Origin of the sequence: Micromonospora sp. NPDC047670, from assembly GCF_043204915.1 — a bacterium.
Lineage (GTDB): Bacteria > Actinomycetota > Actinomycetes > Mycobacteriales > Micromonosporaceae > Micromonospora.
In genome coordinates, this window is sequence record NZ_JBIDDA010000002.1 from 556947 (window position 1) to 614617 (window position 57671).

49 protein-coding genes and 2 pseudogenes (2 of these 51 cut by a window edge) are annotated in these 57671 nt (G+C 73.0%); 33 read left to right on the top strand and 18 right to left on the bottom strand.

What is annotated here, in order from left to right; genetic code table 11:
- From ACGF7U_RS07180 to ACGF7U_RS07205, 6 genes are all read left to right on the top strand, one after another.
- Positions 1-353 carry the final stretch of a prenyltransferase/squalene oxidase repeat-containing protein gene (locus ACGF7U_RS07180; protein WP_393103846.1) on the top strand. It extends 1288 nt beyond the left edge of the window, so only the last 353 of its 1641 coding nucleotides appear in the window; the start codon falls outside the window, past its left edge; it ends in the stop codon at positions 351-353.
- 123 nt (positions 354-476) lie between these two features.
- On the top strand, positions 477-3077 hold the full coding sequence (locus ACGF7U_RS07185) for a nitrate- and nitrite sensing domain-containing protein (protein ID WP_393103847.1): 2601 nt from the start codon (positions 477-479) through the stop codon (positions 3075-3077).
- A gap of 93 nt (positions 3078-3170) precedes the next feature.
- The gene (locus ACGF7U_RS07190) at positions 3171-3590 is read left to right on the top strand and encodes a roadblock/LC7 domain-containing protein (protein ID WP_393103848.1); all 420 of its coding nucleotides are present in this window, start codon (positions 3171-3173) and stop codon (positions 3588-3590) included.
- A gap of 5 nt (positions 3591-3595) precedes the next feature.
- Entirely contained in the window at positions 3596-3982 is a 387-nt protein-coding gene (locus tag ACGF7U_RS07195; RefSeq protein ID WP_393103850.1) for a DUF742 domain-containing protein, read from the top strand.
- Entirely contained in the window at positions 3963-4580 is a 618-nt protein-coding gene (locus ACGF7U_RS07200) for an ATP/GTP-binding protein (protein WP_393103852.1), read from the top strand. Before ACGF7U_RS07195 ends, ACGF7U_RS07200 begins: the two co-directional genes overlap by 20 nt.
- A gap of 427 nt (positions 4581-5007) precedes the next feature.
- Positions 5008-7014, top strand: coding sequence for a polysaccharide lyase family 1 protein (locus ACGF7U_RS07205; RefSeq protein WP_393103854.1), 2007 nt, complete (start codon positions 5008-5010; stop codon positions 7012-7014).
- 53 nt (positions 7015-7067) lie between these two features.
- Here ACGF7U_RS07205 and ACGF7U_RS07210 read toward each other — a convergent pair whose 3' ends face one another.
- Positions 7068-9923, bottom strand: a complete 2856-nt coding sequence (locus ACGF7U_RS07210; RefSeq protein ID WP_393103856.1) for an aconitate hydratase — start codon at positions 9921-9923, stop codon at positions 7068-7070.
- A gap of 159 nt (positions 9924-10082) precedes the next feature.
- On the opposite strand from ACGF7U_RS07210, the gene ACGF7U_RS07215 reads away from it, so the two are divergent.
- A complete protein-coding gene (locus tag ACGF7U_RS07215; RefSeq protein WP_393103858.1) occupies positions 10083-10439 on the top strand; it encodes a VOC family protein in 357 nt (118 codons plus the stop codon).
- Positions 10440-10541: 102 nt separating this feature from the next.
- Here ACGF7U_RS07215 and ACGF7U_RS07220 read toward each other — a convergent pair whose 3' ends face one another.
- Positions 10542-11192 carry a C39 family peptidase gene (locus ACGF7U_RS07220; RefSeq protein WP_393103860.1) on the bottom strand — a complete coding sequence of 217 codons (651 nt, stop codon included), beginning with the start codon at positions 11190-11192 and terminating at the stop codon, positions 10542-10544.
- Positions 11193-11669: 477 nt separating this feature from the next.
- Between ACGF7U_RS07220 and ACGF7U_RS07225 the strand changes: the two genes are divergently transcribed.
- The gene (locus tag ACGF7U_RS07225; RefSeq protein ID WP_393103862.1) at positions 11670-12080 is read left to right on the top strand and encodes an ArsC/Spx/MgsR family protein; all 411 of its coding nucleotides are present in this window, start codon (positions 11670-11672) and stop codon (positions 12078-12080) included.
- 350 nt (positions 12081-12430) lie between these two features.
- Here the strand turns inward: ACGF7U_RS07225 and ACGF7U_RS07230 are convergent, their stop codons facing one another.
- Entirely contained in the window at positions 12431-12613 is a 183-nt protein-coding gene (locus ACGF7U_RS07230; protein ID WP_357465055.1) for a hypothetical protein, read from the bottom strand.
- 19 nt (positions 12614-12632) lie between these two features.
- Between ACGF7U_RS07230 and ACGF7U_RS07235 the strand changes: the two genes are divergently transcribed.
- From ACGF7U_RS07235 to pulA, 4 genes are all read left to right on the top strand, one after another.
- Positions 12633-13301 (top strand): hypothetical protein, encoded by a 669-nt coding sequence (locus tag ACGF7U_RS07235; RefSeq protein WP_393103864.1) that lies wholly within the window; start codon positions 12633-12635, stop codon positions 13299-13301.
- A gap of 37 nt (positions 13302-13338) precedes the next feature.
- On the top strand, positions 13339-13728 hold the full coding sequence (locus ACGF7U_RS07240) for a hypothetical protein (protein WP_393103866.1): 390 nt from the start codon (positions 13339-13341) through the stop codon (positions 13726-13728).
- Positions 13729-13805: 77 nt separating this feature from the next.
- A complete protein-coding gene (locus ACGF7U_RS07245; RefSeq protein WP_393103868.1) occupies positions 13806-14495 on the top strand; it encodes a cellulose binding domain-containing protein in 690 nt (229 codons plus the stop codon).
- 156 nt (positions 14496-14651) lie between these two features.
- On the top strand, positions 14652-20153 hold the full coding sequence (pulA, locus tag ACGF7U_RS07250) for a pullulanase-type alpha-1,6-glucosidase (protein WP_393103870.1): 5502 nt from the start codon (positions 14652-14654) through the stop codon (positions 20151-20153).
- Between the two features lie 92 nt (positions 20154-20245).
- On the opposite strand, the gene ACGF7U_RS07255 is transcribed toward pulA, so the two are convergent.
- The 3 genes from ACGF7U_RS07255 to ACGF7U_RS07265 form a co-directional block, all read right to left on the bottom strand.
- Positions 20246-21805, bottom strand: coding sequence for a right-handed parallel beta-helix repeat-containing protein (locus ACGF7U_RS07255; RefSeq protein ID WP_393103872.1), 1560 nt, complete (start codon positions 21803-21805; stop codon positions 20246-20248).
- Between the two features lie 410 nt (positions 21806-22215).
- Positions 22216-23718 carry a right-handed parallel beta-helix repeat-containing protein gene (locus ACGF7U_RS07260; protein ID WP_393103874.1) on the bottom strand — a complete coding sequence of 501 codons (1503 nt, stop codon included), beginning with the start codon at positions 23716-23718 and terminating at the stop codon, positions 22216-22218.
- 370 nt (positions 23719-24088) lie between these two features.
- Entirely contained in the window at positions 24089-25570 is a 1482-nt protein-coding gene (locus ACGF7U_RS07265) for an aminopeptidase P family protein (protein ID WP_393103876.1), read from the bottom strand.
- 249 nt (positions 25571-25819) lie between these two features.
- On the opposite strand from ACGF7U_RS07265, the gene asnB reads away from it, so the two are divergent.
- Positions 25820-27781 carry an asparagine synthase (glutamine-hydrolyzing) gene (gene asnB / locus ACGF7U_RS07270; RefSeq protein WP_393103878.1) on the top strand — a complete coding sequence of 654 codons (1962 nt, stop codon included), beginning with the start codon at positions 25820-25822 and terminating at the stop codon, positions 27779-27781.
- A gap of 106 nt (positions 27782-27887) precedes the next feature.
- Here asnB and ACGF7U_RS07275 read toward each other — a convergent pair whose 3' ends face one another.
- A complete protein-coding gene (locus ACGF7U_RS07275; protein WP_393103880.1) occupies positions 27888-28988 on the bottom strand; it encodes a lytic polysaccharide monooxygenase in 1101 nt (366 codons plus the stop codon).
- Positions 28989-29261: 273 nt separating this feature from the next.
- Entirely contained in the window at positions 29262-29633 is a 372-nt protein-coding gene (locus tag ACGF7U_RS07280) for a nuclear transport factor 2 family protein (RefSeq protein ID WP_393103882.1), read from the bottom strand.
- A gap of 63 nt (positions 29634-29696) precedes the next feature.
- Here ACGF7U_RS07280 and ACGF7U_RS07285 point away from each other — a divergent pair, with 63 nt between their 5' ends.
- Positions 29697-30632, top strand: a complete 936-nt coding sequence (locus tag ACGF7U_RS07285) for a PfkB family carbohydrate kinase (protein WP_393104163.1) — start codon at positions 29697-29699, stop codon at positions 30630-30632.
- Positions 30633-30687: 55 nt separating this feature from the next.
- On the opposite strand, the gene ACGF7U_RS07290 is transcribed toward ACGF7U_RS07285, so the two are convergent.
- The 4 genes from ACGF7U_RS07290 to ACGF7U_RS07305 are packed head-to-tail and all read right to left on the bottom strand — an operon-like array spanning position 30688 to position 32760.
- The gene (locus ACGF7U_RS07290; protein ID WP_393103884.1) at positions 30688-31518 is read right to left on the bottom strand and encodes an MBL fold metallo-hydrolase; all 831 of its coding nucleotides are present in this window, start codon (positions 31516-31518) and stop codon (positions 30688-30690) included.
- A complete protein-coding gene (locus ACGF7U_RS07295) occupies positions 31515-31925 on the bottom strand; it encodes a thioesterase family protein (protein WP_393104165.1) in 411 nt (136 codons plus the stop codon). The genes ACGF7U_RS07290 and ACGF7U_RS07295 overlap by 4 nt, the downstream gene beginning before the upstream one ends.
- Positions 31926-31976: 51 nt before the next feature.
- Positions 31977-32396: an SRPBCC family protein gene (locus ACGF7U_RS07300; protein ID WP_393103886.1), complete on the bottom strand. Its 420-nt coding sequence runs from the start codon at positions 32394-32396 to the stop codon at positions 31977-31979.
- A 22-nt stretch (positions 32397-32418) separates the two neighbouring features.
- Positions 32419-32760 (bottom strand): VOC family protein, encoded by a 342-nt coding sequence (locus tag ACGF7U_RS07305; protein WP_393103888.1) that lies wholly within the window; start codon positions 32758-32760, stop codon positions 32419-32421.
- A gap of 84 nt (positions 32761-32844) precedes the next feature.
- Between ACGF7U_RS07305 and ACGF7U_RS07310 the strand changes: the two genes are divergently transcribed.
- A complete protein-coding gene (locus ACGF7U_RS07310; protein WP_393103890.1) occupies positions 32845-33444 on the top strand; it encodes a CGNR zinc finger domain-containing protein in 600 nt (199 codons plus the stop codon).
- Between the two features lie 58 nt (positions 33445-33502).
- Positions 33503-34534: a phosphatase PAP2 family protein gene (locus tag ACGF7U_RS07315; protein WP_393103892.1), complete on the top strand. Its 1032-nt coding sequence runs from the start codon at positions 33503-33505 to the stop codon at positions 34532-34534.
- A gap of 25 nt (positions 34535-34559) precedes the next feature.
- Here the strand turns inward: ACGF7U_RS07315 and ACGF7U_RS07320 are convergent, their stop codons facing one another.
- The 3 genes from ACGF7U_RS07320 to ACGF7U_RS07330 form a co-directional block, all read right to left on the bottom strand.
- The gene (locus tag ACGF7U_RS07320; RefSeq protein ID WP_393104167.1) at positions 34560-36026 is read right to left on the bottom strand and encodes a PH domain-containing protein; all 1467 of its coding nucleotides are present in this window, start codon (positions 36024-36026) and stop codon (positions 34560-34562) included.
- A gap of 140 nt (positions 36027-36166) precedes the next feature.
- The gene (locus tag ACGF7U_RS07325) at positions 36167-36706 is read right to left on the bottom strand and encodes a PH domain-containing protein (protein ID WP_393103894.1); all 540 of its coding nucleotides are present in this window, start codon (positions 36704-36706) and stop codon (positions 36167-36169) included.
- 22 nt (positions 36707-36728) lie between these two features.
- Entirely contained in the window at positions 36729-36959 is a 231-nt protein-coding gene (locus tag ACGF7U_RS07330; protein WP_393103896.1) for a hypothetical protein, read from the bottom strand.
- Between the two features lie 274 nt (positions 36960-37233).
- Between ACGF7U_RS07330 and ACGF7U_RS07335 the strand changes: the two genes are divergently transcribed.
- Genes ACGF7U_RS07335 through ACGF7U_RS07345 form a run of 3 tightly spaced genes read left to right on the top strand, consistent with a single transcriptional unit; the run spans position 37234 to position 40273 of the window.
- A complete protein-coding gene (locus tag ACGF7U_RS07335; protein ID WP_393103898.1) occupies positions 37234-38340 on the top strand; it encodes an AAA family ATPase in 1107 nt (368 codons plus the stop codon).
- A complete protein-coding gene (locus ACGF7U_RS07340; RefSeq protein WP_393103900.1) occupies positions 38319-39326 on the top strand; it encodes a DUF58 domain-containing protein in 1008 nt (335 codons plus the stop codon). The genes ACGF7U_RS07335 and ACGF7U_RS07340 overlap by 22 nt, the downstream gene beginning before the upstream one ends.
- On the top strand, positions 39323-40273 hold the full coding sequence (locus ACGF7U_RS07345) for a VWA domain-containing protein (RefSeq protein ID WP_393103902.1): 951 nt from the start codon (positions 39323-39325) through the stop codon (positions 40271-40273). Before ACGF7U_RS07340 ends, ACGF7U_RS07345 begins: the two co-directional genes overlap by 4 nt.
- Before the next feature lie 25 nt (positions 40274-40298).
- Here the strand turns inward: ACGF7U_RS07345 and ACGF7U_RS07350 are convergent, their stop codons facing one another.
- Positions 40299-40520: a hypothetical protein gene (locus ACGF7U_RS07350; protein ID WP_393103904.1), complete on the bottom strand. Its 222-nt coding sequence runs from the start codon at positions 40518-40520 to the stop codon at positions 40299-40301.
- 434 nt (positions 40521-40954) lie between these two features.
- Between ACGF7U_RS07350 and fabG the strand changes: the two genes are divergently transcribed.
- The 4 genes from fabG to ACGF7U_RS07370 all read left to right on the top strand — a co-directional run bounded on the left by fabG (position 40955) and on the right by ACGF7U_RS07370 (position 44499).
- Complete coding sequence (gene fabG / locus ACGF7U_RS07355; protein WP_393103906.1) at positions 40955-41659, top strand: 3-oxoacyl-ACP reductase FabG; 705 nt, start codon at positions 40955-40957, stop codon at positions 41657-41659.
- A gap of 35 nt (positions 41660-41694) precedes the next feature.
- Positions 41695-42462, top strand: a complete 768-nt coding sequence (gene fabI, locus ACGF7U_RS07360) for an enoyl-ACP reductase FabI (RefSeq protein WP_393103908.1) — start codon at positions 41695-41697, stop codon at positions 42460-42462.
- 110 nt (positions 42463-42572) lie between these two features.
- Positions 42573-43634, top strand: coding sequence for a ferrochelatase (locus ACGF7U_RS07365; protein WP_393103910.1), 1062 nt, complete (start codon positions 42573-42575; stop codon positions 43632-43634).
- 85 nt (positions 43635-43719) lie between these two features.
- Entirely contained in the window at positions 43720-44499 is a 780-nt protein-coding gene (locus ACGF7U_RS07370; protein WP_393103912.1) for an HAD-IIA family hydrolase, read from the top strand.
- A gap of 109 nt (positions 44500-44608) precedes the next feature.
- On the opposite strand, the gene ACGF7U_RS07375 is transcribed toward ACGF7U_RS07370, so the two are convergent.
- Entirely contained in the window at positions 44609-45403 is a 795-nt protein-coding gene (locus ACGF7U_RS07375; RefSeq protein ID WP_393103914.1) for a hypothetical protein, read from the bottom strand.
- Between the two features lie 200 nt (positions 45404-45603).
- Here ACGF7U_RS07375 and ACGF7U_RS07380 point away from each other — a divergent pair, with 200 nt between their 5' ends.
- Positions 45604-46416, top strand: coding sequence for a DUF3097 domain-containing protein (locus tag ACGF7U_RS07380; protein WP_393103916.1), 813 nt, complete (start codon positions 45604-45606; stop codon positions 46414-46416).
- A gap of 46 nt (positions 46417-46462) precedes the next feature.
- Here the strand turns inward: ACGF7U_RS07380 and ACGF7U_RS07385 are convergent, their stop codons facing one another.
- Complete coding sequence (locus ACGF7U_RS07385) at positions 46463-47779, bottom strand: serine hydrolase domain-containing protein (protein ID WP_393103918.1); 1317 nt, start codon at positions 47777-47779, stop codon at positions 46463-46465.
- Positions 47780-47885: 106 nt separating this feature from the next.
- On the opposite strand from ACGF7U_RS07385, the gene ACGF7U_RS07390 reads away from it, so the two are divergent.
- From ACGF7U_RS07390 to ACGF7U_RS07430, 9 genes and pseudogenes are all read left to right on the top strand, one after another.
- Positions 47886-48359, top strand: coding sequence for an NfeD family protein (locus tag ACGF7U_RS07390; protein WP_393103920.1), 474 nt, complete (start codon positions 47886-47888; stop codon positions 48357-48359).
- 4 nt (positions 48360-48363) lie between these two features.
- Positions 48364-49470, top strand: coding sequence for an SPFH domain-containing protein (locus ACGF7U_RS07395; protein ID WP_393103922.1), 1107 nt, complete (start codon positions 48364-48366; stop codon positions 49468-49470).
- Between the two features lie 146 nt (positions 49471-49616).
- A complete protein-coding gene (locus tag ACGF7U_RS07400; RefSeq protein ID WP_393103924.1) occupies positions 49617-50423 on the top strand; it encodes a hypothetical protein in 807 nt (268 codons plus the stop codon).
- Positions 50424-50602: 179 nt separating this feature from the next.
- Entirely contained in the window at positions 50603-52810 is a 2208-nt protein-coding gene (locus ACGF7U_RS07405; RefSeq protein WP_393103926.1) for a transglycosylase domain-containing protein, read from the top strand.
- Positions 52811-52967: 157 nt separating this feature from the next.
- The gene (locus ACGF7U_RS07410; RefSeq protein ID WP_393103928.1) at positions 52968-53531 is read left to right on the top strand and encodes a dihydrofolate reductase family protein; all 564 of its coding nucleotides are present in this window, start codon (positions 52968-52970) and stop codon (positions 53529-53531) included.
- Between the two features lie 9 nt (positions 53532-53540).
- Positions 53541-54390: pseudogene (locus ACGF7U_RS07415) on the top strand (TrmH family RNA methyltransferase); the annotation flags it as partial.
- A 47-nt stretch (positions 54391-54437) separates the two neighbouring features.
- Positions 54438-54951 (top strand): annotated as a pseudogene (locus ACGF7U_RS07420) (transposase); the annotation flags it as partial.
- A gap of 174 nt (positions 54952-55125) precedes the next feature.
- Complete coding sequence (locus ACGF7U_RS07425; RefSeq protein WP_393103930.1) at positions 55126-55584, top strand: Tn3 family transposase; 459 nt, start codon at positions 55126-55128, stop codon at positions 55582-55584.
- A 24-nt stretch (positions 55585-55608) separates the two neighbouring features.
- Positions 55609-57671: the 5' portion of a Tn3 family transposase gene (locus ACGF7U_RS07430; RefSeq protein WP_393103932.1), read on the top strand. Its footprint extends 472 nt past the window's final position; the window shows 2063 of its 2535 coding nt (coding positions 1-2063); its start codon is at positions 55609-55611; its stop codon lies beyond the right edge, outside the window.

Below are 57671 nucleotides of genomic sequence, written 5' to 3' on the forward strand. Positions count from 1 at the left end.
CGGGGACCCTCGGTCGGGCGGTGCGCTGGGTGCTGGCCAACCAGCGCGACGACGGGTCGTGGGGCCGGTGGGAGGGCACCGCGGAGGAGACCGCGTACGCCCTGCAGATCCTGCTGGCCGTGCCGTCGGACGAGCCGGCGGTGGCCGTCGCCGTCCTACGGGGACACACCTACCTCCGGACCCACGTCGGCCGGCGCGAGCACCCGCCACTGTGGTACGGCAAGGAGCTCTACTGCCCGACCACGATCGTCCGGGCGGCGGTGCTCGCGGCCGTCCACATCGCACACCGCCGACTCGACAACCGGCGCACCGGTGGGCATGTCGTGACGGGACGGCCGAAATCAGCAACTTGAGGCAACATGCGGGCACTGCTAGCGTACGCACTGCCTTTGTCCCGCACGTCCGCCCTGCGGGACATCCGCATCTCTACGATCTGCCGTTGATGACCTGAGTCAACGCCGGCCTGGGACGGTTCAATGCGTTCTCGCGGTACGAGTATCCGCACGAAGGTTGTCGCTCTCCTGCTCTCCCTGGTCGCGCTCTGGATGTTCGCCGCCTGGGTGACCCTGCGGGACGGCTTCAACCTGCTCGGCGTCCAGATGCTCAACACGAAGGTCTACGTCCCCAGCGAACCGCTGCTACAGGAACTCCAGGTCGAACGTCGCCTGACCCAGGCGTACCTCAGCGATCCGGGTCCGGCGCAGCGGGCGGCGCTCGAGGCCGAGCACCGCACGACGGCGGAGCTGACGAGCGCCTTCACCACCTCCGTGCGGCACTGGCAGGTCGACGTCGCGGGCAACGACACGCTGGGCAGGCACCTCGACCAGTCGGTGGCGCAGTTGGAGGCGTTGGCCCAGGTCCGCACCGCGGTACTCGCCCGCGGCGTCGACCGGGTGTCCGCGGCGGACGCCTACACCCGGGCCATCGGGTCGATCTTCCAGGTCTACGAGGTCACCGGCAGCCTGGACGACAAGGAGCTGGCGGCGGAGGCGGCGGCGCTCATCGAGCTCAACCGGGTGCGGGAGCTGATCTCGCAGCAGGACGCGCTGCTCAGCGGTCTCTTCGGCAGCGGCCGCATGACCGGGCCGGAGTACGCCCGGTACACCGCGCTCGTCGGCGCCGAGCGCTTCCTCGGCGACGAGACCAGGTTGAAGCTCTCCGCCGCCGACCAGCGGCGCTACCAGCAGCTCGTCGAGAGCGACGCGTTCAAGCGCCTGCGTTCGGTGCAGGACAGCATCATCCGCGACGGCCGGCCGGTGACGCAGCTGCCGTTGAGCCGGGACGAGTGGCGCGGCACGGTCGACCCGGCGCTGACCGGAGTGAACGACGCGGTGGTGGCGGGCGGCGAGGACCTCGTGGACCGCGCGACCACCGTGGCCGCGATGGTGGTCCTGCGCCTCGTCCTGGCCACCGGCCTGGGCCTGCTGGCGGTCGTCGCCTCGATCATCATCTCCGTCACGACGGCCCGCGCGCTGTTGCGGCAGCTGGAGCGGCTGCGCGAGGCGGCGTTCCGGCTCGCCAACGAGCGGCTGCCCGGGGTGGTCGAGCGGCTCGGCCACGGCGAGGAGGTCGACGTCGCCAAGGAGGCGCCCCCGCTGGAGTTCGGCGACGACGAGATCGGCCAGGTGGGCAAGGCGTTCAACGCCGTGCAGGAGACCGCGATCCGCACCGCCGTCGAGCAGGCCGAGCTGCGCCGCAACGTCCGCGAGGTCTTCCTCAGCCTGGCCCGGCGCACCCAGGCCCTGGTGCACCGCCAGCTCACCCTGCTCGACGCCATGGAGCGCCGCGAGCACGACGCCGAGGAGCTGGAGGACCTGTTCCGGGTCGACCACCTGGCCACCCGGATGCGGCGCAACGCGGAGAACCTGATCGTGCTCTCCGGCTCCACCCCCGGCCGGGCGTGGCGGCGCAACGTGCCGATGGTCGACGTGGTCCGGGGCGCGGTCGCCGAGGTCGAGGACTACACGCGGGTCAACGTCCTGCCCCTCGGCCCGGTCTCGCTGACCGGGCGCGCGGTGGGTGACGTCATCCACCTGCTGGCCGAGCTGATCGAGAACGGTCTGTCGTTCTCGCCGCCGCACACCACCGTCGAGGTGCGCGGGCAGATGGTGGCCAACGGCTTCGCCATCGAGATCGAGGACCGTGGCCTGGGCATGAGCGAGGAGGACCTGGCCGCCGCGAACCACCGGATCGTGGACCAGTCCGAGCTGAACCTGGCCAACGCCTCCCGCCTGGGGCTCTACGTGGTCAGCCGGCTGACCGAGCGGCACGGCGTGCGGGTGCAGCTTCGGGAGTCGGCGTACGGCGGCACGACCGCCGTCGTGCTGATCCCGGCCGACCTGGTCACCGCCGACGACGCGGACCCGAGCACCTCCGGCGGGTTCCCGGCCGGTGCGCCGAGCACCCCCGCGCCGGTGGCGACGGCGTCCGGCCCCGCCGAGCGGCCCGTCCCGGCGCCGGTGGCGCTGGCCGAACCCCAGGCCACGCCCCGACCACAGTCGGCGCCGGACGCCACCGGGGAGGCCGGCGACGCCCTGCCGACCCGGACGCGTGGCCGCAGCCTGCCGACCACCGCCCCGGCCGAGGAGGGGTTGCCCACCCGGACCCGGGGGGCGTCGGCCCAGCCGGCCCTGGACGGCCCGACCTTCCCGACCGGCCTGCCGGTGGCCGCCGGCCGGCCCGCGGCCGGCGCGGCGACTCCGGCGGAGGCGGGCACCGGGCCGGCGGCGGCACAGGCCGCCCCGGCGGAGGCGGGCGCCGGGGCCACGGCGGGCAGCGGCCCCGCCCGAACCGCCCGGCCGGAGCAGGTTCGTACCGACTCCGGGCTGCCGGTCCGCGTCCGGCAGGCCAGCATCGTGCCGGAGCTGCGCGACGAGCCCGCGGCCGACGACCACGACGACACGGTACGCCCGCCGGAGCAGGTGCGCCGGATGATGAGCTCCTACCAGACGGGCACCCGGCGCGGCCGTACCGACGCCGCCCGGCTGCTCGGCGGAGCCGGCGGAGGGCGGCCCGAGAGCGGCGGGGAAGCCGAGGCCGGCGAGGGACCCGACGTCGGCGATCAGCAAGCGACCTGACCGGCGCCGCCCGCACTGCGGGGTGACCCCCGCGGCGTGGCGGTCACCCAGAGGATCACGGCGACAAACTGCCGGGGGAGAAGAGGACGACGAGTGGGGCAGAAGACGGCTTCGAGTGCCGACCTGACGTGGCTGCTGGACGATCTGGTCGGTCGGGTGAAGCAGGCCGAGCACGCGGTCGCGCTCTCGACGGACGGCCTGTTGATGGCCGCGTCGCAGGGGCTGAGCCGGGACGACGGAGAGCACCTGGCGGCGATGGCGGCCGGGATCCAGAGCCTGGCCCGGGGCGCGGGCAAGCGCTTCGGCGGCGGGCAGGTGCAGCAGACCATCATCGAGATGCAGTCGTCGTTCCTGTTCGTCACGGCGGCCGGGCGCAACGCCTGCCTGGCCGTGCTCGCCAGCGAGGACGCCGACGTCGGCCTGATCGCCTACGAGATGGCGATGCTGGTCACCCGCGTCGGCAAGTACGTCGCGTCGCCGTCGCGGACCGAGCAGCCGGCCGGCGAGAAGTAGCCGCGATGACGGTGCAGGGGGAGTCCGCCGAGCACCAGTGGGTCGACGACCACGCCGGCCCGGTGGTGCGCCCCTACGCGGTGACCCGTGGCCGGGCCCGGCCGGTCACCGGCACGTTCGACCTGATCTCCCTGGTGACGGCGACCCGCGCGGACGTGACCCCGGAGATCGGGCTGGGGCCGGAGCACCTGGCGATCGTCGGGCTCTGCCAGCGGATCCAGTCCGTCGCCGAGATCGCCGCCCACCTGGACCTCCCGGTGGGCACCATCCGGGTCCTGCTCGGCGATCTGGTGGCCCGCGGCCTGGTGCAGGTGCGCGAGCCGCGCACCACGGCCGGCCTTCCCGACAACAGCGTTTTCGAGGCGGTAATCAATGGACTACGGGCACTCTGAGCGGCCGCCGGGAGCGACGCCACTGCCCACCGCGATCAAGATCCTTGTCGCGGGCGGTTTCGGCGTGGGCAAGACCACCATGGTCGGCGCGGTCAGCGAGACGCGCCCGTTGCGCACCGAGGAGGTGTTGACCGAGTCCGGCGTCGGCATCGACGACCTCTCCGGGGTGGAGAGCAAGACGACCACCACGGTGGCGATGGACTTCGGCCGCATCACCATCAGCGACGACCTGGTGCTCTACCTTTTCGGCACCCCGGGGCAGGACCGCTTCTGGTTCGTCTGGGACGAGCTGGCGCTCGGCGCGATCGGCGCGGTGGTGCTCGCCGACACCCGGCGGCTGGCGGACTGCTTCCCCTCCATCGACTACTTCGAGGGGCGCGGCACGCCGTTCGTGGTGGCGGTGAACTGCTTCGAGGGCGCCCGGCAGTACCGCCTCGACGAGGTGCAGGCGGCGCTGAACCTCGATCCCGGGGTGCCGGTGCTGCTCTGCGACGCCCGGCAGCGGGAGTCGAGCAAGGAGGTGCTCATCACGCTGTTGGAGCACGCCATGAAGACCCGCGACGCCCGTCGTCGCGCGGCCGCGGCGGCGGCCGAGTAGACGGGACGCCGCCACCGCGGCCGTCCCGTGCGTCGCCGTTCCGCCTGACGCCCACGAGATCCTGGTACGCCCCTGCGCGGGCCTTTCGTACCAGGATCTCGTGGCGTCAACCGGTCCGAGCGTGCCGGCCGGCGGGTGGAACCGACCGGACACCGGGGCAGGGCGGTGCGTCCCTTCGTCGCCGGCGTGCGCCCTGCGCGCGGTGTAATTGATTGACTTCGATCAATTGACCCGCCTAGCATGGGGCTCGGAAAGCGCTTTCCGCCGTCCATCACCTGGCTGATCGCCGGAGCCGGTCCGCAACCCCGACGCGAACCCGTCCCCCTCGCGTCCGGTCCCGTGCGACCGCGCCCCGGCACCTCCGAACGGCGCCGGCCCGTCGCGCGCCGGCTCCGGCGATCCGCCGTACGAGAAAGGCGGAACCCCCATGCTCGCGACCCGCAACCCCGACGGGCCGCCCCGGCCCGGGCGTCGCCGTCGGCTGCTCGCCGCCGCCGGCCTGGCCGCCGCGCTCCTGGCGACGGCGTCCCCGGCCGGCGCCGCGCTCCCGTCCGTCGCGCCGGCTCCACCCGCCCCGGGGACGGTGGCCGGCGCCGCTCCGCTCGCGGCGGCGGACGGCTTCGCCAGCGTCGCCGCCCTCGGCCAGAACGGCACCACCGGCGGCGCCGGCGGGCCGGTCGTCACGGTCACCACCACCGCCCAGTTCCTCGACCACATCGCCCGCCCCGGGCCGTACGTCATCCAGGTCGCCGGCACCATCACGCTGCCCACCGGCAGCAACGACGGGATGTGGAACGTCGCCTCCGACAAGACGATCGTCGGGCTCGGCGACGACGCGACGCTCTCCGGCGGAGGGCTCAACATCGGTGTGCCGGTCGACGACGACGTGACCTCGCCCCCGGCGAACGCGGTACACAACATCATCATCCGGAACCTGCACCTCACCGGCGCGACCGACGACCTGATCAACGTGCAGATGTTCTCGCACCACATCTGGATCGACCACAACGAGTTCTCCAACGGCGACGACGGCGCGGTCGACATCAAGCGCGGCTCGGACTTCGTCACGGTCTCCTGGAACCACTTCCACGACCACGACAAGACGCTGCTGCTCGGCCACGACGAGGACGCCGGCCCGCAGGACATCGGCCGGCTGCGGGTCACCTACCACCACAACTTCTTCGACCGCTCCGACCAGCGCAACCCGCGGGTGCGCTTCTCCGCGCTCGCGCACGTCTACAACAACCACTACAACGACAACAGCTACGGGGTGGCCTCCACGTACGACGCCGCCGTGCTGATGGAGAACAACTACTTCTACAGCGTCAACAACCCGGGCCGGGTCGACTTCAGCGGCGACCTCGGCCGCATCGTCGAGCGGGGCAACATCCTGGTCGCCTGCAACCACCCGATCGAGACCCGGGGCACGGTGCCGGACCCGCGCGGGTACTACCCGTACACCCTCGACCCGGCCGCGAGCGTGCCGACCATCGTCCCGGCGGGTGCCGGGCCCGGCACGGCCACGGCCACCATCGCCACGATGCCGGCGCCGGCCGCCGCGGCGGTCCCGGACGGCTTCGCCGCCGTCGCCGCCCTCGGCCAGAACGGCACCACCGGCGGCGCGGGCGGGCCGACCGTGACCGCGACCGACGCGGCGGACTTCCTGGCGTACATCGACACGGTGGGCCCGCTGGTCATCCAGGTCACCGGGCGGATCGCGATCACCAGCAAGCAGGGGGTGCGACCGAACAAGACCATCATCGGGGTCGGCGACGCCGAGATCACCGGCGGCGGGCTGGACTTCTACCGGTCGTACAACGTGATCGTCCGCAACATCACCTTCACGAACGCGGAGGACGACGCGGTCAACATCGGCCAGAACTCGCACCACATCTGGATCGACCACAACCGCTTCGCCGGTGCCGTGGACGGATCGGTGGACATCGTCCGGGGTGCCGACTACGTGACGGTGTCCTGGAACCACTTCGACCACTCGGACAAGTCCATGCTGATCGGCCACTCCGACGGTTCGGCCTCCACGGACGTCGGCCGCCTGAAGGTCAGCATCCACCACAACTTCTTCGACAACAGCCGCCAGCGGCACCCCCGGGTCCGCTTCGGCGAGCCGGTGCACGTCTACAACAACTACTTCCTCGGCAACGCGCTCTACGGCGTCGCGTCGACGGAGAACGCCGGCGTGCTGGTGGAGGGGAACTACTTCCGGGACGTGCCGCACCCGTTGTACTCGGCGAGCGGCTACGCCGACAGCGGGCCCGGCCGGGCCGTGCAGCGCCACAACGTGTATGTCAACTCCGGCGTGCCGGAGACGAACGGCACCGTGGTCGAGCCGCGCACGTACTACCCGTACACCCTGGACCCGGCGGCGGACGTGCCCGCCCTGGTGACGGCGGGCGCCGGCACCGGCCGCATCTGAGCGGACACGCGAGGGCCCCCTGCCGTCGTGGCAGGGGGCCCTCGTCCGTGTCGTCAGCTGGCGATCATGCGGCGCAGGACGTACTGCAGGATGCCGCCGTGGCGGTAGTAGTCCGCCTCGCCCGGGGTGTCGATCCGGACCACGGCGTCGAACTCGACGCCGGTGTCGGTGCTGACCTTCACCGTGCGCGGGGTCTCGCCGTCGTTCAGCGCGGTCACCCCGGTGATGCTGAACGTCTCCGTGCCGCTCAGGCCCAGCGACTCGGCGGTCTCGCCGGCCGGGAACTGCAGCGGGAGCACGCCCATGCCGATCAGGTTCGAGCGGTGGATCCGCTCGTACGACTCGGCGATGACCGCCCGGACGCCGAGCAGCATGGTGCCCTTGGCCGCCCAGTCCCGCGACGAGCCGGAGCCGTACTCCTTGCCGGCCAGGACGACCAGCGGGACGCCCGCCTCCTGGTAGGCCACCGAGGCGTCGTAGATCGAGGTCTGCTCGCCGGTCAGGTGGTTGACCGTGAACCCGCCCTCGACGCCCGGCACCAGCTGGTTGCGCAGCCGGATGTTGGCGAAGGTCCCCCGGATCATCACCTCGTGGTTGCCCCGGCGGGAGCCGTACGAGTTGAACTCGTGGCGCGGCACGCCGTGCTCGGCGAGGTACTTGCCGGCGGGGGAGTCGGCCTTGATGGAGCCGGCCGGGGAGATGTGGTCGGTGGTCACCGAGTCGCCCAGCTTGGCCAGCACCCGGGCGCCGGTGATGTCGGCGACCGCCTTCGGCTCCCGCTCCATGCCCTCGAAGTACGGGGGCTTGCGGACGTAGGTGGACTCGCCCTCCCAGGCGAACGTGTCGCCGGTCGGGGTGGGCAGCGACTGCCAACGCTCGTCGCCGGCGAAGACGTCCGCGTACGCCGAGCTGAAGCCGGTCGCGCCGATCGTCGAGGCGATGACGTCCTGGATCTCGGCGCTGTTCGGCCAGATGTCGCGCAGGAAGACCGGGTTGCCCTCGCTGTCCTCGCCGAGCGGCTCGTTGGCCAGGTCGATGTCCATCGTGCCGGCCAGCGCGTACGCCACCACCAGCGGCGGGGACGCCAGGTAGTTCATCTTGACGTCCGGGTTGATCCGGCCCTCGAAGTTCCGGTTGCCGGAGAGCACCGACACGACGGCCAGGTCGGCCTCGTTCACCGCGGCGGAGACCTCCTCCGGCAGCGGGCCGGAGTTGCCGATGCAGGTGGTGCAGCCGTAGCCGACCAGGTTGAAGCCGAGCTTGTCCAGGTACGGCGTGAGGCCGGCCCGCTCGTAGTAGTCCATGACGACCTTGGAGCCCGGGGCCAGGGTGGTCTTCACCCACGGCTTGCGGGTCAGGCCCTTGTCCACCGCGTTGCGGGCCAGCAGCGCCGCGCCGATCATGACCTGCGGGTTGGAGGTGTTGGTGCAGGAGGTGATCGCGGCGATCACCACGGCGCCGTGGTCCAGCTCGTACTCGACGCCGTCGGCGCCGGTGACGCGGATCGGGTTGCTGGCCCGGCCGCCGGAGCCCACCGCCGCGGTCTCCAGGTCGCGCGGGGCGTCGGCTGGGTCGCTGACCCCGTTGGCCGGCGGGTCGCTGGCGGGGAAGGACTCGGCGCTGGCCTCGTCGGCGTGGCCCTCGGCCCCGAACGGCTTCTCCAGCTGCGGCACGCCCGGCTTGCGGGAGCGGTCGCCACCGGTCTCGTCGGCGGCCACGTAGTCGGTCAGCGCCGAGCGGAACAGCGTCTTGGCGTTGCCCAGCGGGACCCGGTCCTGCGGCCGCTTCGGGCCGGCCAGGGACGGCTCGATCGTGCTCAGGTCGAGCTCCAGGCGCTCCGAGTACTCCGGCTCGGCGTCCGGGTCGTGCCAGAGGCCCTGCTCCTTGGCGTACGCCTCGACGAGCGCGACCTGCTGCGGGTCGCGGCCGGTCAGCTCCAGGTAGCGGACGGTCTCGGCGTCGATCGGGAAGATCGCCACGGTGGAGCCGTACTCCGGCGACATGTTGCCGATGGTCGCCCGGTTGGCCAGCGGCACGGCGCTCACGCCGGGACCGTAGAACTCGACGAACTTGCCGACCACGCCGTGCTTGCGCAGCATCTCGGTGATGGTGAGCACCAGGTCGGTGGCGGTGGTGCCGGCCGGCATCTCGCCGGAGAGCTTGAAGCCCACCACGCGCGGGATCAGCATGCTGACCGGCTGGCCGAGCATGGCGGCCTCGGCCTCGATGCCGCCGACGCCCCAGCCGAGCACGCCCAGGCCGTTGACCATCGTCGTGTGCGAGTCGGTGCCGACCACGGTGTCCGGGTACGCCTGGCCGTTGCGCTCCATGATCGTGCGGGCCAGGTACTCGATGTTGACCTGGTGCACGATGCCGGTGCCCGGCGGGACGACCTTGAACTCGTTGAACGCGGTCTGGCCCCAGCGCAGGAACTGGTAGCGCTCCTTGTTGCGCTCGTACTCCAGCTCGACGTTGCGCTGGAAGGCGTCCTCGCGGCCGAACAGGTCGGCGATGACGGAGTGGTCGATGACCAGCTCGGCCGGGGCGAGCGGGTTGACCTTGCTGGCGTCGCCGCCGAGGTCGCGCACGGCCTCGCGCATGGTGGCCAGGTCGACCACGCAGGGCACGCCGGTGAAGTCCTGCATGAGCACCCGCGCCGGGGTGAACTGGATCTCCACGCTCGGGTCGGCGGTGGGGTCCCAGCCGCCGAGCTGCCGGATGTGGTCGGCGGTGATGTTCGCGCCGTCCTCGGTCCGGAGCAGGTTCTCCAGGAGGATCTTCAGGCTGTAGGGGAGCCGCTCGTGGCCCTCCACCTTGCTGATCTTGAAAATCTCGTAGCTCGCGTCTCCGACGCGTAGCTGGGTCTTCGCACCGAAGGTGTCGAGGCTCGCCACGTCGTACTCCTTCACACCAGCGACCGTGAGTAGTCCTGAGCAGTCTGTCGCACCGGCCGGGGTGCCGCCGTGGTTAGGGGACACTTACCGCCGATTCTCGTCGTCAACAAAACCGTACGTCCGTCTTGCTAACTACGCAACCTCGTGCCATCGTTCGGGACGAGGAGGTACCCCATGATCCATCACGTCCTGCTCGCCAGCCCACGCGGCTCCGAGGACACGTCCCGCGCCTTCTACGCCGGGGTGCTCGGCATGACCGAGAAGCCCAAGCCGGCGGCGCTGGCCGCCCGTGGCGGCTGCTGGTTTACCGGGCACGGGATCGAGCTGCACCTGGGCGTCGAGGACGACTTCCGTCCCGCCCGCAAGGCCCACCCCGGCCTGCTCCGGCCCGACCTCGACGCGCTCGCCGACCGGCTGGCCGCCGCCGGCTACCCGGTCGCCTGGGGCGACGGCGAGTTGCCCGGGATGCGCCGCTTCCACACGTACGACGCGCACGGCAACCGCCTGGAGTTCCTCGCGCCGCTCGACTGACCCGCCGGGCGGTCCCGTGCGCCCCGGCGCCGGGTACGACGCAAGGGCCGGCCCCCGGGTGGGGGCCGGCCCTTGTCGTTGGTGGTGTTCGGCTGGTTGGGGTCAGGCGGTGTAGCCGCGGGTGGCGATCCAGTCGGCGAGGTTGTCGATGCTCATCCGGTAGGAGGCCTGGGCGGGGTCGGCGGAGTCGGCGATGGTGACGGTGTGTCCGTTGTCGCGGTAGCCGACGACGCTGATGTAGTGCCCGCCTTCGAAGGAGTGTGTGCCGCCGTCGGTGTCGGTGGCGGTGCCGGCGATGTTCGCCACGACGGCGTGGCCTTCGTCGATGGCCTTGGTGATGTCGGTGCGCAGGGTGTCGGTCTGCTTGTCGTCGGCCTTGGCCTGGCGGATCTCCACCGACTGGTAGGCGTCCTTGCCGGTCTGCTTGTTCAGTACGGGGGTGATGTCGTTGATGGAGTTGGTGCCGGCTTCGGTGGTGCCCATCTGCTTGGCCATGGTGTCGACGTCGATGTTCTTGCCCTGCACGCTCAGGGCGTTGCGGGCGGCGGCGGGGCCGCAGTAGTAGAAGTTGGGCTGGGCTTCGTAGCGCACGCCCAGTTCCCGCTCGCCGCTCTTGCGGTCCTGGCCGACGGTGGTGGGCTTGCCCTCGGTGGGGGCGGCGTGGGCGGCGGTGACGGGGCCGGCGATGGCGCCGCCGGTGAAGGCGAGGCCGGCAGCGGTCAGGGCAGTCTTACGCAGGAGATCGGTACGCATGATGGGGTGCACCTTTCGATCGGGGGTACGCGACACACCAAGGGGGGTGGGTGCGTCACGGGAAAGGAAAGGTCGAACCAGAGGGGATCAGGCGCCCTCGACCCGGAGGGGGTGGGGCGCGGGTCCCGGGGGATGTAACGACGCGGGTCCGGTCGGCATTCCGGCCGTCGCCCGGCCCGTCGGAACGGCGCGGGGGGTCACGCGGTCACGATGGGTACAACGACCCGGGCCCCCGGTGCATGCCCGCCCGGCCGGTGGCGCCCGCCACCACAACCCACCACAAACCCGACACACGACGCCAGGCGCCCCACCGCACCCGCGCCGAACCGGATACACACCCCAGGTGGGTGCGCCGGGCCAGCGGCTGCGGGGTTCGCAAACGGGTCGAAAGGGACCACCCGCACCGGCCCGCGAACCAGCCGGGGCGAGCACCCGCCGTCCGGCCCCCGGCGGCCGGACGGCTGCGACCATGACGGCATGGAGATCTGGAACAACCCGTCCTGCTCGAAGTGCGCCGCCGCCCGGTCCGCGCTGGACGAGGCCGGGGTGGGCTACGGCGTCCGCCCGTACCTCACCCGGCCGCCGAGCGCGGCGGAACTGGCCGAGGTGCTGCGCCGGCTCGACGCGCGCCCCTGGGACGTCTGCCGCACCCAGGAGCCCGCCGCCGTCGCCCTCGGCATGGCGGACTGGCCGCGCGACGAGGCGGCCGAGCCGCGCTGGATCGAGGCGATGGTCGCCGCACCGGAGCTGATCCAGCGGCCCCTGCTGCTGCTCGACGACGGCAGCGCGCTCGTGGGCCGTACCCCCGAGGCGTTGGCGGAGGCGGTGCGCCGCAGCGGCGCGACGCCCGGCGGCGACGCGGAGCCGGGCCCCGCCTCGCCGCGGTAGCGCGTTTCCGCCCGTGGACCGCACCCTCGCCGAGGTGGGGGCGGACTCCCCGACCGGATGGAACGAGGACACGCCGCCGGCCGGCGCGTCCTGCGAACTCCCGGCCGCCCCGCCGGTCCGCGCCGGGATCACCGTCGACGCGGCGGTCGACTCCGCCACCGTGCGGGGCAACCGCGTCTGGGACCGCGACGGGCGGACCCAGACCCACGGGCTCTGGATCACCCCGGCCGGCAGTTGCGTGTCCTGCCGGATCGAGGACAACGACTTCGCCGGCAACGCGGACGGGCCGGTGCGGCTCGACACCCCGCGGACGCTGGGACGGCAATCACCACGACGAGGACTGACGCCGGTCAGCGCGCGTCGTCGGCGGGCGCCGCCGCCTCCGCGTGCCGGTCGCGCAGCCGGGCCCGGATCTCCTCCGGGGTGTACGCCCGGCGTCGCCGTTCGGCCCGCGCGATCACCACCCCGGACGCCGCGACGCCGGCGAGACCCGCGAGCCCGAGCACCTTCCACCACCGCATCCGTTGCCGCATCGGCCTAGGGTAGACCCCCATGAGCATCAGTCTGGACGAGGCAGTGGAGCTGACCCGCACCGGCGACGTGTGGGTGTTCCGGGGCCGCAGCGTGCCGGACCGGGCCATCCAGTTGACCACCAACAGCCCGGTCAACCACGTCGGCATGGCCGTGGTGCTGGACGACATGCCGCCCCTGATGTGGCACGCCGAGTTGGGCAGGTCGCTGCCCGACATGTGGTCCGGCACCCACCAGCGCGGCGTGCAGCTGCACGACCTGCGCGACGCGGTCTGCGTCTGGGCCAACCGGTACGGCCAGCGGGCGTGGCTGCGCCAGCTCGACCCGCCGGCCGACGCGGAAGTGGAGAACGCGGTGCTGCGCACCGTCGCCCGCCTCGACGGCACGCCGTTCCCGTCCACCGCCCAGCTCGCCTGGCGCTGGCTGCGCGGCCGGGTGCCGGCGCTGCGGGTGCCGGCGCTGCCCCGGGCGGGCCGGGACCGCTCCGGCGCGTCGGGGCGTGACCGCGCCCTGGAGACGGCGTACTGCGCGGAGGTCGTGGCGGTGACCTACGAGGCGATGGGGCTGCTGCCCGCCGGACGGCGTCCCAACTGGTACGACCCCGGGCGGTTCTGGAGCGGCGACGACCTCGGGCTGGCCGGCGACGCCCGGCTGGGCGCCGAGATCGAGGTACGCGTCCCGGCGCGGTGAGGTTTGGCGCGACGGCCGGCCGGCAAATGCTGTCCCCGTGAGAGCTTCCACCGATCTCGACACGCTGGCCGACTTCTTCGACCGGTACGGCCTGGCGCTGACCACCGGCGACCTGCCCGCCATCGCCGGCTGTTACGCCCTGCCGGGGCTGGTGGTCGCCGACACCTACAGCTTCTCCTTCACCTCCCCGGCGGCGGTGGCACTGTCCTTCGTGGGCGCGGCCCCCGACTACCAGGAGCGCGAGCTGGTGGCCGCGCACGCGGCCATCGAGGACGTGCAGCCGATGTCGGCGCTGCTGACGATGGTGGCCGTCGAGTGGGAGTTCCTGGACAGCCAGGGCCGGGCGGTGCGCGGCGAGCGCTACCGCTACCTGCTGCGCGCCACCGACGACGGCCCGGTCATCTGCACGGTGCTGCGGTCCGCCTGACCCGCGGGTAGCGCTCGGCGTCCCACCCCGTCGTCGCCGACCGCTACGCTGCCCGGGACGACCGCTGGAGGAGGGACATGTCCGGGACGGACCGAACTCCGAGCAAGTCCTACGGCACGGCCGCCATCGCGTCCTCGCCCTGGATCGTGGTGTCGGTCGGCGTCGCGGTGATGGTGGTGCTGCTGGTCATCGCGCTCGGCGCCTACCGGGGGCGCAGCCCCGCGTTCGACGCGCAGCCCCGCCCGCCCGAGCCGACCCTCGCCCTGCCCGACCCGCGGGCCTCGCCGAGCACTCCGGCGACGACTGCGTCGCCGTCGCGGCGGGCGTCGCCCACGCCGCCCGGCCGCGCCACCGGCCGGCCCACCCCGGACCGTTCCACGGGAAGTCGCACGCCGTCCCCGACGGCCAGCCGGACCGACGACGCGGTGCTGGTGGTGCCGCCGTCCCCCGCGTCGCCGGTGAGCGGGCGGTACCGGGTGGTGGAGCAGTTCCACGACGGGTTCGTCGGTGAGGTGCTGGTCAGCAACGCGTCGACCACCGCTCGGGAGTGGACGGCGCGCCTGGCCTTCCCGGGCGGGCGGCTGGGCAGCGCGTGGATCGAGGGGGCGCCGCAGGGGACGGCGAGGCGGACCGACGACGGCTTCACCTACCACAGCGGCGAGGACCTGGCCGGGGGCGCGTCGGTCGCGCTGCGGTTCTATGTCGAGCACGCGGAGGGGCGCCCGACGAGCTGCACCGTCGACGGTGGCGCCTGCCGCGGGCTGTAGGTCACCCGAAGGACCCACCTCGGCCCGGCGCGGGTTGCGCCGGGCCGCGCCTTTTGCAAGCCGACTGCTTTGTTGCGACGCTGTTTGCAAGGTATTGCAGAATGTTTCGGCAAGGGCTAGCGTGCGGGCCAATCAGCGACCAGAGGAAGGCCGTCGATGAAACCCCCGCCGATACCGCGCAAGGCCCTGCTCGCCCTCGTCTGCATGCTCACCCTCACCCTCGTGGGCGCCCCGGTCGCCGTACACCAGGTCGGGGCCGCCGCCACGGCCGGCCCGGACGGCACCGGTCCGCTCGCCGCCGCCGGCGCCGCGCAGTGGCGTGCCGAGCCCTCGGCGGAGGCGCTGCTCAAGGCCGGGAGCAGCCAGGCCCGCGCCGAGCAGTTCTACTTCGTCCTGCCGGACCGGTTCGCCAACGGCGACCGGCGCAACGACACCGGCGGCCTGACCGGGGACCGGCTCGCCACCGGCCTCGACCCGAAGGACAAGGGCTTCTACCACGGTGGCGACCTCAAGGGCGTCATGGACCGGCTCGACTACATCGAGGGGCTCGGCACGACGGCCATCTGGCTCGCCCCGATCTTCAAGAACCGCCCCGTGCAGGGCACCGGGTCCGACGTCTCCGCCGGATACCACGGTTACTGGATCACCGACTTCACCCAGGTCGACCCGCACTTCGGCACGAAGGACGACCTGAAGCGGCTGGTGCGGCTCGCCCACCAGCGCGGGATCAAGGTCTACCTCGACGTCATCGTCAACCACACCGCCGACGTCATCAGGTACGCCGAGGACAGCTACACCTACGTGGACAAGGCGACCTCCCCCTACACCGACGCGCAGGGGCGCGCCTTCGAGGACCGCAACTACGCCGACGGCAGCCGGGACTTCCCGAAGGTCGACACCACGTCGTTCCCGTACACGCCGACGTTCGCCACCCCCGCCGACGCGAAGGTCAAGGTCCCGGCGTGGCTCAACGACCCGACCATGTACCACAACCGCGGCGACTCCACCTTCGCCGGGGAGAACAGCGAGTACGGCGACTTCTTCGGCCTCGACGACCTGTGGACCGAGCGCCCGGAGGTGGTGCGCGGGCTGACGGAGATCTACTCCGAGTGGGTGGAGTCCACCGGCGTGGACGGCTTCCGGCTGGACACGGTCAAGCACGCCAACCTCGACTTCTGGCCGCAGTTCAGCCAGGGCATCGAGCGCGCCGCCGACCGCGCGGGCAAGTCGGACTTCTTCATGTTCGGCGAGGTCTACAGCGCCGACCCGGAGATCACCTCGACGTACGTGCGGCGCGGCGGACTGCCGGCCACCCTCGACTTCGCCTTCCAGGAGGCCGCGCGCGGCTACACCGCCGGTGACGGCTCCGCCAAGGCACTCGCCGACGTGTACGCCCGCGACGACCTCTACAACTCCCGCGACACCGACGCGGGCCGGCTGACCACCTTCCTCGGCAACCACGACATGGGCCGCATCGGCTCGTTCATCGCGGGCGGTGGCACCGACCCGGCCAGCCACCTGCGCCGCGACCGGCTCGCCCACGAGCTGATGTTCCTCACCCGAGGCCAGCCGGTGGTCTACTCCGGCGACGAGCAGGGCTTCACCGGCCCCGGCGGGGACAAGGACGCCCGGCAGGACATGTTCGCCTCGCAGACCCCCGACTACCTCGACGACGACCTGCTCGGCACCGACCGCACCCACGCGGCGGACCAGTTCGACCCGACGCACCCGCTCTACCGGGCCATCGCCGAGCTGGGCGCGTTGCGCCAGGCGCATCCGGCCCTGCGCGACGGCGTCCAGGTCACCCGGTACGCCGCCGACGGCCCCGGCGTCTTCGCCTTCTCCCGGATCGACCCGAAGCAGCGCACCGAGTACGTCGTCGCGGTGAACAACGCCGCGACCGCGCAGACTGTCACCGTGGACACGTGGTCGGCCGGCGCCACCTTCACCGGCGTGTACGGCGGCGGCGCCGCCCAGGTCGCCGGCGCGGACGGCAAGCTCACCCTGACCGTGCCGCCGCTGTCGGCCGTCGTGCACCGCGCCGGCACCCCGATCGCGTTGCCCGACGCCGCGCCGCAGCTCACGATCACCGCCCCGGCGCCCGGCGAGCCCGTCGCCACGAAGGCCGCCGTCACCGCCCGGGTCACCGGCGACCCGCTGGCCACCGTGAGCGTCGCCGCCCGGGTCGCCGGCGGGAGGTGGACCCTGCTCGGCAGCGCCGACCGGGCCCCGTACACGGTCCACCACGACCTGACCGGCCTGGCCGGCGGCACGAAGATCGAGTACAAGGCCGTCGTCCGCGACGGTAAGGGCCGCACCGCGACCGCCCGGTCCACCGCCACCGTCGGCACCCCGGCCGCCTCCGCCTCCCGCGACTGGGCGGTGGTGCACTACCAGCGCCCGGCCAGCGGCTACGCCGACTGGGGGCTCTATGCCTGGGGCGACATCGACCCGGCGTACGCCACCCAGTGGCCCAAGGGACAGCCGTTCGCCGGTGAGGACTCCTACGGCCGGTTCGCCTGGGTGAAGCTCAAGCCCGGCGCGAAGTCCGTCGGCTTCCTGGTGGTGGACGCCGACGGCAACAAGGACGTCGGCCAGGACCGCACCATCGACGTGACACAGACCGGCGAGGTCTGGCTCAAGCAGGGCGACCCGACGGTCTACCCCACCCGGCAGGCCGCCACCGGCGAGCCCGACCCGCCGGTCGCCGACGGCACCGCGGTCATCCACTACCGCCGGGCCGACGGCAACTACGACGGCTGGGGCCTGCACCTGTGGGACGGCGCCGCCACCCCGACGGACTGGGCCACGCCGATGGCGCCGACCAGCGTCGACTCCTTCGGTGCCGTCTTCCGGGTGCCGCTGGCGGCCGGGGCGACCGGGCTGAGCTACATCATCCACCGCGGCGACGAGAAGGACCTGCCCGACGACCAGCGGCTCGACTTCACCGCCGCCGGCCGCGAGGTGTGGCTGCTCGCCGGCACGCCCGGGCGGCTCCTGCCGTCCACCGCGTCCGGCGCCGCCCGGGACGTCGACATCACGAAGCAGAAGGCGCACTGGATCGACCGCTCGACCGTCGCCTGGCGGACCGGGCCCACCGACGGCAGGACGTACGCCCTGGTCGCCGCCCCGGCCGGCGGGGTCACCGTCGCCGACGGCGAGCTGGTCGGCACGTACACGACGCTTCCGCTCGACGCGCAGCGCAACGGGCTCACCGAGGCCCAGCGCGCGTCCTTCCCGCACCTGTGGGCGTACCGGAGCTTCACGCTGGACCGGCGGGACCTGGGCAAGGTTCCCGCGGCCCTGCGCGGGCAGCTCCTGGTGACCGAGCGGGACGCCGGGGGCACCCTGCTCGCCGCGACCGGCGTGCAGATCCCCGGCGTGCTCGACGACGTCTACGCCGGGGCCGCCGACGCGAAGCTCGGGCCGACCTTCGCCGGCCGGGTGCCGACGCTCGCGGTCTGGGCGCCGACGGCGCGGCAGGTGTCGCTGGAGCTCTTCGACTCCCCGACCGGGCAGCCGAGGACGGTGACGATGCGCCGCGACGACCGCACCGGCGTCTGGTCGGTGCGCGGCGCCCGCGACTGGTACGGCAAGTACTACCGCTACCAGGTGCGGGCGTGGCAACCGGCGACGCAGAAGATGGTCACCGCCGCGGTGACCGACCCGTACTCGCTGGCGCTGGCGCCGGACTCCACGCACAGCCAGATCGTGGACCTGGCCGACCCGGCGCTCGCGCCGGCGGGCTGGGAGCGGCTGCGCAAGCCGGCGGCCGTGCCGTCGACGAAGGTGCAGATCTCCGAGCTGTCGGTGCGGGACTTCTCCGTCGCCGACAGCACGGTGCCGGCTGAGCGGCGGGGCACCTACCTCGCCTTCACCGACCCGGGGACCGCCGGCATGAGGCACCTCAAGGCGCTCGGTGACGCCGGGGTGACCCACCTGCACCTGCTGCCCGCGTTCGACTTCGCCACGATCCCCGAGCGCCGCGCCGACCAGCGGCAGCCCGCCTGCGACCTGCCCGCGCTGCCGCCGGACTCCGAGGAGCAGCAGAAGTGCGTCGCGGCGGTGGCGGACACCGACGGCTACAACTGGGGGTACGACCCGCTGCACTACACGGTTCCCGAGGGCGGCTACGCCGTCGACCCGGCCGGGGCGCGGCGCACCACCGAGTTCCGGCAGATGGTCGCCGGGGTCAACGGCGCCGGGCTGCGCGTGGTGATGGACGTCGTCTACAACCACACCTCGGCGGCGGGCGCCGACCCGAAGTCGGTGCTCGACCAGATCGTGCCCGGCTACTACCACCGGCTCCTCGACGACGGCAGCGTCGCCAACTCGACCTGCTGCGCCAACACCGCCCCCGAGCACGCCATGATGGGCAAGCTCGTGGTGGACTCGCTGGTCACCTGGGCCCGGGCGTACAAGGTGGACGGCTTCCGCTTCGACCTGATGGGCCACCACCCGAAGGCGAACATCCTGGCCGTACGCAGGGCGCTCGACGAGCTGACCGTGGCCCGCGACGGCGTGGACGGGAAGAAGATCCTGCTCTACGGCGAGGGTTGGAACTTCGGCGAGGTCGCCGACGACGCCCGGTTCGTGCAGGCCACCCAGGCCAACATGGCCGGCACCGGGATCGGCACCTTCAACGACCGGCTCCGCGACGCGGTGCGCGGCGGCGGGCCGTTCGACGCCAACCCGCGGGCGCAGGGCTTCGCCTCCGGGCTGTTCACCGACCCCAACGGCGACCCGGTGAACGGGTCCGCCGCCGAGCAGAAGGCCCGCCTGCTGCACCAGCACGACCTGATCAAGGTGGGGCTCACCGGCAACCTGCGCGGCTACCGGTTCACCGACTCCGCCGGCCGGCAGGTCACCGGCGCGCAGGTCGACTACAACGGCTCGCCCGCCGGCTACACCGCGGCGCCGGGGGAGGCGGTCACCTACGTCGACGCGCACGACAACGAGATCCTGTACGACGCGCTGGCGTACAAGCTGCCGCAGGACACCCCGATGGCGGACCGGGCCCGGATGCAGGTGCTGGCGTTGAGCACGGTGGTGATGGGGCAGGGCACCGGATTCGTCACCACCGGCACCGAGCGGCTGCGCTCGAAGTCGCTGGACCGCAACTCGTACAACTCCGGTGACTGGTTCAACCAGATCCGGTGGGACTGCGCGCGGGGCAACGGGTTCGGCGCCGGCCTGCCGCCCGCGCAGGACAACCGGGACAAGTGGCCGTACGCCAAGCCGCTGCTGGCGGATCCCGCGCTGGTCCCGGACTGCGCGGCGATCACCCTGACCGACGCCCGGTACGCCGAGCTGCTGAAGATCCGGGCCTCCTCGCCGGTCTTCGGGCTGATGACGGCGGAGCAGGTGCAGAAGCGGGTCGCCTTCCCGCTCTCCGGCGCGGCCGAGACGCCCGGCGTGCTCACCATGACGCTGGACGGTCGCGGCCTCGACGGGCGCTGGAAGTCGGTGACGGTGGTCTTCAACGCCACCGCTGAGACGGCGACGCAGCAGCTGACCGGGCTGCGCGGGGCGGACGTGGCGCTGCACCCGGTGCTGCGCACCTCGGCGGACGAGGTGCTGCGGACGGCCTCCTTCGACCCGGCGAGCGGCACGTTCACGGTGCCGGCACGCAGCGTGGCGGTCTTCGTCCAGCAGTAGGTGACACACGTGTCCGGCCCCCTTTCCGCTCGGCGGAAGGGGGCCGGACCGTCCTCTGCGTCAGCCGATGCCGGCTGAACCGGTGGCTGTGCTCAGTTGGCGCAGCCGGGGACGTTGGTGCAGTTGCGGGGTTCGTTCTTCTTGATGATGGTCTTGTTGTCGAGGTTGACGGTGGCGTTGTTGGCGTTGAAGATGCCGCCCGCGCCGGCGGTTTCGGCGGCGAAGTTGCCGACGATCTTGCTGTTGCGGATGGTGAGGACGGCGGTGGTGTCGTTGTAGATGGCGCCGCCCTGTTCGGCGTGGTTGCCCTTGAACTCGCTGTCGTAGAGGTTCAGGGTTTCGCCGTTGAACAGGCCGCCGCCGTTGTCGCCGGCGGTGTTGTCGGCGAAGACGGTGTGCTTGATGGTGGCGATGCTGTCGCTGTCGTGGAAGACGCCGCCGCCGTCGTCGGTGGCCTTGTTCCCGGCGATGATGACGTACTCCAGCAGCATGGTGGAGTCGCCGACGTTGTGGATGCCGCCGCCGCTGTCGCAGGCGGTGTTGTGGGCGATCTTGGTGCGGGTGACGGTGAGGCGGGCGTCGTCGTCGCTGTGGATGCCGCCGCCGTCGTTGCTGGCCTTGTTGTTGGTGATCTGGCTGTAGGCGATGGTGGCGGTGCCGTTGTCGCTGTTGGCGATGCCGCCGCCGTCGCCGCCGCTGTTGCCGGTGCCGGTGGCGGTGTTGTTGTCGATGTGCGAGTCGTGGACGGTCAGTTCGCCTTCGTTGTAGATGGCGCCGCCGTTGCCGCCGTTCTCGCCGTTGCCGCGGGCGGGGTGGTCGGCGAGGGTGCTGTCGTGGATCTCGACCTCGCCGAGGTTGTAGATGGCGCCGCCGTTGCCGCCGTTGCCGGTGCCGGTGGCCCGGTTGTCGACCAGCTTGGTGTGCTTGAGGGTGGCCTCGCCGCCCTCCTGCACCAGCAGGGCGCCGCCGTTGGCGCGGGTGGGCAGTTGCGGGGGCGCGGTGACCTGGCCGCCCTTGAGGGTGAGGTCCTTCAGGGTCAGCTGGCCGCCGGAGGCGACCTCGAAGAACCGGAACAACTCGGTGCCGTCGTGGAAGAACGTGGAGTTGTTGCCCAGGATCGTGATCCGCTCGTCGATGACGGGGAAGGCGTTGTTGTTGGTCTGTTCGGTGAACCTGTAGGTGCAGTCGCGGGCCAGCTTGAACACCCCGCCGGTGTCCTCGTTGGCCCTGTTCACCGCCTCGACCAGGACGTCGGTGTCACACGGCAGTTCCTTGGCGTCCTTGCCGTCCTTGTCCTTGTCCTTGTCCTTGCCGTCACGGCCGTCCTTGCCCTGCCAGTCCTTGCCGTCCTTGCCCTGCCAGTCCTTGCCCTGCCAGTCGTCCTGGCCACCGCGGGAATCCTGCCCCTCCCGGCCCTTGCCGGTCTCGCCCGCGCGGTCGCCGCGACCGGCGTCGTCCTTTGCGACCTGCTCGGCCGTGGACCACTTCAGGTCGGCGAGACGGTCGACCCCGACGGCGCCCGCGCTGCTCGCGGCGGCGACGCCGGCGAGGCTGACCACGCCGGTCAGTCCGGCGACGCCGGTGGCGAGCCACAGCTTGCGCCGGCTCTTCGGCGCGGTGTTCTCGGCGTTCTTGCGAAGGTAGTTGGACATCGGAGCTCTCTGCTCTCTCCTCGTACCAGACAGGGCCGCTCCGCCACCGCGGGCTGCCCTGGCTACAAATCGGTTGTAGCTACTGAGGCCCACCGTATGAGAATCTTTTTCTCTTCACGGCCATATCCGAAAGGAACCCACGTTAGGGGTAACACGGGTCAGGGCGGGACGGTCCGGACGGCGAGGAGCGAGGCCGCGTAGTCGTGCCGAACCGGCGGGTTGCGCCACGTCTCGCCTCAACCGGCGCCGAACCCCCACCACGGCTCCCGGTGACCTCGTCGTCTTCCGGGCCCGCGACGTCGTCCCGGGTCGGCGCACTGCCGGTCCGGGACGGGACCGTCCCGGGGGCGCCGCGCGGAAGGGATCCCTTCCCCCGGGCGGGGGAAGGGATCCCTTCGTTATGTGGTGGTTCAGTTGGCGCAGCCGGGGACGTTGGTGCAGTTGCGGGGTTCGTTCTTCTTGATGATGGTCTTGTTGTCGAGGTTGACGGTGGCGTTGTTGGCGTTGAAGATGCCGCCCGCGCCGGCGGTTTCGGCGGCGAAGTTGCCGACGATCTTGCTGTTGCGGATGGTGAGGACGGCGGTGGTGTCGTTGTAGATGGCGCCGCCCTGTTCGGCGTGGTTGCCCTTGAACTCGCTGTCGTAGAGGTTCAGGGTTTCGCCGTTGAACAGGCCGCCGCCGTTGTCGCCGGCGGTGTTGTCGGCGAAGACGGTGTGCTTGATGGTGGCGATGCTGTCGCTGTCGTGGAAGACGCCGCCGCCGTCGTCGGTGGCCTTGTTCCCGGCGATGATGACGTACTCCAGCAGCATGGTGGAGTCGCCGACGTTGTGGATGCCGCCGCCGCTGTCGCAGGCGGTGTTGTGGGCGATCTTGGTGCGGGTGACGGTGAGGCGGGCGTCGTCGTCGCTGTGGATGCCGCCGCCGTCGTTGCTGGCCTTGTTGTTGGTGATCTGGCTGTAGGCGATGGTGGCGGTGCCGTTGTCGCGGTTGGCGATGCCGCCGCCGTCGCCGCCGCTGTTGCCGGTGCCGGTGGCGGTGTTGTTGTCGATGTGCGAGTCGTGGACGGTCAGTTCGCCTTCGTTGTAGATGGCGCCGCCGTTGCCGCCGTTCTCGCCGTTGCCGCGGGCGTGGTTGTCGGCGAGGGTGCTGTCGTGGATCTCGACCTCGCCGAGGTTGTAGATGGCGCCGCCGTTGCCGCCGTTGCCGGTGCCGGTGGCCCGGTTGTCGACCAGCTTGGTGTGCTTGAGGGTGGCCTCGCCGCCCTCCTGCACCAGCAGGGCGCCGCCGTTGGCGCGGGTGGGCAGTTGCGGGGGCGCGGTGACCTGGCCGCCCTTGAGGGTGAGGTCCTTCAGGGTCAGCTGGCCGCCGGAGGCGACCTCGAAGAACCGGAACAACTCGGTGCCGTCGTGGAAGAACGTGGAGTTGTTGCCCAGGATCGTGATCCGCTCGTCGATGACGGGGAAGGCGTTGTTGTTGGTCTGTTCGGTGAACCTGTAGGTGCAGTCGCGGGCCAGCTTGAACACCCCGCCGGTGTCCTCGTTGGCCCTGTTCACCGCCTCGACCAGGACGTCGGTGTCACACGGCAGTTCCTTGGCGTCCTTGCCGTCCTTGTCCTTGTCCTTGTCCTTGCCGTCACGGCCGTCCTTGCCCTGCCAGTCCTTGCCGTCCTTGCCCTGCCAGTCCTTGCCCTGCCAGTCGTCCTGGCCACCGCGGGAATCCTGGCCGTCCTTCTTGTCGTCTTTCTCGCCGGAGCCCGGGTCGGCCGTGCCGGCGTCGCTGACGTTCTGCTTCGGGGTCGACGCCTGCGCGTCCGACAGCCGGTCCACGCCGCCGGCCTTGTCGTCGCGGGCGGCCACGCCGCCCAGTGCCGCCAGGCCGACCACGCCGGTCAGTCCGGCAACGCCCGCAGCCACCCAGAGTTTGCGCCGCCCTCGGGTCGGTGCGCCCGTGGGGGCGCCACCGTCGGGAGTCGTTACGTCATTGGACATCAGAGCCTTCCGCCCTTTCCTGCTGCCAGACGGGGTCGCACCACTCGAAGCGGCGCGACCAGCTACAAATGGGTTTGCAGCCTCTGATAGCCACCGTATGAGAAGGATCCTCGCGAGAGGCGTGAATCCGAGAAAACCCCGCATTCCCCTCACTTCGGGCGCGACGTGCCGACGCGGCGGCTCCGGGCAGGAAGTGGGTGAGCAGCGCGAACGCCGACGGGCCCCGCCGCCGGTGCGTCGACGTCGAAAACGTCGCGACCGGCGGCGGGGCCCGTCGTGTGGTCGTGCCGCGGAATCAGCCCGGCAGGCGCGGACCGGCCTCACGCTGCTCGGCCAGCCAGGTCTCCACCTCGTCGGCCCCGCGCGGCAGCCCGGCGGAGAGGTTCACCGCGCCGGTGGCGGTGACCAGGATGTCGTCCTCGATCCGGACGCCGATGCCGCGCAGCTCCTCGGGAACCAGCTCGTCCTCCGGCTGGAAGTAGAGCCCCGGCTCGACGGTGAGCACGTAGCCCTCGCCCAGGACGCCGTCCCGGTACTTCTCCTTGCGGGCGTCGGAGCAGTCATGCACGTCGATGCCGAGCATGTGGCCGAAACCATGCAGCGTCCAGCGCCGGTAGATCGTCGACTTCTCGTCCATCGCCTCGTCCACGCTCACCGGCAGCAGGCCCAGGTCGGCCAGGCCCTCGGTGAGCGCCCGCATGCACGTCAGGTGGACGTCGTGGAACTTCACCCCCGGCCGGATGACGTCGATGCCGGCCTGCTGCGCGCGGTGCACGACGTCGTAGACCTGGCGCTGGAGCGGGGTGAACCGGCCGTTGACCGGTAGCACCCGGGTCACGTCGGCCGTGTAGAGGTTGCGGTTCTCCACGCCCATGTCCATCAGCAGCAGCTCGCCCGGGCGGGTCGACCCGTTGTTGTGCACCCAGTGCAGGATCGTCGCGTGCTCGCCGGCGCCGACGATCGAGCCGTATCCGACGTCGTTGCCGTCGTGCCGGGCGCGCAGCGCGAAGACGCCCTCCAGCAGACGCTCCGAGACGCCCCGGTCCGCCGGCAGCACCCGGGCCACGTCCTCGAAGCCCCGCACGGTCGCGTCGATCGCGTCCTGGAGCTGCGAGATCTCCCACTCGTCCTTGACCAGCTTCTGCTCCGCGATGGTGACCGCGAGCTCCCAGTCGCGGGCCGGCTGGCCCTGGGCGCGGGGGCCGTCGTACGGGCGCACGGCCGCGTCCACCCGCGCGTCGAAGCCCCGCAGCACCCGGGTGCGCCCCGGCGCCAGGTCGGCCAGCGCCGCCTCCAGCTCGGTCAGGTCGGCGGTCGGCAGGCCCAGCTCGGTCGACTTCTCCGTCAGGGTGTGCCGACGGCCGAGCCACAGCTCGCCGTGCCGGCTGCGGAAGAACTCGTCGTTCTGCCGCGACGACCGGGGGCGCATGTACAGCGTGGCGTCGTGGCCGGACCCGTTCGGCCGCAGCACGAGGACGCTGTCCGGCTCGTGGTCGCCGGTCAGGTAGACGAAGTCGCTGCCCGGCCGGAACGGGTACGCGGTGTCGTTGGCGCGCACCTTCTCGCCGCCGGTCGGGATCACCAGGGTCTCACCCGGGAAGGCCGCGGAGAGCGCGGCGCGGCGCTTGGCGTAGTTCGGCACCTCCGGTCGCGGGCCGACCGGCAGCGCCGTGTCCCGCCAGCCCTGCCGCATGAACGTCAGGAACGCCTCCGGGAATGCCGGGTCGTGCGACTCGGCGCCGTCCGCCGGCTTGTTGTCGGTGCGTCCCTCGGCCATGCTCCGCTCCCTCCGCGTCGTTGCTGGTCCTGACGGTACCCCGCGCCGTGTCGGGTCGGCTGGCCCGGTAGGCCCCCGCGCAGGCGGGGCCGCGGGCCGCCCCGCCGCCCGCCGGCCGCCACGATGCCCGCGGCCACCGGCGGGCGCGACGCCCGGAGGGGCGGCGCTTTCGCGTACCCCCGTTCCCGCCGCGCGGGAGAGCCTGCGGTGCCGCGACGCCCGCTCCGGCCGCGTGGAAAGATGACGACCATGTGCGGACTCCTGGCCTTCTTCAGCGCGCGCGGCGACGCCGCCGCCCACCGCGACAACATCGCCGGGGCGTTGGAATGCCTGCACCACCGCGGACCGGACGAGACCGGTGTCGAGGTGGTCGGCGACGCCTCCGGCCGGTACGCGGACGGGGTGTTCGCGCACAAGCGGCTGGCGATCATCGACGTGGCCTCCAGCCAAGAGCCCCTGTCCTACGCGAACGGGCGCTACCTGCTCACCTTCAACGGCGAGATCTACAACTACATCGAGCTGCGCGAGGAGCTGATCCGGAACTTCGGCGCGCAGTTCGCCACCGCCGGTGACGGTGAGGTGATCGTCGCCGGCTACCACTACTGGGGCGAGCAGGTGCTCACCCGGCTGCGCGGCATGTTCGCCTTCGTCATCTGGGACCGGCAGGAGCGCCGCGCCTTCGGCGGCCGGGACTACTTCGGCATCAAGCCGCTGCACTACCTGGAGACCGCCGACGGCCTCTACCTCGCCTCCGAGAAGAAGGCGCTGCTGCCCTTCGCGCACTCCAACTACCAGGGCGACGCCGGCATCGACACGGCCAACCTCAGCCACTACCTGACCCTGCAGTACGTGCCGGAGCCCGGCACCCTGCACAAGGGGATCAACCGGATCGGCTCGGGGGAGTACCTCACCTGGACGCCGGGCGGGCGGATCGACGTGCGGCGGTGGTACCGGCCGGTGTTCCGGCCCACCCCGGTCTCCGACGAGCAGCGGCTCTACCACGAGATCCGGGAGACGCTGCGGGAGAGCGTCCGGATGCACATGCGTTCCGACGTGCCGGTCGGCTCGTTCCTCTCCAGCGGCATCGACTCGACCGCCGTGGTCGCCCTGGCCCGCGAGTTCAACCCGAACATCCTCACCTTCACCGTCGGCTACGACGTCCCGGGCTACTCCGAGATCGACGTCGCGCAGGACTCGGCCCGGCACCTCGACGTGACGACCATCCCGACGAAGATCGGGCCGTACGACATGATCGAGGCGCTGCCGAAGATCGTCTGGCACCTGGACGATCCGGTGGCCGACCCGGCGCTGGTGCCGCTGTACTTCGTGGCCAAGAAGGCCGCCGAGCACGTCACGGTGGTCCTCTCCGGCGAGGGCGCCGACGAGTTCTTCGGCGGCTACACGATCTACCGCGAGCCGCTGTCGCTGAGCGGCGTCAACGGCCTGCCGGGCGGCGTGCAGAAGGGGCTGCGGGCGGTCTCCAAGGCGATCCCGCAGGGCGTCAAGGGCAAGAGCTTCCTGGAGCGCGGCACCACCCCGATCGAGCAGCGCTACTACGGCAACGCCCGGATGTTCACCGAGGAGGAGAAGCAGCACCTGCTGCGCCGCTACGACCCCTCGGTGCGCTACACCGACGTCACCGCGCCGATCTACGCGGAGTGCACCGAGCTCGACGACGTGACCAAGATGCAGTACGTCGATCTCTACACCTGGCTGCGCGGCGACATCCTGGTCAAGGCGGACCGGATCTCGATGGCCCACTCGCTGGAGGTGCGGGTGCCCTTCCTGGACCGGGAGGTCTTCGACGTGGCGTCGCGGATCCCGGTGGACCTCAAGCTCCCGCCGCGCTCCGACGCCACCAAGTACGCGATGCGCCAGGCGCTGCAGGGCGTGGTGCCGCCGGCCATCGTCAACCGCAAGAAGCTCGGCTTCCCGACCCCCACCCGCGTCTGGCTGCGCGGCGAGATGTACGAGTGGGCCCGGCACGTGCTGGCCACCTCCGGCGCGGGCGACCTGCTCGACCTGTCGTACGCGATGCGGCTGCTGGAGGAGCACAGGCGGGAGGAGGCCGACCACTCCCGCAAGGTGTGGACCGTGCTGATCTTCTGCATCTGGCACGCCATCTTCGTGGCGAAGACCCTCGACCCGGGCATCCAGCGCAACCAGTCCGCCCTGCTCACCAAGCCGGTGGTCGGCTCGATGGTCCGCTGACCCACCCTGGGCCACCCCGGCACCCACTGCGCCGATCAGGAGGTCTGCGTCCCCGGGAACGGGGGCGGCAGACCTCCTGATCGGTGTGAACGGGCCGGTGAGCGGGTCAGCGGCCGGAGCAGGTGACCGTGGGCAGGGTGTTGGTGCCGTTGGTGGTGGCGACGAAGCCGAAGGTCGCGGTGCCCTCCGGGGCGACCGTGCCGTTGTAGGCCGCGTTGGTCACGGTGACCGCGGAACCGGAACCGCCCAGCGTGCCGCTCCACAGGCTGTTGATGGTCTGCCCGCTGGGCCACGTCCAGTTCGCCGTCCATCCGGACCACGTCGAGGCGGTGTGGTTCATGATCGTGACCTCGCCCTGGAAGCCGCCGTTCCAGGAGCCGACCACCTTGTAGACCGCCATGCAGTCGCCGCCGTGCGGCGGGGGCGTGGTCGGGTTCGGCGGCGGGGTGGTCGGGTTCGGCGGCGGGGTCGTCGGGTTGGGCGGCGGCGTGCCGCCCGGGCCGACCCCCGTCACCTCGCCGTTGCCGCCGTCGAAGGTGACGTCCGAGCAGCCGAAGAAGTTCTCCTGGCTGTCCGAGCGGACCCACCGGGAGTAGATGATGTGCCGGCCGCTCTTGTTGGTCGGCAGGTTGCCGCTGAAGTAGTAGTGCCCGTCGTTGGTGCCGACCGCGCCCCGCTGGGGCGGGTTGGTCACCGTCAGGAACGGCTGTTCCTCCAGGTCGCTCCAGGCCAGCGGGCGGGTGGGGCTCCAGCTGTCCTTCGTCACGTAGAAGTAGAAGGTGCCGGGGTGGTGGGCCCAGTTGCTGTAGCGGAACTCCATCCGCGCGCCGGCCGTCAGGTGGGTCAGTGGCCAGTCGGTGCGGGCCAGGTCGTAGCCGGCGAAGCCGGTGTTGCCGCCGCTGCACAGCTTGCCGTCCGGGATGAAGCCGACGGTCCGGCCGCCGGCGTCGGAACGCAGCACGCTGAACCAGTTGTAGAGCGAGTTGGCGCCGCTCTGTGCCACGGCGGCCGAGCAGGCGGGGTTGTTCGGCCTGATCTCGCCGGTTGCGGTGAGGCCGTCCTTCCAGCACAGGAACGTCCGGCTGCCGGGGGTCATCGCGGCACCGTGCGCGGCGGCGGGTTCGGGCCCCGCCGTCAGGGCGACGGCGCCCGCGAGGAGGGTGGCGGCCGCGGTGAGCAACGCGGCCGTACGCGATCGGTGGGACACGGGTTCTCCTGACTCGCAGGACGCGGGCGTCCCGCGGGTGACGCGGGGTGGCAGCGCCGGCCGCCCCGCTGCACGAGCGGATACGACGGTCGCGGCGGACGTGCCCCGGCGCGGATGGCCGGCGGACGTGCGCCGTCGGTGGTCCGCCTCGCGGACCGGTGCCCTCGCGTGGATGTGAACCCGGCGCCGGTGGCACGGCAGCCCCCGCACCGCCCGGCATGCGCCATCCCACCACGCGGGTGGGATGGCGCGCAATAGCCCTTTCTCGATGTGTCAGTAGCGCTCGGCGAGGTGCTCGCGGCCGGGCGGCGGCTCGTAGGCCGCCGGCCAGAACTCGGTGACCTCGCGGACCAGACCGGCGTCGTCGAGGTCGAAGAAGCTCGTGGCGGGAAGCTGCTCCCCCTGGTAGGCGGAGGTGGTCCAGGTGGCGGCGTGCCGGCCCGAGGCGACCGCGCGGGTCACCGCGAGATGCCAGTCGCCGGGGTATTCCTGGTTGAAGCGCAGGAACGACTCCCGGCCGACGATCCGCTCGCGGGTCTGCGGCATGTGGTAGACCACGTCGTCGGCGAGCAGGCCGGCGAGGGTGTCCCAGTCCCTCGCCTCCAACGCCGTCCAGTAGGCCGACACGGTGGCTTCGGTGCTCATCACGGCGCGTACTGTGCCAGCCTGGTGCGACACGTTCGGTCGGCGCGGGACGAGGGGGCGCAGATGGGATACGCGGTGGTGCTCGGCGAGGCGCTGGTCGACCTGCTCGACACCGAGCACGACGGGGAGCCGGTCTACCGGCAGGCCGTCGGCGGCGGGCCGCTGAACGTGGCGGTCTGCGTCGCCCGGCTCGGCGGCGAGGTGCAGTTCGTCGGGTCGCTCGGCGACGACGCCCTGGCCGGGCGGATCCGCGACTTCCTGGCCGGGGCCGGCGTGGGCCTGGCCGGGGCGGTCACCGTCGCCGCCCCGACCGCGCTGGCGGTGGCCACCTTCGCCGGCCCCGAGCCCGACTTCCGGTTCTACGGCGAGCCGCCCTCCTACGGCCTGCTCGGCCCCGACGACCTAGACGTCGACCTGGTCGCGGGCGCCGACGTCCTGTACTGCGGGTCGATCGTGCTGCTCCAGCCGCCGGCGCTGGCCGCCGCCCGCCGGGCCTGGGCGCTGGCCGGCGGCCTGCGGGTCTTCGACCCCAACGTGCGGCCCCGGCTGCTGGACGGGCCGGCCGCGCTGGCCGGGCTGCGCGAGGTCGTGGCCGAGTTCGCCGCCGGCGCCCACCTGGTCAAGCTGAGCGCCGCCGACGCCAGGCTGCTCTACCCCGGTGAGCCGGAGGAGGGGGTGGCGGCGTACCTGCGGGAACTCGGCGCGGGGACCGTCGTGGTCACCCTCGGCGCCGCCGGCGCGGTGGTCGCCGCCACCGGCGCCGATCCGGTACGCGTGCCCGCCCCGAAGGTGGACGCGGTGGACGCGACCGGCGCCGGCGACTCGGTGATGGGGGCGCTCGTCGCCGACCTGCTGACCGACGGCGAGCCTGCCGCTCCGTCCGGCTGGCACGAGCGGGTGGCCTTCGCGCTGCGGGTCGCCGCCCTGGTCTGCGAGTCGCCCGGCGGCGCGACCGCCATGCCCACCCGCGCCGAGGTCCTCGCCCGCTTCGCCCGCTGACCCGGGACCGTTCCGCCCGGTCGCCGACGGGTGGGAGGCTGCGCCGCCGGCGCCGTCAGGCGGTGCCGTCGAGCTCGGCGTAGCCGCGGCGGGCGGCGTGCAGGGCGGGGCGCGCGCCGAAGGGCGCCTCGGCGGCGACGCGCTCGGGCGGGGCGCCGCCGGTGTGCCCGGCCCGGATGAGCCAGGCCAGCTCGACGAGCTGGGCGTGCTGCGCGCGGACGAACGCGGCGTCCACCGGCTCGCCGTGCCCCGGCACGACGACGGTCGCCGGGGTGGTCATCCGGAGCAGCTCGGCCACGGCGTCGGGCCACTGCAAGGGGTAGGACTCATCGAAGGCGGGCGGGCCGCTCTGCTCGACCAGGTCGCCGGCGACCAGCACGTCGGCGTCCGGCACGTGCACCACGAGGTCACCCGCGGTGTGCCCGCGACCGGGGTGACGCAGCACCACCCGCCGGCCGCCCACGTCGAGCACGGTCTCGCCGTGCACGGTGTGCGTGGGCGCGAGCAGCGTGGCGCCGGCCAGCTCGTCGGCCAGCGCGGGGTGCTCGCCGCGCATCTCCTCGTACGCCTCCCGGCGCAGCCGGTCCGCCTCCTCGCGCATCGCCGCGGCGGCCACCTCGTGGGCGTAGACCGGGCGGGGCGGGTCGGCGGCGAGGGCCGCGTTGCCGAAGCAGTGGTCGAAGTGGTGGTGGGTGTTCACCACCGTCCACGGGTGGGTCGTGACCGCGCGGGCGGCGGCGGCCAGCTCGGCGGCCTGCCCGGCGGTGGAGAGCGTGTCGACCAGCAGCGCCGCCCCGTCGCCGACGACCAGCGTGACGTTGACGTGCAGCAGCGGCTCGCGCAGCACGTGCACCCCGTCGGCGATCCGCACGAAGCCGCCGGTCATGACGACCGCGCGGCGCGCTCCACGAAGCGCTGCCGGTCGACCAGCACCCGCTCCACCCGGCCCTCGGCGACCGTCTCGTCGCCGTCGCTGACGCTCACCTCGAAGTACAGCCGCCGCCCCTCGACCGCGGCCAGCCGGGCCTGCGCCACCACCGTCCGCCCCACCGGGGTGGCCGCGCGGTGGTCGAGCTCGACGCGGGTGCCGACGGTCGTCGACCCGCTGGGCATCCGGGCGGCGGTGGCCGCCACGGTGGCCGCCTCGGCGAGGGCGAGCACCCGGGGCGTGCCCAGCACCGGCACGTCCCCGGAGCCCACCGCCTGGGCGGTGTCGGTGTCGGTGACGGTCAGCTCCACCCGGGCGGACAGGCCCGGCGTGAGGGCGGGCTCTGGCTGCTCCTGCATGGTCAGAGCCTAGACGAGGCGGGCCGGCGCCGGCGGGCCTCCGTGCCGCCCCGCCGCTCACCGTCCGGGCGTGGGGCGTCCGCCGAAGGTCCCGGCGAAGACGGCCAGCCCGTGGTCCATGGCCGCGCCGATGCCCGGCGCGAGCGCGTCCGGCAGCACGTCGTGGATCCAGACGAACCGGCTCCTGCCGTCGCCGTGCGGCACGACCTGCATCGACGCGTTGTCGTGCGTGGGCCGCAGGGAGCCGCCGACGACGGCGTACGCGAGCCGCAGCGCGTCGTGGTCGAGGGCGACCAGGCGCTCCCGCAGCACGGTGCCGTCGGCGAACGTGACCACCCGGGTGTCGGGCCCGTCCGGTCGGCTGTCGGTCACGAAGCCCGGCGCCATCCGGACCGGGCCCTCGATGAAGTCGCTGATCGCCGCCCAGACGGCGGCGGGCGCGGCCTCGATGATGATCTCTCTCGTCACGGACGCCATCGCCGTCCCCCTCGTCCCGCGCCTATGCCGCGACGACGCAGAACTGGTTGCCGTCGCGGTCGGCGAGCACGACCCAGCCGCCGTCGTCGAACCGCTGGACCTCGGTGGCGCCGAGCGCGCGGATCCGGGCCACCTCCCCGGCCAGGTCGTCGGTGACGAGGTCCAGGTGCAGGCGGTTCTTGCCGGCCGGCGGTTCGGGTACCGCCTGCAGCGACAGGCCGACCCCGGCCTTGTCCGGGTCCTCCAGGTAGGTGGCGCCGTCGTCGCTGGAGGCGACCCGGTAGCCGGTCACGGCCTGCCAGAACGCGGTGCCTCCCGCCAGGTCGTTCGTGTCGATGCAGACGTTGCCGATGCTGATGGCCACGGTCGAGTCCCTTCGTTTAACTAGCGTAGGCCGAACGATAGTTAGATGCCCGGCGTAGGTCAATAGCCGGTTATGATGGGCGCCATGCCAGCCGAGACCGGCCCGGGGGACACTGCGGCCGACGCCGCGCCCCCGCCGCTCGACCTGATCGAGGACTTCGTCAACACCCGCCACAGCGACCACGACGACCTCGGCGCCCCGCGACAGGTGGCGGAATGGTTCGGGGCGCGTGCCCTGTTGGCGCCCGGCACGGCGGTCAGCGACGCGCAGGCGGAGCGGGCCCGGGCGGTACGCGAGGGCCTACGGGCGCTGATCGCTGCGAACAACGTCGAACCCGTCGCCAGTCCGCGACCGGACGGCCTCGACCCCGGCGCCCGCGCCGGCCTCGCCGGGCTGGCTCACGACCTGCCCCTGAAACTGGACGTGACCCACACGCCGCCGCGGCTCGTGCCCGCCGCGGAGGCGCCCTTCGACGCCGCCCTGGCCGCGCTGCTCGGCGTGGTCGCGGAGGCGGTGGCCGCGGGCACCTGGACCAGGCTCAAGGCGTGCCGGGAGCCGAGCTGCCGGTGGGCGTACTACGACCACTCGCGCAACCGGCGCCGCACCTGGTGCTCCATGGAGCTGTGCGGAAACCGGGCGAAGGCCCGCGCCGCCCACCACCGCCGGACGGCTCCGCGCCCCTGACGACGCGGCGGGTGGTCGGCGTCGGTGGATGCCGCCCGCGCCGTTAACCTTGACCGCGATGTCTGTCGCGACCGACCCCCAGCCCCCCGCCCGGACCGGCCCACCCGCCTCGCCCGACGGCGGGCGTCGGCGCGTGGTCGCGATGACGGTCTGGGGGGTCGCCTTCGTCGCCGGCTGGCTCGGCATCGGCCTGCCGACCGACCCGGCCTACGCGTTCCTGTGGATCTGGGCGGCGACGATCGCCTGGAACAGCAGCCGCCCCTGGCGCAGCCACCTGCGCTTCGCCCGGGACTGGGTGCCCGTGGTGCTGCTGCTCGCGGTCTACAACCTCTCCCGGGGCTTCGCCGACAACGGCGCGACCCCGCACGCGTACGAGCTGATCGTCGCCGACCGGGTCATGTTCGGCTGGGCGACCGGCGGTGAGGTGCCGACAGTCTGGCTCCAGCAGCACCTCTACCGGCCCGAGGTGCACTGGTGGGACGTCCTCGTGAGCTGGGTCTACTTCTCCCACTTCGTGGTGGCGCTGGCCGCCGCGGCGGTGCTCTGGCTGCGCGACCGGGGGCGCTGGGCGGCATTCATGCGCCGCTGGGGTTTCCTCTGCGCCACCGGCCTGGTCACCTACTTCCTCTACCCGGCCGCCCCGCCCTGGTGGGCGGCGCAGAACGGGCTGCTGGAGGAGGTCGCCCGGATCTCCACCCGGGGCTGGAAGGCGTTCGGCATGCACGGCGCCGGCAACCTGCTCAACGCCGGGCAGATCGCCTCCAACCCGGTGGCCGCCATGCCGTCGCTGCACACCGCGTTCGCCCTGTTCGTGGTGCTGTTCTTCCTCCGGCAGACCCGCCGCCGCTGGTGGCCGCTGCTGCTGGCGTACCCGCTGGCGATGACGTTCACGCTGGTCTACAGCGGCGAGCACTACGTCATCGACGTGCTGGTCGGCTGGGCGTACGTCGGGATGACCTTCCTGGCGGTCGGCCTGGCGGAGCGCTGGTGGGCCGCCCGCCGGGCGCGCCGGGCCGCGGCGGAGCGCGGCCCCGAGCCGACCGACCCGCCGACCTCCGCCGAGCCGCCGGCGGTGCCGGCCGCGCGCTGACCGCCTCGCCGGCCCGGGAAAGCCGTCAGTCCGCCTGCCGGGCGGCGCGCGCCCGGTCCGTCAGCTCCGCCGCCAGGGCCCACGCCTCGGCCAGGTCTCGGTCCTGGGCCGCCGCGCCGGCCCCGCCGGCGGTGTCGGCGTGCACCGTCGCCAGCCCCAGCCGCCGCTGCGCCGGCCCCTGCACCACCCGCACGCTCTGGATCCGGGCGTACGGTACGAGCGCCACCTGCCGGGTGAGCAGTCCGGACCGGACCGCGAAGACCCGGGCGTCGAGGCCCGCGCCGAGCACGCCCCGGCTCAGCGGGTTGAGCCAGCGGGCCCGCACCGGCGGCGGGGTCAACGGCAGCGTGGCCAGGCGCACCCCCGGCAGCACCTCGGTCACGATCGCCTCGCCGGTCGGCAGGTCCCCCACGGGGAGCAGGCGGTCCGGCCGGTTGCGCTCGTCGGCCTCGCCGGCCGAGTAGCCGGCCACCTCCAGGCGCAGCCGCAGCCAGCCCTTGACCCGCCACAGCAGCGGCCAGGTCACCCCGACGGCCTGCACCCGGTCCAGCGGCACGGTCTGGGCGCGGGTCTCCAGCAGCCCGTTGCGGATCCGCAGCGTGCCCTCGTCCCGGGCGAGCCGGAAGTTCCAGTCGTCGAGCACCCGACGCACCGGTTGCAGCAGCACGCCCGCCATGGCGGTGAGGGTGCTCGCCACCGCGATGAACGACCACGAGTCCTCGGAGAGGAACTGCGCCAGCACGAACGCCACGCCGAACGGGATCATGAACGCCTGCGGCGTCAACAGTTGGCTGACCAGCAGGTCGTTGTTGCGGACGGTGTGCAGCGGCCGGCCGGGCGGCGCGGACGCGTCCGCCGGGGTCGGCGCCGCCCCGGCCGGGGACGGCGCGGTGCCGCTGGTCGCCGTCCGTCCGGCGAGGGCGAGCAGGCGCCCGCGCAGCGCGGTCGCGTCGGCGACGCTCAGGTACGCCAGCGGCGCCTCCGTCTTGCCCCCGCCCACCACCTCCAGCCGCAGCTCGGCCAGGCCGGTGAGCTGGGCGAGCAGCGGGCGGACCACCTCGACGGCCTGGAGCCGCTCCAGCGGGATCGCCCGGGTGCGCCGCCAGATGAGCCCCTCGTGCACCCGCAGCTCGCGGCCGACCACGTGATAGCCGGTGTAGTACCAGCTCACCACCGCCAGCACGGTGGCGCCCAGGGCCAGCACGACCGCCATCAGGGCGAACCAGCCGAAGCCGACGCGGGACAGGGTCGACCAGGACAGGCCGGCGATCACCACGACCAGCGACTTGGCCCCGTGCAGCGCGGGGCTGAGCGGGTGCAGCCGCTGCCGGGGCTCGTCGTGCTCCGCCGCCGCGCCCTCGACCGCCGGCCCGACGACCGCGGGAGGCCCCGTCGGACCGGCCGGTGGCGGCGGCCCGTGCGACGCGGAGGCGGGGAGTCGGCCCGGCCCGTCGGGCGGGCCCCCGGGTTCGCGCGGGCCGTCCGGTGCCAAGCCCGGCGGCTGCGCGCCGTCCGGTGCCGGGGCGGGTGTCGCGGGACGGCCCGCCGCGAAGGGCGGCGCCGTCGCCGGCCGGAGTCCGGGCTCCGCCCGGGGCGGCTCGGCCCGGTCCGCCGCCCGGCCGGCCGGGTCGCTCACAGGCCCTCCGCCCGGTCCTCGCCGAGCGCGGTGAGCCGGTCGCGCAGCCGCGACGCCTCCGCCGGTCGCAGTCCCGGCACCCGGGCGTCGCTCGCCGCCGCGGCCGTGTGCAACTGGACGGTGGCCAGGTTGAACGCCCGCTCCAGCGGCCCGGCGCTGACGTCCACGAACTGCATCCGCGAGTACGGCACGATGGAGAGCCGCCGGACCAGCAGACCGTGCCGGACCAGCAGGTCGTCCTCCCGCTCGGCGTACCCCCAGGCCCGCACGGCCCGGACGATCGTCACGACCCGCAGGACGCCCAGCAGCAGCACCACACCGACCGCCACGCCGACCGGCCAGGCCCCGCTGAGCGCCCAGCCGACGCCCAGCCCGACCAGGACGACGACCAGCAGCATCGCCAGCCGGAGCAGCTCCACCCAGATCAGGTCGGACGAGATCGACTGCCAGCGGACGGTGTCCGGCCACGGCTCCAGTGGGCCCGCCGGAGGGCGGGACGGTGCCGGTGGTGGGCCGGCGAACCCGTCACCGCTCACCGGGGAGATCCGTTGTGCGCGCTCACCCTTCGAGCGTAGGCGATCCGACCACCGGTGCGACCTCCCGAAGGAAGCCCCGGGCGTCGAGAAAGTCGCCGAGGGAGGAGCGGTGGTCGGCGCAGGCGAGCCAGGTCTTGCGCCGGTCGGCGTCGTGCAGCCGGGGATTGTTCCACCGCAGCGCCCACCGGGCGGGGGCGCGGCAACCGCGGGACGAGCAGATCAGCGGCTCGTCGGCGGGAAGGGGGTCGCTCATCCGGCCCAGTCTAGGGGTGGGGCGGGAGAGTGAGCGCCGGGCGGCCACGGGGGGAGCCGCCCGGCGACGGGGTGAATCGTACACGCGCCGGACCCGTCCGTGTCCACCCGTGAGCGGCGATTCCGCCGCCCCGCGACGGCGTGGCGGGCCGGCGATCGGGCGAGCCGGGACGGCGCGGCCAAAATCGGGTTCTCCCCACCTCGGCACTCAGCCGGGCATGCGAGTCTTGATACGCACCACGCCGCGCGACAACCGATCATGCTGTGGAGGACCGGTGGCCCAGCCGACCACGCCCGACGCCCAGACGCCCAACGGGACGGGCCCGGAGACACCCGCGCCGGTGACCACGCCGGCCGAGGACGCGACCCTGCTGGAGCGGGCGCTGTTCGAGATCAAGCGGGTGATCGTCGGGCAGGACCGGATGGTGGAGCGGATGTTCGTCGCGCTGCTCGCCCGGGGCCACTGCCTCCTGGAGGGCGTGCCGGGGGTGGCCAAGACGCTCGCGGTCGAGACCCTCGCCAAGGTCGTCGGCGGCTCCTTCGCCCGGGTGCAGTTCACCCCCGACCTGGTGCCGGCCGACATCATGGGCACCCGCATCTACCGGCAGTCGAGCGAGAAGTTCGACGTCGAGCTGGGCCCCGTCTTCGTCAACTTCCTGCTCGCCGACGAGATCAACCGGGCGCCGGCCAAGGTGCAGTCGGCGCTGCTCGAGGTGATGAGCGAGCGGCAGGTGTCCATCGGCGGCGAGACACACCGGGTGCCCAACCCGTTCCTGGTGATGGCCACGCAGAACCCGATCGAGCAGGAGGGGGTCTATCCGCTGCCCGAGGCGCAGCGGGACCGCTTCCTCATGAAGATCGTCGTCGGCTACCCGACCGACGCCGAGGAGCGGGAGATCGTCTATCGGATGGGGGTCGCCCCACCCGAGCCGGCGCCGGTGTTCAGCACCGCCGACCTGGTCGCCCTCCAGCAGAAGGCGGACCAGGTCTTCGTGCACAACGCCCTGGTCGACTACGCGGTCCGGCTGGTGCTGGCCACGCGCACCCCGGCGGAGCACGGCATGCCGGACGTCGCCCAGCTCATCCAGTACGGCGCCAGCCCGCGCGCCTCGCTCGGCCTGGTTCGGGCCACCCGCGCGCTGGCGTTGCTGCGGGGTCGGGACTACGCCCTGCCGCAGGACGTGCAGGACATCGCGCCGGACATCCTGCGCCACCGGCTGGTGCTCAGCTACGACGCACTCGCCGACGACGTGCCCGCCGACCACGTCGTGCACCGGGTGATGTCCACCATCCCGCTGCCGTCGGTCGCGCCCCGCCAGCAGGCCACACCGACGCCGACCGCCGCGCCGCCCGGCGCCGGTTGGCCCGGGCAGCGGCCGTGACCTCACCCCTCCGTCGGCCCGCCGACGCCGCCCCCTCGGACCGCACGGAAGCCGTCCTGTCCCGGCTGCAACTGCTGGTCACCCGCAAACTCGACGGCCTGCTCCAGGGCGACTACGCCGGCCTGCTGCCCGGACCGGGCAGCGAGGCGGGGGAGTCCCGGGAGTACCGCCCCGGCGACGACGTGCGCCGGATGGACTGGCCGGTCACCGCCCGCACCACGACGCCGCACGTCCGGCGTACGGTGGCCGACCGTGAGCTGGAGACCTGGCTGGCGGTGGACCTCTCGGCCAGCCTGGACTTCGGCACCGGCCGGTGGCTCAAGCGGGACGTCGTGGTGGCGGCCGCGGCGGCGCTGACCCACCTGACCGTCCGCGGCGGCAACCGGATCGGCGCGGTGATCGGCAGCGGCGGCGGTGCCGGCGCGCCGGCGCGCCGGTGGCGCGGCGCGCCGCCGGTCCCCGGCCCGGACGTGTTCACCCGGGTGCCCGCCCGCGCCGGCCGCAAGGAGGCCCAGGGGCTGCTGCGGGCGATCGCCGGCACCGAGATCCGCCCGGGGCGCAGCGACCTGGGCACCCTGGTCGACATGCTCAACCGGCCGCCCCGGCGGCGCGGGGTGGCGGTGGTCATCTCCGACTTCCTCGCCCCGACCGACCGTTGGGCCCGGCCGCTGCGCAAGCTGCGGGTCCGGCACGACGTGCTGGCGATCGAGGTGGTCGACCCCCGGGAGCTGGAGCTGCCCGACGTCGGGGTGCTGCCGGTGGTCGACCCGGAGACCGGCGGGCTGCACGAGGTGCAGACCGCCGACCCGCTGCTGCGGCAGCGCTACGCCGAGGCGGCGGCCGCCCAGCGGGCGGAGATCTCCGCCGCGCTGCGCGGCGCGGGCGCGGCCCACCTGCGGCTGCGTACGGACCGAGACTGGCTGCTGGACATGGTGCGCTTCGTGGCCGCGCAGCGGCACGCCCGCACCAGGGGGACGACACGATGATCCGTTTTCTGCAACCGTGGTGGCTGCTGGCCGTGCTGCCGGTGCTCGCCCTCGCCGCGCTCTACGTCTGGCGGCAGCGCAACCGCCGGGCGTACGCGATGCGCTTCACCAACGTGGACCTGCTGCGCACCCTGGCGCCGAAGGGGCTGGGCTGGCGCCGACACGTGCCGGCGACCGCCTTCCTGCTCTGCCAGCTGGTGCTGGCCACCGCGCTGGCCCGGCCGGCGGTCGACACCCGGGAGCCGCTGGAGCGCGCCACCGTCATGCTCGCCATCGACGTGTCGCTCTCCATGCAGGCCGACGACGTGGCGCCGAACCGGCTGGAGGCCGCCCAGGAGGCGGCGAAGCAGTTCGTCGGCGAGCTGCCGGAGAGCTACAACCTGGGGCTGGTCTCGTTCGCCAAGGCGGCGAACGTGCTGGTGCCGCCGACCAAGGACCGGGAGGCCGTGACCAGCGCGATCGACGGGCTGGTGCTGGCCGAGGCGACGGCGACCGGGGAGGCGGTCTTCACCTGCCTGGAGGCGATCCGCTCGGTGCCGGCCGACGGCGCGGCGGGGGTCCCGCCGGCCCGCATCGTGCTGCTCTCCGACGGCTACCGCACCTCGGGGCGGTCGGTGGAGGAGGCGGCCTCGGCCGCGCAGGCGGCCAACGTGCCGGTCTCCACCATCGCCTTCGGCACCGACTCGGGGCAGGTGGACATCGGCGGCCAGTTGCAGCGGGTGCCGGTGGACCGGCTGGCCCTGGCCGACCTGGCCGAGGCCACGGAGGGCTACTTCTACGAGGCGGCCTCGGTGACCGAGCTCAAGCAGGTCTACCAGGACATGGGCAGCTCGATCGGGTTCCGGACGGAGCCCCGCGAGGTAACCCAGTGGTACGCGGGCGTGGCCCTGCTGCTCGCGTTGTGCGCCGGCGCGCTCAGCCTGCTGTGGTCCTCCCGCATGCTCTGACGCGGGGCCGGCCGGCGGCGGGAGGTCAGTGACCGCCGCCGGCGAGGACGAAGACGACGGCCACCCAGACGGCGGCGAGGGTGAAGCCCAGCGGGGCGACGTAGCGGCTCATGGACGGCTCCGGGTGGCGGCTGGACGGTCCGCGGGCGGGGGCGGACCGCAGGGGTGGAACAGGACGCGCACACGAAGTCGTGACCGGGGGCGGCTCCCGGCGGGCGGCCCGGTCGGCGGGCGGCGGCGCGGTCACCCGGCGAGGGGCCGGGGACCGGGCGGGTGCGGGGAGCGGAGCTGGGTCAGCTCACCTGCTGAGTCGTGGCTCAGCGGGGCTGACGGAGGGCCCGGCCACGACTGGGAGGATCGCTATCTCGCACAGCGATCACCTCCTGCGGTCGGCGGGGCCCGGAACGCGGGCCGCGACCGGCCCGCAAACGGGGATCATCGTACACCCGCCGATCCCCGCTCCCGCACTCGGCCGATCGGCCCCGGCCGGTCCGGCTCGGGCCGCCGCCGCACGACGTCGGTCGTCCGTCGTACGCGGGCGGCGCGGCCGGGCCGGGCGGCGGCGGACCGCGCTCGCGACGGTGCGGGCGAAACCGGCGCGACGTGCGCAGCGTTAGCGCTTACCTGCCGGTAACGCCTAGGCTCCGACCGACCGGGAGATCACTGAGCAGAGGGGGACCCGTGGCCCGTACCGTCCTGGTGACCGGCGGCAACCGGGGGATCGGCCTGGCGATCGCGCAGGCCTTCGCCAAGCAGGGCGACCGGGTGGCGGTGACCCACCGCAGCGGCGAGGCCCCCGAGGGGCTGTTCGGGGTCCGCTGCGACGTCACCGACTCCGACTCGGTCGACGCGGCCTTCACCACCATCGAGGCGGAGCTGGGGCCGGTCGAGGTGCTGGTCGCCAACGCCGGCATCACCGACGACACGCTGCTGATGCGGATGTCGGAGGAGCAGTTCACCCGCGTGCTGGACACCAACCTGACCGGCGCGTTCCGGTGCGCCAAGCGCGCCTCGACGAAGATGCTCCGCGCGAAGTGGGGCCGGATGATCTTCATCTCCTCGGTGGTGGGCCTCTACGGCGGCCCCGGCCAGGTCAACTACGCGGCGAGCAAGGCCGGCCTGGTGGGCGTGGCCCGGTCGATCACCCGCGAGCTGGGCAGCCGCAACATCACCGCGAACGTCGTCGCGCCCGGCTACGTCGAGACCGACATGACCGCCGCGCTGCCCGAGGACCGCAAGACCGAGTACCGCAAGGTCATCCCCGCCGGACGCTTCGCGCAGCCGGAGGAGATCGCGGGCGCCGTCACCTGGCTGGCCGGCGACGGCGCGGGCTACATCTCCGGCGCCGTCATCCCCGTCGACGGCGGCCTCGGCATGGGTCACTGACAGCGGTCACTGAGAAACTACGGAGGAATTCCTGTATGTCCGGACTGCTCGCCGGTAAGCGGCTGCTGGTCACCGGCGTCATCACCGACGCCTCGATCGCCTTCTCGGTGGCGAAGCTCGCCCAGGAGAACGGCGCGCAGGTCGTGCTCACCGGCTACGGCCGGCTGTCCCTGGTGGAGCGGATCGCCAAGCGGCTGCCCGAGCCGGCCCCGGTGATCGAGCTGGACGTGGCCAACGCCGAGCACCTCGCCGGGCTCGCCGACCGGGTGCGCGAGCACGTCGACGGCCTGGACGGGGTGGTGCACTCGATCGGCTTCGCCCCGCAGAGCTGCCTCGGCGGCGGCTTCCTCGACGCGCCGTGGGAGGACGTGGCGACGGCGCTGCAGGTTTCGACGTACTCCTACAAGTCCCTGGCGATGGCGGCGCTGCCGCTGATGTCCGCCGGCGGCGCGGTGGTCGGCCTGACCTTCGACGCCACCAAGGCGTGGCCCGTCTACGACTGGATGGGCGTGGCCAAGGCCGGGCTGGAGTCGGCCTCGCGCTACCTGGCGCTGCACCTGGGCAAGCAGGGCATCCGCAGCAACCTGGTCGCCGCCGGGCCGCTGCGCACCATCGCCGCCAAGTCGATCCCCGGCTTCGACCAGTTCGAGGACGCCTGGACCGAGCGCGCGCCGCTGGGCTGGAGCCTCACCGACCAGGAGCCCGCCGCCCGGGCCTGCCTGGCGCTGCTGTCCGACTGGTTCCCGGCCACCACCGGCGAGATCGTCCACGTCGACGGCGGCTACCACGCCATCGGCGCCTGACGCGCGGGGAAGGGTTCCTGCCGACGCCGCCGGGGTGGCGGGGGCCCTTCCCGACATCCGGACCAGGGGGCCTCGCCCGGCGGGGACGGCCGACCGGGAAGAATGGGCCCATGGCGTACGACGCGGTGGTCCTGGTGTCCTTCGGCGGGCCGGAGCGGCCCGAGGACGTGATGCCGTTCCTGCAGAACGTGACCCGGGGACGGGGCGTGCCGCCCGAGCGGCTGGCGGAGGTCGCCGAGCACTACCTGCACTTCGGCGGCGTCTCCCCGATCAACCAGCAGTGCCGGGAGCTGCTCGCGGCGATCCGGCAGGACTTCGCCGCCAACGGCGTCGACCTGCCCGTCTACTGGGGCAACCGGAACTGGGACCCGATGCTCGCCGACACCGTGGCACAGATGCGCGACGACGGCGTCCGGCACGCGCTGGCGTTCGTGACCAGCGCGTTCGGCGGGTACTCCTCCTGCCGGCAGTACCAGGAGGACATCGCGGCCGCGCGCGCGGCGGTCGGCCCGGACGCCCCGCTGATCGACAAGATCCGCCAGTTCTGGGACCATCCCGGCTTCCTCGAGCCCCACGTCGACGCGGTAGGGGCGGCGCTGGCCCGGCTCGACCCGGCGAAGCGGGACAGCACCCGCCTGGTGTTCACCGCCCACTCGATCCCGAACTCGATGGCCGCGACCGCCGGCCCGCACGGCGGCCGGTACGAGGCGCAGCTGCGCGAGGTCGCCCGGCTGGTCCACGCGGCGGCCGCCCCCGACCTGCCCTGGGACCTGGTCTGGCAGAGCCGCTCCGGCCCGCCGCAGGTGCCGTGGCTGGAGCCGGACGTCAACGACCACCTGGCCGCGCTGGCCGAGGCCGGCACCACCAGCGTGGTGGTCAGCCCGATCGGGTTCGTCTCCGACCACCTGGAGGTGGTGTGGGACCTGGACACCGAGGCGCGCCAGACGGCCCGGCAGCTCGGGCTGGACTTCGTCCGGGCCGACACCCCGGGCACCGACCCCCGCTTCGTGGCGATGGTCCGCGAGCTGGTCCGGGAGCGGACCGAGCCGGACGGGGTGAACCTGCGCCGCCGCCTCGGCGAGCTGCCGATGTGGGACACCTGCCCGACGGTGTGCTGCGTTCCCGCCCGCCGCCCCGCCGCCGCCCCGGCTCCCGGGCGGCCCGTCCCCTGACCGCCGCCGCCCGATCCCGGGCGGCCCGTCCCCTGACCGCCGCGCCGGCCCTCCGGCGCCCCCGACACCCCTGGAACGAGTGACGATGCAGGACCGCAAGCCGGTGGAGAGCTGGCTGACCGACATGGACGGCGTGCTGGTGCACGAGGGCCAACCCGTGCCCGGCGCGCCGGAGTTCGTCTCCCGGCTGCGCGCCTCGGGCAAGCCGTTCCTGGTGCTCACGAACAACTCGATCTACACGCCCCGCGATTTGCAGGCCCGGCTGAGCCGGATGGGCCTCGACGTGCCCGAGCACGCGATCTGGTCGTCCGCGCTGGCCACCGCCCAGTTCCTGGCCGACCAGCGCCCGGGCGGCACCGCGTACGTGATCGGGGAGGCCGGGCTGACCACGGCGCTGCACGCGGTCGGCTACGTGCTGACCGACTTCGCGCCGGACTACGTGGTGCTGGGGGAGACCCGCACCTACAGCTTCGAGGCGATCACCAAGGCCGTCCGGCTGATCAACGACGGCGCCCGGTTCATCTGCACGAATCCGGACGTGACCGGGCCGTCGGTGGAGGGCGCGCTGCCCGCCGCCGGTTCGGTCGCCGCGATGATCTCCAAGGCGACGGGGGTCGAGCCGTACTTCGTCGGCAAGCCCAACCCGATGATGATGCGCTCGGCGCTGAACACGATCAACGCGCACTCCGAGACGACCGCGATGATCGGCGACCGGATGGACACCGACATCCTCTGCGGGCTGGAGGCCGGTCTGGAGACGATCCTGGTGCTGACCGGGATCAGCAGCCGCGCCGAGGCGGAGCGCTACCCGTACCGCCCGTCGCGCATCGTCAACTCCGTCGCCGACCTGATCGACGAGGTCTGACGCGCGGACGCCGCCCGTCCGCCAGGCGGTAGGCCCCGCGCGGCCGACCTGATCGACGAGGTCTGACGCGCGGACGCTGCCCGTCCGCCGGGCGGTAGGCCCCGCGCGGTCAGGGGCGCAGCGGGGCGTTGCAGGCGGCCACGAGGGCCTGCCGGCAGGCGGTGGTCAGCGGGCGCAGCGCGGCGTCGCGCTGCTGGGCCTCGTAGTTGTTGACCGCGCCGCCCGGCGCGGTGTGCCCGGCCAGCGCGAGCACCCGGTCGAGCACGGCGGCCCGGGCGAACAGCCGGCGGGCCCGCGGGTCGAACCCGGGCGGCAGGTCGGTGGCGCCGTCCGGCCGGCGCAGCGCCTCCAGCGCCCCGGCCAGCTCGGGCCGCCACTGGGCGACGTCCAGCCGGGTCAGCGCGGCGGTGGTGTCGTGCAGGGCCGCCGCCAGCTCCGCCTCGGCCTCGGCGGCGCCGGGCAGCGTGAGCGAGGCGGCCGGGGCGTCGGCCGGCAGGGGGTAGACCCGCCAGAGCACCGTCTCGAAGGTGTCGCCGGAGCCGGAGGTGTGCGTGCGCACGTGCGGGATCAGGCCGAGGCTCCCGGCGACGACCGCCTCGCCGGCGAGCAGCGCCGCGCCGGCGAAGTCGCCCGGGCCGGGCAGCCCGCGCGGGTCGCCGGGTGCGGGCAGCACCAGCCGGATCTCGTCCGGCGAGAGCTTCGCCAGGGTGGGCAGCGCCTGCGGCAGCGGGACGTCGGTCCAGGTGCCGGGCGCGTCGGCGACCAGGTGCTCCTCGTCACCGGCGATGGCGTCGGCGACCTCGTCGAAGGGCACCAGCCCGGCGCGCCACGCGCGCACCCAGGCAACGAACCGGCTGGACCGGCGCGGCGCGGGAGTGGCCGCGCCCGCTGCGGGGGTGGACATGCCGAAAGGGTACGTGGTCACCGCCGCCCCTGTCTCGACTGCCGCTCCGTGAGGTCCCCGCCATGTCGATCATGCGGCCGTGGCGGGCGGAACGTGGAGCTGTGCCCCGTTCCCGGGTGATTCGACCGCATGATCGACGCCCCGGCGTCGTCGCGGCGTGTCGGGTGCGGGGGTGCGAACGGGGGGTTAGCTTCTGTGGCATGGGGCGGCGCTATGCGGACGACGTGTTGGCGGGGGACTGGCGGCGGCGGAAGGTCACGCCCGAGGTGGACGCCGAAGCGGACCTCGTGGTCGAGGACGCCGACTCCGGCTTCTGCGGGGCCGTGGTCGGCTTCGAGTCCGGCGCGGTGGTGCTGGAGGACCGGCACGGCCGGCGGCGCAACTTCCCGCTGTTGCCTGCCGCGTTCCTGCTCGACGGGCAGCCGGTGACGCTGCGCCGGCCGACCCGCGCCCCCGTACCGGCGGCCCGCCGGCGCACCGCCTCCGGCTCGATCGCCGTGGACGGGGTCCGCGCCCAGGTCGCCAAGGCCAGCCGGATCTGGGTGGAGGGCATCCACGACGCCGCCCTGGTGGAGCGGATCTGGGGCGACGACCTGCGCGTCGAGGGCGTGGTGGTGGAGCCGCTGGACGGCATCGACGCCCTCGACGCCGAGGTGCGCGCCTTCGCCCCCGGTCCGGGCCGCCGCCTCGGCGTGCTCGTCGACCACCTGGTCCCCGGCTCCAAGGAGAGCCGGATCGTGGCGAAGGTGACCTCCCCGCACGTTCTGGTCACCGGCCATCCGTACGTCGACGTGTGGCAGGCGGTCAAGCCGGCGGCGCTGGGCATCCGGGCCTGGCCGGTGGTGCCCCCGGGACAGCCGTGGAAGGAGGGGGTCTGCGCCGCGCTCGGGGTGGCCGAGCCGGCCGACATGTGGCGGCACATCCTGTCCCGGGTCGACAGCTTCGCCGACGTGGAGACCCCGCTGATCAACGCGATGGAACGCCTGATCGACTTCGTCACCGAACCGGCCTGAGCGCCGCCGGGCCGCCGGGCCCGCCGGCGGCTCCAGGCACGGGCGCTCAGGGCTCCTGGTCGGGGGTGCGGGTGAAGACGAAGGTGGCGATGTCCAGGGCCACCACCCGGCCCGCCTCGTCGCGCAGCACCGACAGGACCTCCCCGTTCTCCGGGCCGGAGCGGCCCCGCCAGCGGTCCGGCCCCTCCGGGGCGAACGTGCTCACCCGCTCGCCGCGCACGTACACGACCAGCTCGCCCTCGGCCGCGTGGCAGGTGACGTCGAGCGACGCCCCCATCCACCACCAGCGGCCGGAGACCTCGTCGACCTCGGCGGGCGGGGCGGCGGCGGCCGGCAGCCACGGCCGCGGGAGCGCCGGCTCGGCGTCGAGCACGGTGGTGAGGATCCGCTGCGCGAGCCCGCCGATCCCGCCGGTGCGGAAGCCGTACGAGTTGGCGAAGCCGATCACGGCCGTGCGGGACGGGCGGTGCACGGTCAGGGCGGACACGTAGCCGGGCATCGAGCCGCCGTGCCCGACGTACACCCGCTCGCCCTGCCGGTAGAGCTCCAGCCCCAGGCCGTGCCCGCCGGTCCACGAGTCGAGGTCGCTGATCACCACCGGGGCGCACATCTCGGTCACCGTCTCGGCCGCCAACACCCGCGGCGCCGGCTCCGCCAGGAACGCCGCCCACCGGGCCAGGTCCTCGGCGGTGGACCAGAGCTGCCCGGCCGGTGCCATCGCCCCGGTGTCGGTACGCGGCTCCTCCCGCAGCGTGTCGTGCCACGGGTGCACCACGTAGCCGCGGGCGAACGGCTCGGTCGCCGCGTACGTCGTGCGGCGCATGCCGAGCGGCTCCAGGAGGCGCTCGCGCAGCAGGTCGGCCCAGGGCGTGCCGGTGGTCCGCTCCAGCACCCCGCCGAGCAGCCCGTACGCCAGGTTGGAGTAGTGGTAGGACCGGTGTGCGGGGTAGGCGATCTTCTCGGCGGTCACCCCGGCCAGCAGGGTGGCCAGGTCGGCGCCCTCGGCGCGCTCCCACCAGGCTCCCTCCGGCTCGCGCTGCAGGCCGCTGGCGTGGCCGAGCAGCTGCCGGAGCGTGAGCGCGCCGACGGGGGTGCCGGGCAGGTGCTTCTCCAGCGGGTCGTCCAGGGCCAGCCGGCCGGCGTCGCGCTCCTGCATGACCAGGGCGGCGGTCATGGTCTTGCTGATCGAGCCGATCCGGTACTGAAGGTCGGCGTCGGGGCGCGGGTGCGCGCCGGCGGTGGCGAGGTGCGTCAGCGCGCCGTCGCGTACCACGCCGATCACCAGCGACGGCGTGCGGCCGGCGGACTGCGCCTCGGCCACGAGGGTGTCGACCTGGCGGGCGGTGGCGGGCAGCAGGGACACGGGCGCTCCTCCCTCGGGGCCCGGTGGGGTGGGCCGCTGGCGTGCCGCCGAGCTTACTGATCTTCGAGGTTCGGTCGCGCGTGCATCGGCGTGTCACGATCGTGGGGTGGACGCCGTGTTCTGGATCGTGCTGGGTGTCGTCCTGGCGGTCGCCGAGATCTTCACGACGACGCTGTTTCTGATCATGTTCGCGGCCGGGGCCTTCGCTGCCGCCGGCGCCGCGGCGCTCGGCGCGCCGGTCGGCGTGCAGGCGGTCGTCTTCGCGGCGGTGTCGGCGCTGACGGTGCTGGGCGTGCGGCCGACGCTGCGCCGGCACCGGCGCTCCGCGCTCGACAGCGGCGGGCAGGCATTCGGCGTGGAGGCGATCGAGGGCAGCACGGCGCTGGTGCTGGAGCGGGTCGACGCCGGGCAGGGCATGGTCAAGATCGACGGTGAGCTGTGGCAGGCCCGTTCCTACGACACGGGCCAGGTCTTCGCCGCCGGTGAGCGGGTGCAGGTGATCCAGGTCCGGGGCGCCACCGCCCTGGTGTGGCGGGACGACGTTTCTCCTTCCGGCGAGCTACCCGAAGCGAAAAGGTGAGTACATGGAATTCGTGATCCCGGTCCTGCTGATGGCCGTGGCGCTGATCGGGGTGGTCACCCTGGCCAAGGCGGTGCGGATCGTGCCGCAGCAGCGCCAGGACGTGGTCGAGCGGCTGGGCAGGTACAAGCGCACGCTCAACCCGGGGCTCAACCTCCTGGTCCCGTTCATCGACGCCGTCCGGACCAAGGTCGACATGCGTGAGCAGGTGGTCAGCTTCCCGCCGCAGCCGGTGATCACCTCCGACAACCTGGTGGTCTCGATCGACACGGTCCTCTACTTCAAGGTGGTCGACTCGGTCCGGGCCACCTACGAGATCTCGAACTTCCTCCAGGCCATCGAGCAGCTCACCGTCACCACGCTGCGCAACGTCATCGGCTCCCTGGACCTGGAGCGGGCGCTGACCAGCCGCGAGGAGATCAACCGGCACCTCTCCGGCGTGCTGGACGAGACCACCGGCCGGTGGGGCATCAAGGTCACCCGGGTGGAGATCAAGGCGATCGAGCCGCCGCCGAGCATCCGGGACTCGATGGAGAAGCAGATGCGCGCGGAACGGGACCGCCGGGCGGCGATCCTGAACGCCGAGGGCCACAAGCAGTCGCAGATCCTCACGGCCGAGGGTGAGAAGCAGGCCGCGGTGCTGCGCGCCGACGGTGACCGGCAGGCGCGGATCCTCCAGGCCGAGGGCCAGGCCAAGGCGATCCGGACGGTGTTCGACGCGATCCACCAGGCCAATCCGAGCCAGAAGGTGCTCGCCTACCAGTACCTCCAGGCACTGCCGCAGATCGCCAACGGCACCGCGAACAAGGTCTGGATCGTGCCGGCCGAGCTGACCAAGGCGCTGGAGGGCATGGGTGGCGCGCTCGGCGGGCTGAGCCAGATGGTCGGCGACGCCCCGGCGCCGGAGGCGGCCGACCACGCGAGCCAGGTGCAGCGCGAGGCGGCCGAGGCCGCGCAGGCCGCGGCCGCCGCCGCCCAGCAGATCCACGACGAGGTGCGCGTCGCCGAGGCGCAGGCCAGCGGCGGCAAGCCGCAGGGGCTGCCGGCGCCCGAGCCGGTCTCCCCGGCGAGCCTGCTCAACGACCCCGCCGACCAGCGCGAGCGGGGCTGAGCGGCCGGGCGACGATCGCCCGGAAATGCGAGAAAGACTCATGGGGCGCTCCGGTCCCTGCCACCATCGGTCCTAGGACGGGTGGTGACCAGGCATCGGGGCGCCCCGGCGCGTCCCGCACCGCTCGCGGACGAGCGAGGTGACGCATGAAGGATCCGGCGAAGCGGGTGTGGTCCTCGGCCCCGGTCCCCGGCGCGCACGACCCCACCGGACCACTCGGGAGCCGGCGTACCGGCGGAGGGTTCGGGGTGCTGCCGTTCGTCGGGGATCCGACGCCGGCCGGGCCGGCCACCAACGCCAGCTGGGCCTGGTCGCTGCGCCGGCTCGCCCGGGCCGCGGTGTGGCTGCTCCCCGCGTACGCCGTGCTCTACGGCGTCGTGGCGATGGCCAGCGACGGCGGGGTGGGCAACGACCCGTACCCGGCCGACGGGCGGCCGCTGTACCTGGTGGGCTGGGTGGCGTCGGTCTGGCTCGGGCTGCTCGCCCTGCTGGCGCTGACCGGGCTGCTGGCGGCGACCCGCAGCCGCCGGGCCGCCGCGTCCGGCCTGCTGGTCTCCATCGCCGGCACGGTGCTCATGCTGCCCTTCGCGGGGCTGGCGGAGCAGACCCCGGTCTTCGGCACCACCGCCCGCGGGCTCGTGCTCGTCGGGGCGACCTGCTACAGCCTGGGCTGGCTGCTGACCGGCTGGTCGGTGGCCCGGTCCGGGACGTTCAGCATCGGCGACGGCACGATGCTGATGATCGCCGCCCCGCTGTTGGGTCTCGGCGGCGCGCTGATCGGCTCGCTGCAGACCTTCGGGGCGATCTTCGTGCTGATCGCCGGCATCGGCATCGGCTACCGCTCAGGGCGCCTGGTGCCCCGGGACATCGCCCGCGACGCCGCGAGCGCCAGCCTGGCCACCGCCGCCGCCCCGACCGGCCCGGGCCCGAACGGCCCGCTGGCCACCGGCTGAGCACGTCCCGCCGCGCCGGCCGCCCGGAGGTCGCGCCGCCCTGCTCGCCGGGGCGGGTGGGGCGCAGGGGGACGCCGGGGCGGGCGGGATGGGAAGTCGCTGGCAGAGGGCGGTGAATTTGCTGACAGGAGGGCCGCGCGAGTGGCCGCTTAGCGGCTTTCGTGGCAATCCTGAAGACCATGGCCCCACCCCGCCCGCCGCTGTCGCGGCTGTTCACCGTGCTGCTCGCCGGCGTGCTCGCCGGCCTCGTCCTGGCGGTCGCCGCGCTGCCGGGCAACCTGCTGTTCGGGTTCGCCGCCAAGGCGGCGGCCGGGTCGTACGCCGCGCTGCCCGAGGCGCTGCGCACCCCGGCCACGCCGCAACGCTCCTACCTCTACGCCAACGACGGCAAGACGCTGATCACCACGTTCTACGACGTGAACCGCGCCGACGTGCCGCTCGACGAGATCGCCCCGGTGATGCGGCAGGCGATCGTGGCGGCCGAGGACCGGCGGTTCTACGACCACGGCGGCGCCGACCTGCGCGGACTGCTGCGGGCCGTGGTGTCGAACGTCTCCGGCGGTGGCCAGCAGGGCGGCTCGACGCTGACCATGCAGTACGTCCGCAACGTGCTGAAGACCGACCCGGGCCGCACCGCCGAGGAGCGCGCCGCGGCCACCGAGCAGACCGTCGGGCGCAAGATCCAGGAGATCCGGTACGCGACGGCGCTGGAGCAGCGCCTGAGCAAGGACGAGATCCTCAACCGCTACCTGAACATCGCGTACTTCGGCTCCGGCGCGTACGGCATCGCGGCGGCCAGCCAGCGCTACTTCGCCAAGGCGCCAGCCGACCTGACCCTCGGCGAGGCGGCCCTGCTCGCCGGCCTCGTGCAGTCGCCGGAGGCGTACAGCCCGATCGACGGTGACGCGGACGCCGCGCTGGAGCGCCGCGGCTACGTGCTGGACGCGATGGTCGAGACCGGGGCGATCACCGCCGACCAGGCGGCGCGGGCCAGGGCCGAGAAGCTGACGCTGCGCCCCACCGCCCAGCCCAACGGCTGCACCGCCGTCGCCGAGGCCCACGACGACTGGGGCTTCTTCTGCGACTACCTGCGGCAGTGGTGGCTCGCGCAGCCCGCGTTCGGCGCCACCGTCGAGGAGCGCGAGCAGGCGCTGCGCCGGGGCGGCTACACCGTGGTGACCTCGCTGGACCCGCAGGTCCAGGCCACCGCGCAGAAGCAGGCCACCCGCGTCTACTCCTACGACGACAAGCGCGCCCTGCCCATCGCCGCCGTCGAGCCGGGCACCGGACGCGTGCTGGCGATGGCGGTCAACCGGCACTACAGCCTCGACGCGAACCCGGACGGGCAGGCCAACCGCCCCAACACCGTCAACCCGCTGATCTCCGGCGGCGACAGCGTCGACGGCTACCAGGCCGGCTCGACGTTCAAGCTGTTCACCATGCTCGCCGCGCTGGAGGCCGGCAAGCCCCTGGCCACCGGCTTCGACGCGCCCAGCCGGCTGCCCACCCGGTACGCCGCCGAGGGCGAGGGAAGCTGCGCGGGCCGGTGGTGCCCGGCCAACGCCAACCCGGAGTGGATGGACGGCTACCGGATGATGTGGGACGGCTTCGGCCGCTCGGTGAACACCTACTTCGTCTGGCTGGCCGAGCAGGTCGGGCAGGAGAAGGTGGTGGAGATGGCGCAGCGCCTCGGCATCACCTTCCGGGCCGACGCCGACGCCGCCTTCGCCGAGAACGACGCCGCCAACTGGGGCTCGTTCACCCTGGGCGTGGCCGCCACCACCCCGCTCGATCTGGCCAACGCCTACGCCACGGTGGCGGCCGAGGGGAACTACTGCACGCCGCTGCCGGTGGTGTCGGTGACCGCCCCCGACGGCGAACGGGTGCCCGTCGGGGAGCCGTCCTGCCGCCGGGTGCTCGACGCCGACGTGGCGCGGGCCGCCACCGACGCGGCGCGCTGCCCGGTGGGCCAGCAGTCCGCGTTCGGGCAGTGCAACGGGGGGACGGCCACCTCGGTGAACCGGATCCTCGACGGCCGCCCGGTCGCCGGCAAGACCGGTAGCTCGGAGCGGAACGCGACGGAGACGTTCGTCGGCTTCACCCCGCAGGTGGCGGTGGCCGGCATCGCCGCCAACCCGGACGACCCGACCGACTCGGTGGGCGCCGCCGTGCAGGCGAAGGTCATCGACGCCGTCGCCCGGGTCATCGCCACCGCCGTCGACGGGCAGCCGGAGCAGGCATTCGCGGCCCCCAGCCGCGAGCTGGTCGGCGACCCGCGCCGCCCGGTGGAGCGCCCCCGGGTGCAGGAGCGTCCCGCCGAGGAGCGGCGGCCCTCGGACGAGCAGCGCCTGGCCGACCTGCGGCGCTGGCTCGAGCGCCGGGGCTGACGACGGCGCCGGGCCGGCCGGGGCCGTCGCCCGGGTCGGTCCGGCGGAAAAAAAATCCCTAAAAAATTTCCCCAGGGCTGTCGGATCCGGTGTCGCCGCTCCGACCCCCTGGCGAGAACGCCCACGAGGGGCGTCCGACGCCGAGGGGAGCAGGGCCATGCGGAAGATGATCTACCTGGTGCACCAGTCGCTGGACGGGTTCATCGAGGGGCCGAACGGCGAGTTCGACTGGCCGGAGATGGGCCCGGAGCTGTCCGCCTTCTCGCTGGAGCAGTGCGGCCGGGCCGGCGCGCTCGTCTACGGCCGCCGGGTCTGGGAGTTCATGGCCGCCTACTGGCCGCAGGCGGAGTCGATCTCCGACCACCCGCACGACCTCGCGTTCGTGCCGATCTGGCGGCGCACGCCCAAGGTGGTGATCTCGCGCACGCTCGCCGAGGCCGACCACGGCGCCCAGGTGGTCGGCGGCGGCGACCTCGCCCGGGAGGTCAACGCGCTCAAGGCCCAGCCGGGCGGCGACCTGCTGCTCACCGGTGGCGCCGAAGCCGCCGCCGCGCTGACCGCGCTCGGTCTGGTCGACGAGTACCAGATCTTCGTGCACCCGGTGGTGCTGGGCGGCGGCAAACCGGTCTTCTCGGCCACGGAGCGGCTGAAGCTGCGCCTGGTGGAGTCGCGGACCTTCGACGGCACCTCCGTGCTGCTGCGACACCACCGGGCCGGCTGACGCCGGCCGGGTCCGGGGGCGTCGCGGCGCGTCCGGCAGAATCGTGCGGGTGCCAGTCCACCAGATCACCGACCCGGACGACGACCGGATCGCCGACTACCGCGCGCTGACCGATGTCGAGCTGCGTACCCGCTGGGAGCCGCCGCACGGGCTGTTCATCGCCGAGGGTGAGCTGGTGCTGCGGCGGGCCCTGCGAGCCGGCTACCCGGCCCGGTCGTACCTGGTGGACGCCAAGCGGGTCGACCAGCTCGCCGACCTGGACACGGGCGACGCCCCCGTCTACGCGGCCACTCAGGACGTGCTGGAGCGGGCCACCGGCTTCCACGTGCATCGGGGCGTGCTGGCGTCGTTCCGGCGCAAGCCGCTGCCGGCCGCCGCCGAGGTGCTGGCGGCAGCCCGGCGGGTGGTCATCCTCGAGGACGTCAACAACCACACCAACCTGGGCGCCATCTTCCGGGCGGTGGCCGCGCTCGGGGTGGACGCCGTGCTGCTCTCGCCGACCTGCGCCGACCCGCTCTACCGGCGCAGCGTACGGGTCAGCATGGGCGAGGTCTTCGCGATTCCGTACGCGAGGCTGGAGCCCTGGCCGGACGCGCTCGGCGACGTCCGCGCGGCCGGTTTCACGGTGCTGGCGATGACCCCGGCGCCGGACGCGATGCCGATCCAGCGGCTCGGCGCCGCGCAGCGGGCCCGGGCGGCGCTGCTCATGGGGGCCGAGGGCGCCGGCCTGACCCGGGCGGCGATCCACGCCAGCGACGCGCGGGTGGTGATCCCGATGCGGCGGGGCGTGGACTCGCTGAACGTGGCCGCCGCCACCGCCGTGGCCTGCTGGGAGCTGGGCCGCGACGATCCGGTCTAGGGCGTCTCCTGTCGATCTTGTAGTGGTTGATCGTTGACGATGTGCCGGTGGTACGTCGTGGTGAACTGACCGACGAGGCATGGGCGGTGATCGCGCCGCTGCTTCCCGAGCCAGGTGGTTCGCGGGGGCGGTGGCGGGATCACCACTGCCCGACCGAGGACCCTCCCGAGGGCGATCCGTCAGGCGCCCGCAAAAAAAGGGGCTCTGCGACAAGTCCGGCGACGCCTGGTGCGCAAGATGGCGAGGCCATCGGCCGATCACGCGGCGGGCTGAGCACGAAGATCCATCTCGCCGTCGACGGACAGCGGCCGGCGCTTGTCGATCCTGCTCACCCCAGGCCAGGTCGGCGACAACCCTCAGCTCCTCGCCCTGCTCGACGCGATCCGAGTCAACGAGCCCGGACCCGGCCGGCCCCCAAACGCCCCGACGTGCTGATCGCGGACAAGGGATACGCCCGCCTCGACCCGTCGAGCTTTGCGCTCTCGCGGGATCCGGCATGTCATCCCCGAACGGTCCGACCAGGTCGCCCGCCGCGTCGGCGGTCTGAGCTACCCGTTTGACGGGCCGCGCCAGCTCGGGCGCGACCCCAGCCGGTGAGGAGATGACGGGCGGCGCAGCCCCTGATGTACGTGGACGCCCCGGCGACGACGCCGTACCGCTTCGGGCTGTTCGCGGCGGCGGTCGTCAACCCGACCGACCAGCGCGAGTCCCAGGCCGGGTGGAGTGGGAGCCGCAGTGCGTCGACGCGCCCGCGCCGACGAACGCGGCGCGGCCTCGGACGCGAACCGCGCGGCGATGGTGCTGCCGGATGGGATGCCGAGCGTGAAGTCCGGGGTGATCCGGCTGTACGCCGGCTTGACCGGCCGGTCGGTGGCCCGGCCGGACCTGATCGACCGGGCTTGGCGGGCGATGGGCCAAGTCGAGCAGCAGTCGCTGGAGCACTACGTGAGGACCAGGGAGGCCGGCACCGAGGAGTTCCTGGCGGCGGCCGACATGTTCGACCAGCTCGACCTCGCGCATGTGTGGGGCGATGTGTCCAAGGTCGGGATCGACGGCTCCGAGTACGACACGTGGGAGGACAATCTGCTGGCGGAGTCCCATATCCGCTATGGCGGCTTCGGCGGGATCGCGATGGGGCACATTTCAGATATCCATGCTGCGCTCTTCAGTCATTTCATCCCGTGTGGCGGGTAAGAGGCCGTCTACCTGTTCGAGGGCTTGCTGAAGAACGAGTCCGAGGTCACGGTGGACATCGTCTACGGTGATACGTGTTCGGAGAAGGATGTCATCAACTGGCGGCTGATCGAAAACCACTGGCCAGATTCCATGCGCGTGGTCCTCTCGATCCGCGAGGGCCGGCTCTCCTCGGCCGCGCTGCTGCGGTGCCTGGGCAACGAATCCAAACTTATCCGAATCTACGGGGTAACTGGACTGTCAGTGCTGACGCCTAGAGTCCTCTGTATGGCTGATGATCACATGATGCGTCGCTTCTTCTCCCCCGCCCGACGCCACCTCGAGACGGACAAGGATCCCGACGCGGTGTTGGAGACGCTTGACGCTGCCGACTGGTCCGCGTTCACGCCTGCACGCGACCTGCCGCCGCTCCGTGATGCGCTCACCGCGTTGGAACGGGTGCACGGCGTCACCGAGGCGCATCGCTACGCGACCGCGAAGATCAAAGCGTACGGCGCCCTTCTCCGCCATGCCGACACGCACCGGGCCAAGGTGCTGACGTATGTGCTCAGCCCCTGCGGCCGGTACCTGGCACTCGGGAGCAGGGTCGGGGAGGAGTTCGACGACGGTGGTGTACTGCAGATCTGGGAGGTCGCCACCGGCCGCTGCGTCAATGTCATCGACGGTATTCCTGGCGGTGTCGGTTGGGAGAGCGACCGCCACATGGTCCAGTGGTCGGCCGATGCCTCCCGGGTCGCGGTGGTGCACCACAAATTCAAGGTGGGGGTCTGGGAATCCTTCGGCGACCAGGAGGACTTGGGGGGCGAGCCGATCGCCGAGATGGCCGTAAGTGATTCGCGACCGTGCTTCGCCTTTGCGCCCGATGGCGAGCGTGTGGTGATGTGGGGCGGCTGGTACCTAAAAGACAAACGAGGCCGGCTCGTTTCTCTGGATGACGTCGATGACCTCGAGGACATCGAGTCTCTGATCCCGGTCGAGTCACTGTCCGATGAGATGCTCGCCGTGCTCGACGGAGGGCCGCTCTGTCTCGATTGGTCCACGTGGTCGAAGGACGGCGAGCGTGTCTACGGATACGCGTCGTCCGGGTGGGCATGCTCGATTGACGTCGCCGCGCGCAGGGTCGTCTGGCTGAAGCAGACCCACGACTTCCGCGGCCCGTTGCCGGCCTGGAGCCCAGACGAACGGCACCTGGCCCACCAGCGGGGTGGTCAGCTGGTGCTCAGCGATGCGGTGACCGGGAAGCCGGTGGCGGTGCATGCTGCCCGCCCGGGTGCCGCGCTGCTGTCCTGGGGTCCGGGCGGACGGCTGGCAGTCGTGGTGCCTGCCCACAAGGACGAGGGCGCGCACCCGGGCGTGAGTATCGTCAAGGCGACCGGGGAGCACGACTACGATCTGGATCTGGCGCTCCGTCCGACCGGGTACGACACGCCTGACCTCACTGCGTGGGCGTGGGCACCGGATGGCAGCCGGGCCGCCTGCCTGACCGACGAGGGCCGCATCGAGGTGTGGAACCTGGGCGAACGCCCCGAGCGACTTCGGGTGGTTGAGGTACCGGAGGACGCGGACGGGGTGCTGTGGGGTGCAGACGACGTGCTCGTCATCATCACCTCGCTCAACGAGGACGGCGGCACGTTCCCGGGGCTGCGGTTCGTCTGGGCCGACACCGGTGAAGTGGTCGGCGCATTCCAGTTCCTGCAGGAGCCGCCCGGATCGAACCCGCTGGTGGACGAGGAGGATGGGGAGGACCTCGGCCTGGATTTGCAGCCCCATCCCGCCTTCGCGCTGGACGCGCGCACCTGGGGCGTCGCGTTCGAGCCCGGCCTCGTAATCGCTCCTCCCGGCCGGGAACGTGACCTGGACGCGCTGCTCGCCTGGTCGGTGGGCCGTCGGTTCGCCTGGCCGGTACGCTGGGGCGCCCTGGAGATCTTTCCGAACGCTTCCGCAGCCGCGGACGGAGCCACGCCTCCCCTTGACGAGCTTGTCGAATCCTTCCGAGGGAGCAGCCCTCGCCCGGCCGAGCCGCCCGCGTGGCCGCCGCCGAACACCGCGACCTTCGCTGACCTGCTCTTGCTCGCCGGCGCAGTAGT

Bases quoted from the DNA above. Each gene is read 5' to 3' on its own strand.
- ACGF7U_RS07370 (WP_393103912.1), top strand. From the start codon at position 43,720: ATGCAGGACCGCAAGCCGGTGGAGAGCTGGCTGACCGACATGGACGGC.
- ACGF7U_RS07225 (WP_393103862.1), top strand. From the start codon at position 11,670: ATGGAGATCTGGAACAACCCGTCCTGCTCGAAGTGCGCCGCCGCCCGG.
- ACGF7U_RS07300 (WP_393103886.1), bottom strand. From the start codon at position 32,396: ATGGCGTCCGTGACGAGAGAGATCATCATCGAGGCCGCGCCCGCCGCC.
- ACGF7U_RS07195 (WP_393103850.1), top strand. From the start codon at position 3,596: ATGACGGTGCAGGGGGAGTCCGCCGAGCACCAGTGGGTCGACGACCAC.
- ACGF7U_RS07290 (WP_393103884.1), bottom strand. From the start codon at position 31,518: ATGACCGGCGGCTTCGTGCGGATCGCCGACGGGGTGCACGTGCTGCGC.
- ACGF7U_RS07410 (WP_393103928.1), top strand. From the start codon at position 52,968: ATGCGGAAGATGATCTACCTGGTGCACCAGTCGCTGGACGGGTTCATC.
- ACGF7U_RS07205 (WP_393103854.1), top strand. From the start codon at position 5,008: ATGCTCGCGACCCGCAACCCCGACGGGCCGCCCCGGCCCGGGCGTCGC.
- ACGF7U_RS07230 (WP_357465055.1), bottom strand. From the start codon at position 12,613: ATGCGGCAACGGATGCGGTGGTGGAAGGTGCTCGGGCTCGCGGGTCTC.
- ACGF7U_RS07310 (WP_393103890.1), top strand. From the start codon at position 32,845: ATGCCAGCCGAGACCGGCCCGGGGGACACTGCGGCCGACGCCGCGCCC.
- ACGF7U_RS07315 (WP_393103892.1), top strand. From the start codon at position 33,503: ATGTCTGTCGCGACCGACCCCCAGCCCCCCGCCCGGACCGGCCCACCC.
- ACGF7U_RS07280 (WP_393103882.1), bottom strand. From the start codon at position 29,633: ATGAGCACCGAAGCCACCGTGTCGGCCTACTGGACGGCGTTGGAGGCG.
- ACGF7U_RS07285 (WP_393104163.1), top strand. From the start codon at position 29,697: ATGGGATACGCGGTGGTGCTCGGCGAGGCGCTGGTCGACCTGCTCGAC.
- ACGF7U_RS07345 (WP_393103902.1), top strand. From the start codon at position 39,323: ATGATCCGTTTTCTGCAACCGTGGTGGCTGCTGGCCGTGCTGCCGGTG.
- ACGF7U_RS07330 (WP_393103896.1), bottom strand. From the start codon at position 36,959: ATGAGCGACCCCCTTCCCGCCGACGAGCCGCTGATCTGCTCGTCCCGC.
- ACGF7U_RS07220 (WP_393103860.1), bottom strand. From the start codon at position 11,192: ATGCGTACCGATCTCCTGCGTAAGACTGCCCTGACCGCTGCCGGCCTC.
- asnB (WP_393103878.1), top strand. From the start codon at position 25,820: ATGTGCGGACTCCTGGCCTTCTTCAGCGCGCGCGGCGACGCCGCCGCC.
- ACGF7U_RS07400 (WP_393103924.1), top strand. From the start codon at position 49,617: ATGAAGGATCCGGCGAAGCGGGTGTGGTCCTCGGCCCCGGTCCCCGGC.
- ACGF7U_RS07380 (WP_393103916.1), top strand. From the start codon at position 45,604: ATGGGGCGGCGCTATGCGGACGACGTGTTGGCGGGGGACTGGCGGCGG.
- ACGF7U_RS07265 (WP_393103876.1), bottom strand. From the start codon at position 25,570: ATGGCCGAGGGACGCACCGACAACAAGCCGGCGGACGGCGCCGAGTCG.
- ACGF7U_RS07185 (WP_393103847.1), top strand. From the start codon at position 477: ATGCGTTCTCGCGGTACGAGTATCCGCACGAAGGTTGTCGCTCTCCTG.
- ACGF7U_RS07235 (WP_393103864.1), top strand. From the start codon at position 12,633: ATGAGCATCAGTCTGGACGAGGCAGTGGAGCTGACCCGCACCGGCGAC.
- ACGF7U_RS07395 (WP_393103922.1), top strand. From the start codon at position 48,364: ATGGAATTCGTGATCCCGGTCCTGCTGATGGCCGTGGCGCTGATCGGG.
- ACGF7U_RS07365 (WP_393103910.1), top strand. From the start codon at position 42,573: ATGGCGTACGACGCGGTGGTCCTGGTGTCCTTCGGCGGGCCGGAGCGG.
- ACGF7U_RS07215 (WP_393103858.1), top strand. From the start codon at position 10,083: ATGATCCATCACGTCCTGCTCGCCAGCCCACGCGGCTCCGAGGACACG.
- pulA (WP_393103870.1), top strand. From the start codon at position 14,652: ATGAAACCCCCGCCGATACCGCGCAAGGCCCTGCTCGCCCTCGTCTGC.
- ACGF7U_RS07245 (WP_393103868.1), top strand. From the start codon at position 13,806: ATGTCCGGGACGGACCGAACTCCGAGCAAGTCCTACGGCACGGCCGCC.
- ACGF7U_RS07375 (WP_393103914.1), bottom strand. From the start codon at position 45,403: ATGTCCACCCCCGCAGCGGGCGCGGCCACTCCCGCGCCGCGCCGGTCC.
- ACGF7U_RS07405 (WP_393103926.1), top strand. From the start codon at position 50,603: ATGGCCCCACCCCGCCCGCCGCTGTCGCGGCTGTTCACCGTGCTGCTC.
- fabI (WP_393103908.1), top strand. From the start codon at position 41,695: ATGTCCGGACTGCTCGCCGGTAAGCGGCTGCTGGTCACCGGCGTCATC.
- ACGF7U_RS07200 (WP_393103852.1), top strand. From the start codon at position 3,963: ATGGACTACGGGCACTCTGAGCGGCCGCCGGGAGCGACGCCACTGCCC.
- ACGF7U_RS07255 (WP_393103872.1), bottom strand. From the start codon at position 21,805: ATGTCCAACTACCTTCGCAAGAACGCCGAGAACACCGCGCCGAAGAGC.